Origin of the sequence: Pseudomonas putida, from assembly GCF_028682475.1 — a bacterium.
GTDB lineage: Bacteria > Pseudomonadota > Gammaproteobacteria > Pseudomonadales > Pseudomonadaceae > Aquipseudomonas > Aquipseudomonas putida_AG.
Genome location: NZ_JANHLE010000008.1, coordinates 1 through 57,671 on the forward strand (window position 1 = coordinate 1; position 57,671 = coordinate 57,671).

A 57,671-nucleotide genomic window follows, 5' to 3' on the forward strand; every position below is an offset into this window, starting at 1 on the left:
AGAGAGGAAACCGGCCTTGACGTAGGCGGCTTCGTCCACGCCTGGTGGAACGCGGTGGGTGATCAGGTCGACGAGGACTGCTTCTTCGCCAGCAGGAGGATTCTTCAGCAGCTCGACCAGGCCTGCGGTTTGTTCGGCGTTAAGCGCGAGGGGCGGCAGGCCTTCTTCGGCGCGCACTTTCAGGTGGTGGTTATAAGCGTCGAGCACTGGCGATCTCCTGTGTGTGGCGAACCGGGAAGTAAAAAGCAGGGGCAGATTTTTGCTAAGTGAGAGTGACCACTGACACGACCAGCAAAAAACAGCCTGCGCCTGCTGAAATCTATTTTGTTGACACATTGGTTGGCTGTGCGCGAAATCTAAAGGACAAAAGGCGAGAACACAATAGGATTGTCGACACATTGATCGGGTCTACCCATTTGCGGGGGCGGGGGAGGCTCTACGTCGGCATGCGTCGAGTAGTGCTGCGGCTGCCGCGCTTACAGGGTGCGAGTCTCGACTTCGTGCTCGTCTTCAAAGGCCATGAACCGCTGCAGATCGAGCACATCCAGTTTTACCCGGGCGATAAAGGCAGAGAACGCCAGGTTGGCGGCGAGCCGCCGCAGGTCGCTGGCCCAGGCCGGAATATAGGTTGGCCCCACCAGCCAACCCGACTCGAACAGCGGCGCCAGGTGCAGGGTATCGCCGAGGGTCAGGCGCCCGGCAAACAAATGCCCGACCAGTTCCGGGCGATTGTCGCGGATCGCCACGCGCAGCAGGGTGTGCACGCCGAGCAGCCCGGTCAGGTACGCGGCATCCTTGGTAAACGCCAACCCCCCTCGCACATCGGCGCCGCGGAAAATCCGCTGCGTAGAGCGAAAGGATTCTTCCTGCGACTGGCCAGCATTGAGAAAACCTTCAAACACCTGGATAAAGTCGGCGCCATCGAGCGCCTGCTGCACCGCAAGCACGCGCAAGGCGAGGCGTCGCAAGCGGTTGATGTCCATGCTGCCGGTGAACAGCTCGGCCAGCGTGGCAATGCCTTCCTGGGTCTGGGTGGTGCGTGGCGCGCCCAGGGCCAGGCACTTGAGGTTGGGCTGGCGCGCACCGTTCTGCGCGGTGGCCACATGCACAAAGGCTTCGTGCTGCAGCAACTGCTGCTTGTCCAGTTCACTGAACAAGGCGCTGGCCCGCAGGCGAATACGGCTGGTCCCGGCAATGGCCTTGGCAGCCAGTTCAGGCTCAAGTTTGATGGTGATCTGGCCTGCACCAAAAAAACGGTCCAGCTCTGGTTGCAGCCAGGCGGCAAACACTTCGGCCGGAATGTCCGCGGGGCTTGGGGGAATGCAGTTGCCACCCAACAGGGCGTCGGTGGTTTTCAGAAAGAAATGGGCGGCGTCGAGCATGCTCAGCTTTTGCCTGGGGTAGTAAAAGTCCGGGCGCCGGTACAGCGCCGACGAATACCGGGTAAACGCCGGGGTACCCATGGCGCCGAGCATGCGCCCGGCGGTGGCATAACTGTGCGCGGTCCTGGCGAGAAACTGTCCGGCCGGATGGCCCTGATCGCAACACGCGACAAAGCTGTCCAGCGCGGCGATGTCGGCGCTGTGCTCGCGTGGGCTGAACTCGACCTTGGGTAATTGCGCCTTGCCGCTGCGCCACTGGGCGAGGAAAGCCTCCTCGACACCCTCGGGCCAGGCCAGCGCATCGAGTACGCGGATCTTGCGGGTCAAACCGGGCAACGCGGCATCGAGTTCAGACAGCGACAGGGCACTCATGGTATTCACCTTGAGAGACGAAGCTCCATCGCATCAGCTTAGCCCTTGCCGGGGCGCTGCGGTGAAGCAGGCCCGGCGCGTGCTGTTGCTAGTCGCTGGGGGCTATCGCCAGCGCACCCGGATCAATGGTTGTGCTTGTTTTTGTGTTTGTGCTTATGTTTGTGGCTGGACTTGTGGTTATCGTGATGGTCATCGTCATCGGCCAGGTTATTGCCGATGGCGCTACCGGCCGCACCGCCCAGGCCCGCACCGATGGCGCCCCCGGTCGTGCCGCCGACGTTACGCCCCACCACCTGACCGCCTACCGCGCCAAGCCCACCACCAATGGCAGCCTCGGTTTTTTTGCCATCTTTCGCGCTCACTGCGCCGCCTGCTGCGCCACCGACGCCGGCGCCGATCGCAGCACCGGTGCTACCGCCAACTGCCTGGCCGACCACACTGCCCAAGGCGCCACCGAGGCCTCCGCCCACTGCGGTATTGGTCGTTTCCCCGGCAAAAACCCCGGGTACTACGGCCAGAGAGAGTGCAAATACAGCGACTATTTTGCGCATTTCGTTTTTCTCAAAAGGGTGTACAGCGTTTGAGTGTGTCAGATGCGTAAAGTGCGGGCAACGCGCTTTCCAGCACGCATAGATACGGGTCAATACTGCGCTGCGAAAGTCCGACCGCCTGTCGCTCTCGCTTTGCCGTTATTTGCAGTTGCCCGCTTTGCGATAACCGGCTGCCTGCGCTTCAGCTTCCGATGCGAAGGACACCTGGTTTTTTGCAGACACCTGCAGATAGCCAGGGCAGCCGCTGGGTAGATGATAGACGTGGCTTTTCTGGTTGCCGATGATCGCTCCGATAGCGGCAGACGCACTTGCCAGAGTGGGTTTGGTGGTGGCTTGTGCGGTGCGCAGCGGGACAGCGCTCACAACACCGTCACCCACAGGCTTGTATCCCGTGGTCCAGCGGCGTTGGCCGCTAACGAACGGGTTGGAGTGGCCCATGATTGCAGCAATACGACGATCGCGCTCTTTCTCCCAGGCCGTTACCGGATGCTGCTTGTCCCATGCCATGAGCAGCTGTTGCTGCTGACGGGACATGCTCAGTTTGTAGCGATCGAACATGTAGAAGGTGGTTCGGGCAACCAGGCCTTTCACCTCGTCACGGGGCTCGGCCGTTTTTTGCTTGAAGTCGACGGTTGTCGTGCACTGACCGTATTGGCGAGCAACCCCGGCGTTCATGCCGTAGCTGAAATTGCTGCGATCGCCGTTCACTTCACCTACAGACGGGTACAAGTTGAACAGATCCGCTTCCATGGCGCGGAACACCGGATCTTCGTCAACGCAGTGTTCGCGCCCACCGTTCTGCCAGCACTGGCGTTGGTGACCGAACGTCCAGGCTGGAACGATGTGTTCCCACTCGGTTCGTTCAGCGCGGGTTTGCTCTTTGCGCGTTTGATAGCCACAGGATGCGGGATCAACGCGGCCACCTGATTTGCCTACCCACTCCCACTTGCAGCCACAGTAGAGCTCACCCATGGGGCTGTTGGCCTGGTCGAGATAAACCTTCTGCTTGGCGATGACCTTGGCTTCAGAAAATGTCGCAGGCGGTGAGGAGTGGGCGGGAGACACTACGCAAAACATCAGGGTGACAACAGACAACAGCTTTTTCATGAATTAAATCATTGGCTTAAGGATCGCGCAGTATAACTGGACTCGCTCATGCGCCTAGGGCAGCTGATAAGAGCGTAAGCCTGAATCCGCGAGTGTGTTCCTTGGGTTGGGTTGGGTTGGGTTGGCTGTGAGCTTATCCATTGGGTGTGGCGCCTCTGCCGGCCCCTTCCGCCCTTACGGCGGCCTACTTTTTTCTTGGAAAAAGTAGGCAAAACCGCTCGCTCCTGCATCCGGCCCTACGCTACGCTCCGGGTCCCTTCACTACGGCACCTTCCGGGGCCACGCGGCCTACGACTTGCTTCGCCAAGTCTACGGCTCGCGCTCTTCGGCTACGCCGAAGGTGCTACGCACCGGCCCCTACAGGCACCTACGCTCAGCCTCCTGAAGTCGCAGTTCGCGGCGCCTGAACTTGCGCGCATGAAGATCAAGATCAAGATCAGGAGCGACAGCGAGCGCGATTAACGTCATTCATACTTGTTGAGTATAGTGGAATATTCAATTGATATTGGACGTAATCAAGGCGCTGTGCAAAGCTCTGCAAAGCTAATAAAAACAACAGTCCACCCCGTCAACCGACGACCGGACGCTTTGCCCTTGGAAGCTTGCAATGACACATGCCGTGATCGAACGCATTGAAACCCTCATTGTCGACCTGCCGACCATTCGCCCGCACAAACTCGCGATGCACACCATGCAGTCGCAAACCCTGGTGATTATCCGGGTGCGTTGCAGCGATGGCGTAGAGGGCATCGGCGAGTCCACCACCATCGGTGGTCTGGCCTATGGCTACGAAAGCCCGGAAAGCATCAAGCAGAACATCGACACCCATCTCGCCCCAGCGTTGATCGGCATGGACGCCGGCAATATCAATGCGGCGATGCTCAAGCTGGACAAGATCGCCAAGGGCAATACCTTCGCCAAATCCGGTCTTGAGACGGCTCTGCTCGATGCCCATGGCAAACGCCTCGGGCTGCCGGTCAGCGAGCTGCTCGGTGGCCGTGTACGCGACAGCCTTGAAGTGGCCTGGACCCTGGCCTCCGGCGATACCGCCCGGGATATCGCCGAAGCCGAGCAAATGCTCGAACTGCGCCGCCATCGCATTTTCAAATTGAAGATCGGTGCCAACCCGGTCGACACCGACCTTGCCCATGTGATCGCGATCAAGAAGGCCCTGGGCAATCGGGCCAGCGTGCGCGTCGACGTCAATCAGTACTGGAATGTTTCCCAAGCCCTGCGCGCTTGCCGCGTGCTGGGCGACAACGGTATCGATCTGATCGAGCAACCGATTTCGCGCAACAACCGGGCAGGGCAGGTGCACCTGAACCAGATCAGCACGGCGCCGCTGATGGCCGATGAATCCATTGAATGCGTCGAGGATGCCCTGAACCTGGTGATCGATGGCGCCGCCAGTGTCTTCGCTTTGAAGATCGCCAAGAATGGCGGGCCGCGCGCGGTATTGCGCACTGCGCAGATTGCCGAGGCCGCAGGCATCGCGCTTTACGGCGGCACGATGCTTGAAGGCAGCGTTGGCACCCTGGCCTCGGCCCACGCCTTTATCACGCTCAATGAGCTGACCTGGGGTACCGAACTGTTCGGGCCGTTGCTGTTGACTGAAGAAATTGTCACCGAGGCACCGGTGTATCGCGACTTCCACCTGCATGTACCCCGTACCCCAGGCCTGGGCCTGACTCTGGACGAAGCGCGGTTGGCGCATTTCGTTCGCCGTTGATAGAGGTAATTTCTATGCTTTTCCACGTGAAAATGACGGTAAAACTCCCCCCGGACATGGCGCCGGACACCGCCGCCAAGCTCAAGGCGGACGAAAAGGAACTGGCGCAGCGCTTACAGCAGCAAGGCACCTGGCGGCACCTGTGGCGCATCGCCGGTCACTATGCCAACTACAGCGTGTTCGATGTGGCCAGTGTCGAAGCACTGCATGACACGCTGATGCAGTTGCCGCTGTTCCCCTACATGGATATCGAGATAGACGGACTGTGTCGTCACCCGTCCTCGATTCATGCCGACGATCGTTGATCCCTTCAATAACAATAAAATCGGGTACTTACCATGACCGTGAAAATCTCCCACACTGCTGACGTCCAGAACTTCTTCAACGAAGTGGCCGGGATTGCCAATGATCAGGGCAATCGCCGTTTCAAACAGATCATCCTGCGCATCATCCAGGACACCGCGCGACTGATTGAGGACCTTGAAATCAGCGAGGACGAGTTCTGGAAAGCCGTGGATTACCTCAATCGCATGGGCACAAACCAGGAGGCCGGTTTGCTGGTGGCGGGCCTGGGCATCGAGCATTTTCTCGATCTGCTGCAAGACGCCAAGGATGCGCAGGCCGGGCTGACCGGCGGCACCCCGCGGACCATTGAAGGGCCGCTGTACGTTGCCGGCGCACCACTGTCCAAAGGCGAGGCGCGGATGGACGATGGCACCGACCCAGGTACCGTCATGTTTCTGCACGGCCGTGTCGTCGATGCGCAAGGCGCGCCGGTTGCCGGTGCCACGGTTGACGTCTGGCATGCCAGCACCCAGGGTACCTATTCTTACTTCGATACCACTCAGTCGCCCTACAACCTGCGCCGTCGCATCCTCACGGATGAGCAGGGCTGCTACCGCGCTCGCAGCATTGTGCCCTGCGGTTACGGCTGCCCACCGAGCGGCACTACGCAAGAAGTGCTCAATCAGCTTGGTCGTCACGGCCAGCGTCCGGCCCACATCCACTTCTTTATCTCTGCGCCGGGCTACCGTCACCTGACCACGCAAATCAACTTCGAGGGCGATCAGTACCTCTGGGACGACTTCGCCTACGCCACCCGTGACGGCCTGGTCGGACGCCTGGATTTCATCGACGATGCGCAAGCCTCGCAGGCGCGCGGCCTGGATGGAAAGCCATTTGCCGAGCTGCAATTCAGTTTTGAACTGCAGGACGCCAAGGACGCCAGCGCCACCGAGCGCAGCCAGCGCCCGCGTGCATTGCAAGAGCGCTGAGAGCCGTCGTAACGACTGGTTATAACGCGCGACAGTCCCGCTTCTGCAAACCCGGCAGGCGCGGGGCTGTTACTCATCGAAAAATTACGAAAAAACCATGATCGTTTTCATTAAAACGATCAGCCCTCGATTGTTCACAAAAAATAAAGTCCAGTAAATCAGCTAATTACGAGATTGTTCTCAATATTGGCTCAGGTTTATTTGCCCAAATGCAGGTCGTCGAAATACGTGAATATTCCATTGACTAGTCACGTAATTGGATGCACATTTGTCCTACGGCACCAAAACAAAAAAAGGTAATCGACCATGCCGAACCATCCAGCTTTTCCAAGCCAGCCTGGCTGCTTTTCGCAAGCACCAGCGCCAGCAGCATCGACCACCGTGCTGCCATCTCGAGGGATTTCTCTCTCGTTTGCCCTTTGCTCATCGCCCTTAAACTGACTGAAGACGGAGTTTCTCTATGAATCCGCTTAGTGTCCTGGATGTTTCGCCTGCGTCTGCGCTTTCCAGTGGTCCTGCCTTTGAAGCGCTGCTTGACGGTGTTCGGGCCCGTGCTCGTCTTGGTGAGTTTGATCGGCAGCGGCACATCTCCCGTGATGTCATCGACGCCTTCAAGGCCCATGGTGTGTACCGCGCACTGGTGCCTCGGCGTTTTGGCGGCAACGAATGCTCGCCGGCCGAGTTTTGCCAGATGATCGAGCGCATCTCCCATGCCGACGGCTCTGCCGGCTGGGTGGCCAGTTTCGGTATGAGCCCGGTGTACCTGGCGGCATTGCCGCTGGAAACCATCGCGCAGGTGTATGCCAACGGCCCGGATGTGGTGTTTGCTGGCGGGATTTTCCCTCCACAGCCTGCGCAGGTGGTGCCGGGCGGGTTCAAGGTCAAGGGACGCTGGAAGTACTCCAGCGGCTCCATGGGCGCAGACATTGTCGGCGTCGGCATCGCCCCGCAGAACGGCGACTCGTTCGACCTGCCGCGAATCGCGGTGATGCCGCAGTCGCAGGCACGCATTGATCCGACCTGGGATACCGTAGGGTTGCTGGGTACCGGCAGCCATGACCTGGTCATCGATGACGTGGTGGTGCCCGAGCAGTGGACGTTTGTCCGCGGCGGGGCGGCCAACCTCGATGAGCCGTTCTTCCGCTACCCGTCGCTGTCCTTTGCCACCCAGGTGCTTTCGGTGGTTGGCCTGGGCGTAGCACGCGCCGCGCTCGACGAACTGGCCGGCATGGCCAGCGGCAGAATCTCGGTAACCGGCGCACCGCCCTTGGCGGACCGTCCGCTGGCCCAGGTCGATATCGCCAAGGCCGAAGCGGCGCTGCGCTCGGCACGGGCGTTCTTTTACGAGTCGATTGAGAAGGCCTGGAGTCACGTGCTGGCCGGTGACCCGGTACCGGCTGAAGCGACCAACCTGCTGCGGCTGTCTTCGACTCACGCCACCCGCGTCGCGGCCGACGTGGCGCGTAGCGCACAAATGCTCTCCGGCATGACCGGTGTTTACAACGAGAGCCCGCTGGCGCGCTGCGTCAATGATGCGCAAGTGGTGACCCAGCACGCTTTCATGGGCGACGTCACTTATCAAAATGCCGGGGCGATCTTTTTCGGCAAACAACCGCTTCCCGGCTACATCTAATTAGCGAGCACTAATCATGAGCGATAAAAAAGCACTGCGCGTGTTGTTCTGCATGGGCATCAATCAGAACTTCTTCGATGCGCCGCGTGAAGAGCAACTTCAAGTCTGGGCCGCCTTCAGCGAGATGTGGAACGGCATCCATGATCTGCCGGGTGTCGAAGTGATCGGCAATATGGATGACGACAAAAGCATGGTCGGTCCTTCCGATGGCTTTCCCTGGACCACGTACCTGCTGGCCGATGTCGCAGATATCGAAACCGTGCATGCGGCGTGCAACCTGTTCCGCACCACGGCAGTGGGCGAGACGCCCTACAAGTTGTGGCGCTACGCCAAAGTCGAAGCGCGTGTCGGTCGCGAACTGATTATTCAGCGTGCTTGATTGACGGCCCCGTAGCCGCGAATAACGCAATACATCATTTACAACAACAAGGTCCCGCTGTTGCGTCTTGCGATTGCAGCAGAAGGTGAAGTGTTGCCGGCTTACAGGCCGGCAAGGAGATACCGTGAGCAATTTGATTCCCGCCGTAAACCTGGCAGTCGACCCTGCCGAGTTGGTGCAGGCCGACCGTGTCCATACCTCGCTGTATACCGATCCTGCGCTGTTCGATGCCGAACTGCAGAAGATCTTCTACAGCACCTGGGTATGGGTCGCCCACGAAAGCGAAGTGCCTGAAGCAGGCAACTACAAGACGACTTTTGTCGGCAAGCAGCCGGTGATCGTGGTACGCGATCGTAAAAAGAACATCAACGTCCTGCTCAACCGTTGCCGTCACCGTGGCGCCACCGTCTGCGAGCACAAGAAGGGCAAAACCAACAGCTTCGTCTGCCCATACCACGGCTGGGGCTACGCCCTGGACGGTTCGTTGCGCGGTATTCCGCACCCGGAAAGTTACGCCGACTGCATCGACAAGGCCGAGCTGCCGCTGGTGAGCCTGCGCGTGGAAAGCTACGCCGGGATGATTTTTGCCACGTTCAAAGACGATATCGAACCGCTTGAGGATTTCCTCGGCGCGGCGAAAAAGTGGATCGACCTGTTCATGAAACAGGGTGCTGGCTACGGCATCAAGGTCCCGGGTGAGCACCGTTTCCGCTTCCCGGGCAACTGGAAGATCCAGCTGGAAAACACCACCGATGCCTACCACTTCCCGCTGGTGCACAAGAGCTTCCTGTCCTCGGTCGACGAGCAGACTCTGGAGCTGTTCGACTTCGTCCAGGGTCCTGGCTATGTCGAAGACCTGGGCAATGGCCACAGCGTCATGGTGATGATTCCCGACCTGGTCGACCTCGAAGCCGATCTCGACAAGCCGATCCCCGAGCGCTTCGAGGCGCTGGCGGCCGAGCTGCGCGACGAAGGCATCGAGGAGCAGCAGGTGCGCCGCATCGTACGCGCTGTGGGTGGCTCGGGCTTCAACCTCAACCTGTTCCCCAACATCGCCTGTTCGATGGCGTTCTTCCGTGTGCTGCAGCCGATCTCGGTCAACGAAACCGAGATCCACCACTCGGTGATCACCATGGATGGCGGCCCGGCCGTGGCCAACCGCTACCGCCTGCGTCTGCACGAACACTTTCAGGGCCCGATGGGCTTCGGTACGCCGGACGACTCCGAAGCCTGGGAACGGGTACAGAAGGGCGCCAACGCCGGTGAAGACCTGTGGATCATGCTCAACCGCGGACTGGCGGGCGAGAAGCCCAGCGAAGACGGTCTGGTATCCGACGTCAGTGCCGAAACCGGCATGCGTGCGGCCTACCAGCAGTGGAAAAAGATGATGTCGGCTTGAGTGTGGAGAACCTTATGAACCTGCAATTGCTGCAAGAAGTCACCGCTTTCATCTGGCAGGAAGGCGACATGCTCGACCATGGCGAATACGACGCCTGGCTCAACCTGTGGACTGAAAAGGGGACCTATATCATCCCGATCAATCCCAAGGAAACCGACTTCGAAAACACCCTGAACTATGCCTATGACGATCACCACATGCGCAAGCTGCGGGTACAACGGCTGATCGGCGGTGAGTCGATCTCCACCAGCCCGCAACCGCGCACGGTGCGTTCGCTCTCGCGTTTTCGCGTGCTGGTCGATGACGGCATGAACCTGACCGTGCGCTGCGCGCAGAACGTGCGCGAGTTTCGCAAGGAAAGCCTCAAGCATTACAGCGCGGACCTGACTTACCAGCTGGTGCGCGCCGAAGGCGGCTTCAAGATCCAGCGCAAGGTGATCAGCCTGATCAACAGCGACGATACCCTCGCCGGTATCGGTTACATCCTCTAAAGGAGCCTATCGATGAGCCAAGTCGCATTGGTTACCGGCGCAGGGCAAGGCCTGGGTCAAACGTTCTGCGCCCGACTGCTGGACGCCGGGTACCGGGTGGTTGTCACCGACCGTAGCCTGGACGCTGCACAAGCATCCGCGCAGTTGCTCGATCCGGCCGGTGAACGCACGCTGGCAGTACAGCTGGATGTGGGGAACAAGGCGGACTTTGAGCAGGCGTTGAACCAGGTGCTGACGCAGTTTGGCGCGCTGCATGTGGTGGTCAACAACGCCGCCGTGACCAAAACGACGCCGCTGATGCAGATCAGCCCTGAAGAGTTCGATGCCGTGGTGGGCCTGAACCTGCGCAGCATTTTCCTCGGCTGCCAGGTGCTCGGTGCCTACCTGGCCGAGGCCGGCTACGGGCGGATCATCAACATGGCCTCGCTGGCCGGGCAGAACGGCGGGACTGCGACGGGCGCTCACTACGCGGCGAGCAAGGGCGCGATCCTGACCCTGACGAAAATCTTCGCCAAAGAGTTCGCCAGCCGTGGGGTGACCGTCAACGCCATCGCGCCAGGGCCGATCGACTCGCCTGCGGTGCATGCCGCGGTACCTGCCGAGAAGCTTGCCGGCTTGCGCGCCAACATACCGGTGCAACGCCTTGGCGATGCGGATTTTCTCGGTGACCTGATCGTCCAGCTGGCGCGCCCCGAAGCCTACTTCACCACCGGGGCGACCTGGGACGTGAACGGCGGCCTGTTCATGCGCTGAGCCGACACCGGGCCACTGCGGTGGCCCTCCTGACTACATGGAGCAATCGCCATGACTGAACAACTTTTGAATGTAGTGGTGCGCAAGCGCCAGCTGCAAGGGGACGGCGTGGTCGTCCTCGATCTGACCCGCACCGACGGCGCGCTGTTGCCAGACTTTGAGGCCGGTGCCCACATCGATATCCATGTCGCCCCAGGCCTGGTGCGCCAGTACTCGTTGTGCAGCAACCCTGCCGACCTCAGCAGCTATCGCCTGGGTGTACTCAAAGACCCGGCCTCGCGGGGCGGCTCTGTGAGCGTGCACGACACCCTGATCGAAGGGTACGAAGTACAGATCAGCGCGCCACGCAACCTGTTTCCATTGGCCGACGATGCGCAGCGCAGCATTCTGCTCGGTGGCGGTATCGGCATCACGCCAATGATCGCCATGGCCTATGCCCTGCATCAGCGTGGCCAGCGTTTCGAGCTGCACTACTGCGGGCGTGCCCGTGACCGCTGTGCATTTCTCGAGGAGTTGCAATGCGCGCCCTTCGCCGAGCATGTTGTCACCCACTTTGATGACGAAGCGCCGGAGCAGAGGCTTGACCTGGTCAAGGTGCTGGGGCGAGGGGAGTCCGGGGTGCACATGTACACCTGCGGCCCTACCGGCTTCATGGATTGGGTGATCAACGGCGCTCGCGAGCTGGGGTATGCCGAAGATCACATCCACAAGGAGTACTTCCAGGTCGAGGTGGATGCCAGCGGTGCCAGCTTCGAAGTGGTCGCGGCGCGCAGTGGCAAGACGGTCGAGGTAGCAGAAGGGCAGTCGATTCTGGATGCCCTGGCCAGTGTCGGCATCAAGATCGAAATCTCCTGCGAGCAGGGCGTGTGCGGTACCTGCCTGTGCGACGTGCTTGAAGGCGAGCCCGATCACCGTGATGTGTACCTGACCGACGAAGAAAAAGCTGGCAATGACCAGATCCTGGTGTGCTGCTCGCGCGCCAAGTCAAAAACGCTCGTGCTGGACATCTGAGGAGAACGAACATGGTTGACCTGACCAGCTTTCGCAATGCCATGGCGCTGCTCGGCGGCGCCGTATCGGTGATCACCACCGATGGCCACGCCGGGCGCTTTGGCTTCACCGCATCGGCGGTGTGCAGCGTTACCGACTCGCCGCCCACACTGCTGGTGTGCATGAACCGCGCCTCACATTCCAACGCCCAGTTTCAAGCCAACGCGGTGGTGTGTGTCAACGTGCTGGCCGGCACCCACCAGGAACAGTCCGGCGCCTTTGCCAACAAGGCGCTGAGCATGGATGAGCGCTTTGCCACCACCAACTGGACCACCCTGGAAAGCGGTGCGCCGGTGATGCTCGACGCGCTGGTGAACTTCGACTGCCGGATTGCCCAGGTGCATGAAGTGGGCTCGCACAGCATTTTCTATTGTGAAGTCCAGGCCATTCGCCATGGCGGCTCGGATGAGGGCCTGGTGTATTTCAACCGTGCCTACCACCGTCTTGGCCAGTCATCCAAGGCCTGCTGATTATTCCTTTGCCCAGGGGGCGGGCGCTAAAAGCTTTCAAGGTTATGGAAAACCGTCTCGAGCGTGCGGTTAAGGCGCTCGACCTGGCTTTCCGTGAGGCCGGCAAAACTGCGTTTGAACAACTCGCTGGTGACGCCCTGCATACGCTCGATCGTGGCCAGCCCCAGCGGCGTGATGAACACCTGGGTGACGCGGCCGTCTTCAGTGCTTTGCGCGGTATCGATCAGGCCGTCTTCCTTCATGCGGTAAACGATTTTGGTGATGGTCGACAGTTTGGCAATGGCGTGGGTCGAGATCTCGGAAATGCTCGACTGGCCGTTCTGGTTGAGGATCCACAGAACGCGCCAGCGGGCAACATCGAGGTCAACCTTTTTAAGCAGTCGCTCCATGTTCTGGGTGTACTGACCGTGCACGCGCGCCAGCCAGTAAAAAGGAAAATCTTCTTTGCGGAAATCTTCGCTGGAGGGGTCGTAACGGCTGTGGCGCTTCTTCGTTGGGCTCATGACGGACTGGCTGAAGTAAGTGATGCCCAATCATAGACTTTTCCCGTAATAAGGACACCCCGAAGTTGGCTGCGACCAAAGCGCGCAGATCGCTACGGCTTGAGGTTGCGGGCATTACGGGTTCTAAATAGACAAAATAAAACGTGAATATTCAGTTGACTATTCACGTATAAAAATCAATTTCAAGCGGCGTTGGCGCGCGTTGCGCCCGCTACCAAGCGAGGTTATGGCGATGGCAATCGTGGTTGAGGCGTTGAACATGGGTGGCACTGGCCCGAGCGTGATGGTTAAGGACACCATCGACATTGCCGGCTCGCCTACGCGCGCATCGAGCCGCGCACTTGAACAGGCCGAACCTGCCCGCCAGCATGCCGAGGTGGTGCAGCGGCTGCTCGACAGCGGTTGCCGCATCACCGGCAAAACCAGCCTGCATGAGCTGGCGTTTGGTACCACCGGGATCAATCACTACACCGGAACGGCGGTCAATCCGCGCTTCCCGGCACTGATTCCGGGTGGTTCCTCCAGCGGCTCTGCCGCTGCGGTGGCGGCGGGGCTGGCAGATTTCAGCCTGGGCACCGACACCGGTGGTTCGGTGCGAGTGCCGGCCTGCTGCTGCGGGATTTTCGGCTTCAAGCCAAGCTTCGGGCGGGTCAGCCGTCAGGGCGTGATGCCGGCCTTCACAACCCTGGATTGCGTCGGTCCGTTTGCGGCCTCGTTGCCCATGCTGATCAAGGCCATGGCGATCATCGATCCGGCATTCAGCCCGGCCAACCCCCCCGCCAGTGTGAAAATCGGCGTACTCGGGGTGCCGGCCAGTGCGGCAGTGAACGCTGTGGTGCAGGCTGCGTTGAATGCCAGCGGTCAGGTGCTTGAGCCTGTCGAGTGTGAAGACTTCGAAGCCGCCTATAGCGCCGGTATGGTCATCATCAACCGTGAAACCCATGCCGCCTGCGCGCATTTGCTCGCCACCGGCAAGGTCGGCGCTGACATCGCCGGGCGTCTGCAGGCAGCCGGCACAATGACTGATGCCGCCGTGGCCGAAGCCGAGCGCGTGCGCGAACGCTTCAGCGCGCAAGTCGATGCGGCGCTGGAGCGCTACGACATTCTGGCGCTGCCGACCATGCCCGATTTCCCCCTGCGGGTTGAAGACGCCGCCGATACCCGTGCGGTATTGGGGATGACCTCGCTGGTGCGGCCATTCAACCTTTCCGGGCATCCGGCCGTCACCTTGCCATTGTCGAGTGCCGAAGGGTTGCCGGTCGGCTTGCAGCTGGTCGGTGCCAAAGGTGCCGATGCAGCGCTGCTGGCGGCGGCCACGCTGTTGTTGCAGCGAATCCACGAACAACCGCACAGCACTGAGGCGCAGTCATGAGCGATGTTCTGGAGCTGGAAAAGCGTCTGCGCTATTTCGAAGCACAACAGGCCGTGCGGGCCTGCATGAACCACTACATGGTGCTCTGTGATGCCCTGAATGCCGACACGCCGCTGGACGAGCTGGCGGGCCTGTTCACCCGTGAGGCGGTATGGGAGGGCAAGGGCGCCAAATACGCGAAAAGCTTTGGCGGCTACCGCGGACGTGAAGCGATCCGCGCCATGTTCGCCACCTACATGAAGCCACCGGCGCACTTCGCACTAAACGTGCACTTTCTCACCAGCGAGTTGATCGAGGTGGCCGGTGACGAGGCATCCGGCAGTTGGGTCATGCTGCAAACCAGCACATTCAGCAGCCAGACCTCGCACCTCAATGCCGCGCGGCTGACGGTTCGCTTTGCCCTGGAAGAGGGCCACTGGCGGATGTCGCACTTCCAGACCGAAAACCTGTTTGGTCGCCCGGTCAGCGCCTGGAACAGCGAAGCACATTTGCCCGTGCCAGACGCCACTGAACAATAACAAGGTAAATTCCGATGAGCGAAGTAGCACTTCTCGATAGCGTGATCGCGTTCCTGGCCAAGCCTTTGGGCAGCTTTATCGACGGCGCACCTGCGCTCGACGATCAGGCCAGTGTGAGCGAGATGATCAACCCGGCAAACGAGCAGACCATTGCCCGCGTTCAGGATGCCAGCGCAGCGCAGGTCGATGCCGCCGTTGCGGCAGCTTCCCGGGCATTCAAGGGCAATTGGGCGCAGGCTTCGCCTTACTTGCGCGGTGTGCTGTTGAACAGGCTGGCGGATGCCATCGAACAGCATGGCGAGGAACTGGCGCAACTCGAAGCCTTGAACTCGGGTAAGGCGATCAATGTTGCCCGCGGACTGGAAGTGGCGCAGTCGGTGGTGTTTCTGCGTTATTTCGCCGGCTGGACCACCAAGATCAATGGCGAAAGCATCACCCCGTCATTGCCGTCGATGGCCGGCGAGCAGTACACCGCCTTCACCCGCCGCGAACCTGTGGGGGTGGTTGCCGGTATCGTGCCGTGGAACTTCCCGCTGTTGATTGCCGTGTGGAAGCTGGGCTCGGCCCTGGCCACCGGTTGCACCATCGTGCTCAAGCCCAGCGAGTTTTCCCCGCTCAGCCTGTTGCGCCTGGTGGAGTTGGCGACCGAGGTGGGAATACCGCAGGGCGCGATCAACGTCGTGACCGGCGCCGGCAAGGTTGGCCAGTGGCTGACCGAGCATGCCGAGGTGCGCAAAGTCTCGTTTACCGGTTCGGTCCCCACCGGCATTGCCGTGGGGGCTGCGGCGATGAAGTCCAAGCTGACCCGTGTCACCCTCGAACTCGGTGGCAAGAACCCCGCCGCGTTGCTGGCCGATGTGAATATCGATGAAGTGGTACCGGGGCTGGTGATGACCGCGTTCACTCACCAGGGGCAGATCTGTGCCTCGCCCGAGCGTATCTATGTGCACCGATCGCGCATTGACGAGCTGGAGCAGAAGCTGGGCGCGGCATTGGCGGGGCTGAAGATCGGCTCGCCGCTGGACGAGAGTGTGCAGCTCGGGCCATTGGCGAACAAGGCGCATTACCAGAAGATTGCCGGTTACTTCGCGCGCATGGGCGATGGCCAGGTGGTGGTGACCGGCGGGCGGACTGTGGGCGGCAAGGGCTATTTTGTCGAGCCGACCTTGCTGCGTGCCGCCAGCCCCGACGACCTGTTCCTCACCGAGGAAACCTTCGGCCCGATCGTCTGCCTGCTGGCCTTCGATAGCGACGAGGAACTGATCGAGCTGCTCAACGACACACCGTACGGCCTCGGTGCCAGCCTCTGGACCAATGACCTGTCCAGGGCCTTGCGGATGATTCCACGCATCGAGTCCGGCACGGTCTGGGTCAACATGCACACCTTCCTCGACCCGGCAGTGCCCTTTGGCGGCAGCAAATCATCGGGAATCGGCCGCGAGTTTGGCAGTGCCTTTATCGAGGCGTTTACCGAGTTGAAGTCGGTGATGATCCGTTACTGACTCAAAGCGGGCAGGGGCGTGCAGGCCTTCTGTCGCATGCCCTTGAAAACACCCGCCGACGGGCCAAATGCGGCCAATTTGGGATAGCCGCCTCCCCCTGTGAAGCCTAGCATCCTGCTTAGCCTGAAGGTCAAAACAATAATTCGCCGCGTCGCATTGCGTGCAAGGATGCCGCGGCTTTCAACCCCGCAAAGACTGCCTCATACAACAAGGTATAAAAAAATGAGCGAATCCCTGCGCGACGGCTCCTCGACGGAGCTGCGGCGTGGCAGCCTCGGTGTTGCCATGATCATCTTCTTTGTATTGTCAGCGGCAAGTCCGCTCAGTGTGCTGGCCGGTGGTTTTCCCATTGGCATCATGCTTGGCAATGGCGCGGGAACGCCTGCATTACTGATTACCACCCTGGTCGTGCTGCTGTGCTTTGCAGCGGGCTATACCCGGATGGCCCGGCACATCAGCCATGCCGGCGGTTTCTATGCCCTGATTACCCGTGGCCTGGGTGGTTTGGCCGGCGGTGCTGCCGGGATGCTGGCGATGGTCGCTTATAACGTGCTGCAAGCGGGTATGTACGGCTTGTTTGGCGCCATTGTCGCCGGCAGCCTGGCCGAGGTGTTCGGCATCCAGGTGCCATGGTGGCTGTGCTCTGCCGTGGCGCTGGGGCTGATTGCCTGCCTTGGCTACCGCAATATCGATCTCTCGGCACGCGTGCTGTCGATCACCGTGATCGCCGAGTATGTCGCCGTCATGGTGCTTGATGTGGCGATTCTGAGCAGTGGCGGGGCGCACGGCGTCAACGCTGATGCGTTCACCGCCGCTCATGTCAGCAGCGGCAACCCGTCCATTGGCCTGCTGTTCTGCTTTGCCGCTTTTATCGGTTTCGAGGCCACAACGCTCTACAGTGAAGAAGCCAAGGATGCCAAGCGCACCATTCCGCGGGCCACGTACCTGTCGGTACTGCTGATCGGCGGCTTCTACACCCTGTCGCTGTGGGCCATGGTGGTCGGCGCCGGGGCTGATGACATCGTGTCTACCCTGCAAGCGCTGCAAGACCCGACCACCTTCCTGTACGCGCTGTCCGACCAGTACGTCGGTTCTGGGCTGACCAACACCATCCGCTTCCTGTTCGTGGCCAGTATGTTCGCCGGGCTGTTGGCGTTCCATAACGCCGCCGCGCGTTACTTCTTCGCCATTGGCCGTGACGGGCTGCTGCCTGGCAAGCTGGGCATCACCCACCGCAAGCATCAAAGCCCGCATCTGGGCTCGGGGCTGCAGTCGCTGATTGCGGCCGGCATTCTCGCGGTGTTTGTGCTGGCCGGGGCCGACCCGGTGCTGCAGTTGTTCTCGTGGTTCTCCAACGTCGCCACCCTGTGCCTGATTCTGCTGATGGTGCTGACCTCGCTGGCGGTCATCGGCTTCTTCAAAGCCAACCCGCAGCACGCCGACAGCCGCCTCAAGTGCTTCATTCTGCCGGCACTCTCCGGGGTCGCGCTGCTGGCGGTGTTGATCACCGCTATCGTCCACTTCGATGTGCTGACCGGCGCCAGTACCACCTTGTCTCTGGCCTTGTGCATGGTGGTCCCTGTGGCGGCGCTGGCCGGGGTGCTGCTCGCCGCACGCTTGCGCAGTGTTGCCCCGCTCAGGTTCAGCGGCCTGGGTAATCACGCTGCCTGATGGCCTTCTAGCATCAACCTGGATTAGCGGATGAGTGGTCGCTAAAGGACAAGGCCTTTGGCCTGTAGCTTGCTTACAATTTGTTACAGGTCAATAACAGGTGTTAACGATGGCGATGTCTGCCCAGATGCAAAGCTTTGACGATGTACAGCTGCACGCGGGTGCGATCGTGGGGTGGCAGCAAACCTACGATCAATTGAGCACCGGCCCTGTGCAGACCGTGCTCAAACACGTCACGGGCGAGCGTTTCCAGATTTTTCAGGAATCATTGAACAAGCGCGTGGTTCAGCACGGGGTGGCGCCGCCGGGTCGGCTGTGCCTGGCAATGCCGATGCGCGGAGGGGAGTCGGCGGTGTTTCAGGGTAAAAGCCTGGGCACCGAATGTGTCACGCTTCTTCACAGTGGCCAGGAGTTTTTCGTGCAGGCCGCCGAAGGCATGGACCTGCTGGCCATTACCGTAGAAGCCACTCGTCTGGAAAACCTCGCCGCCAGGGAGTTCTCGGACAGTGAAATGCGCCGCCTGGCGCGCGTCTCGCGTCTGGAGTTACGCCAGCAAGTGCTGCAAACCGTGCGCAAGCGTCTGGAAGAGGTGGTAACCGCTGCACTGCAAAACAGCTTTCTGCCGGAACACCTGCTGGAAGATCTGACCCTGGAGTGCATGCTCGATTTACTCGACCATCGGGTAGAAGGCGATTCGGGGCGTTCGGGCAATCACATGGTCAGTGCCTACCTGGTCAAACAGAGCCAGGAGCTGGCGATGGCCCACAATGACGAACCGATTTCAGTGCTCGAATTGTGCGAACGCCTGAATGTCAGTCGGCGCACCCTGCAACGCAGCTTTCAGAGCGTGACGGGCCTGCGCCCGGTTGAGTACTTGCGTTCGGTAAGGCTCAATGCTGCCCGTCGGCGTCTGCGCCAGACCTGTGCCAATGAAGTGACCGTGGCACGCATTGCCAGTGATTTCGGCTTTACCCATCTCGGCCATTTTTCCGGGTATTACAAAACCCTGTTTGGCGAGCACCCGTCGGAGACGCCTCGCCACTAAGCATGAAGAATCGCTTCGCGCGATTGCTTGATCCGTTGCGTGTACGCGCCCTGAATGATGCGCTGTTGATAGTCATGAGGTGTGGTACTGACCAGTTTTTTGAAATCCCGCAGGAAGTGGGACTGGTCGGTAAAACCAAGCTCCATGGCCAGTTCTGAAAATGACAGATCCTGCTCACTGTTGATCGAATGCAAAGCAGCCTGGCAGCGGATGATGCGGCAGAACGCCTTGGGGGTCATGCCGGTATCCTGGGTAAACTGCCGATGAATGGTACGGGTGGTGTAGCCACTCAGCTGTTCAAGTTGTTGTACGCGAATATCGCCCTTGTGTTGCAGCACGGTGTGGATCACCGCAGCGGTGAGGTCAGCGGTTTTGTGCAAGGTGTCAGCTGCAAGGTAGCGGTTGAACACCTTCATTTGTTCGCTAAGCAGCGGGGTTTTAATAACCTCATCGATAAACCGCTGAGCAAGCGATGTCACCTCCAGCAAGTTCAATTCCTGCTCGGTCAACTCTTCGGCTAACGCATTTATAAAACCCGGGATCACACCGGGGGTAAAGCGCACGCCGAAATAATGGTGATTCTCAAGCAGCTCCACTTGCCTGGCTTGCAACGGCGTACCGCAGACCCGCGCACTGGGTTGAGTGCTATCACAATCCACGACGATATCCACGCAACCGTCGGGAATAGCCAGCATCACATTAGCGGACTGGGCTATATCCAGCGCATAGAAATGAGAAATAGCTGGATGCGCAGAGGCAATCACCGAATAGTTCGATGAATTCAATACGAACCAAGGTTGTTCAAACGTACTGGACGCAAATGTAGATATATGCGTTTTTTTCATAAGCGGGACCTGCCACTGTGGTTCTTATTGTTATGCAATGGCCGCACAATGAAATGTGCTTGAACGGGCCACTCATGTCCGAAATATACAATACCCACTCAGTGGGCTCCGTATACTGAACCCCTATGTTGATGGAACAACCAGGCGTCAAGGCCTGAGGGGAGGGCGTGTCCGTGCGCTTTCTCGGGATTGTATCATTTCAGTCTGAGAAAAATTATGTCCAATAATACAAAAATTGATTTTATCTATCTTTCTGAGCAAGACATGATCCGTGCCGGCGTGACCGACATGGCGGGCTGTGTCGATACAATGGAAGAGATGTTTGGCCTGTTGTACGAAGGTGACTATCGTATGGCCGGACCTAATAATGATTCGCACGGCGCAATGGTAACCTTTCCGGAAAACTCGCCCTTCCCGAAGATGCCAAAACCAACCGCCGATCGTCGGCTGATGGCCATGCCCGCTTATCTGGGTGGCAACTTCTGTACCGCCGGCGTGAAATGGTACGGCTCGAATATCGCCAATCGCGAAAAAGGCCTGCCACGCTCGATTCTGATGTTTACCCTTAATGATCCCGACACCGGCGCACCTTTGGCGCACATGTCGGCGAACCTGCTTTCGGCCTACCGTACCGGCGCCATTCCGGGGGTTGGCGCACGCCATCTGGCACGCAAGGATTCCAGGGTTGTCGGCCTGCTGGGCCCGGGTGTGATGGGCAAAACCACCCTTGCAGCCTTTGTTGCCGTGTGCCCGCTGATTGATACCATCAAGATTAAAGGACGCGGCCAGAAGAGCCTTGACGACTTTATTTCCTGGTTGGAAGAAACCTATCCACAAATCGTCAATATTCATGTTGTTGATACCCTTGAAGAAGTAGTGCGCGACTCGGACTTGGTCACTTACTGCAGTTCGGGTGCAACCGGTGACCCACAAACCTATCCTGTTGTGAAGCGCGAGTGGGTCAAGCCCGGTGCATTTATGGCGATGCCCGCTAGTTGCCGGCTGGATGATGGCATGGAACAAGCGGATGTTCGAAAAGTGCTGGACAACACCGGTCTTTATCACGCCTGGTTCGAAGAATTACCCAAGCCTGCGCATAACTGTGTGCCAGTGATCGGTGTGCGTTTCATGGATATGCTCGCCGAAGGAAAGTTGACCGCCGAAGAGCTGGAAGATATTGGCAAGATCATTGTCGGTGATGCGCCGGGTCGTAAAAATGATGAAGAAATCATCATTATGTCGGTGGGCGGAATGCCGGTTGAAGACGTGGCCTGGGGCACGGTCGTATACCGTAATGCGATTGAAAAAGGCATCGGCACCAAGTTGAATCTCTGGGAAACCCCGGTGCTCAGCTAATACGTTTTAGTTAACTTTAAGAGGCACCAGGCATGACCGAAATCATCAAGCTTAAAACCGCGTCAAAGTACGAAGAAATGGGCAGCTACTCGCGTCTGGTCGCGGTCGATAACTGGATTTACGTATCCAATACGGCAGGGCGCAATCCTGAAACCCAGTTGATCTCCGAGGATGTGGTCGAGCAGACCCAGCAGGTGTTCCGCAACATCGAGGCGGCGCTCCATGCCGTTGACTCAAGCCTGGCCGATGTTATTTGTTCGCGCGTATTTATTCAGGACCCGCAGGATGTCGCAAAGGTCATGACCTTGATTGGCGAGAAATTTCGCGGGATCAACCCGGCCAGTACCGTTACCTGTCCACCGTTGGGCTCCACGGTTTACAAAGTCGAGATCGAAGTTACCGCTTACCGCAATGCATCGCGCGCCAACGTGGTGGAAATCAAACTGCCGCGGTAACGACCGAGATCGAAATGGCGCTCCCGTTTACCTGTCTTAACCCCTAGTAAGTCGAGTCTTTGTCATGGCACCCACTATTGCGACTGTGCACACATCAAGCGCGTTTCCGTCGTCCACCTCGGTTGTGATCATTGGCGGTGGCATTATCGGTTTGACCGCTGCACTCTCGCTGGCCGAGCGCAATATTCCGGTAGTGGTGCTGGAAAAAGGCCGACTGGCGGGAGAGCAATCTTCACGCAATCTGGGGTGGGTGCGCAAAACCAGTCGCCACGCCGAAGATATCCCTTTGGCGCAAGCTTCCGATCGTTTGTGGGCACAAATGCCGGAACGGGTAGGCGCCGATGTCGGCTACCGCCAGGCAGGCATCATGTTTGTCGGTCGCAACGAAGCACAGATGGCCATGCACGAAGGTTGGCTCAAGTCGGTGAGTGCGCTATCGCTGGATTCACACCTGCTCAGCAAGCGTGAAATCGAAACCCTGGTGCCGGGTGGTAAAGGCGACTGGGCGGGCGGCATTTATACCCCGTCCGATGGTCGGGCCGAGCCGACATTGGCCGCCAGCGCCATCGCCAAAGCGGCGATGGCCAAGGGCGCGGTGATTATCGAGCACTGTGCGGTACGCACCTTGGTGACCTCGGCCGGCAAGATCAGTGGTGTGGTCACCGAAAAAGGCGAGATCCGCTGTCACCAGGTGCTGCTGGCCGGTGGCGCCTGGTCGAGGCGCTTTCTGGGTAACCACGGGATCGCCCTGCCAACCCTGCCGCTGGTGTGTTCAGTGTTGCGCACCAAACCGATGCAGGGCCCGACCGATATTGCCGTCGGGGCGCCGGATTTCTCCTTTCGCAAGCACAAGGATGGTGGCTACATCATCACCCAGCGCGGCAAGCTGGATGCATTCCTGACCCTCGACCACTTGCTGCTGGGCTCACGCTACTTGCCAGCGTTTCGCGCACAACGGGATTTTTTGCGCGTCTCCTTCGGCAAGCATTTTTTCACGGATCTTGCCCTCGCGCGGCGCTGGAAGGCCGCGAACGTTACCCCGTTCGAGCGGGTCAGGGTGCAGGATCCGCAAGCCAATACATCGCTCAACAACGAAGCGATGAACAACCTCAAAGCCGCCTGGCCGGTGTTTGAACAGGCGCAGATCGAACAGGCCTGGGCCGGCACTATCGATGTGACGCCCGACTCGATCCCGGTGATCGGGCCGGTGCCAAAGCTGCCTGGGCTGACCCTGGCCACCGGCTTTTCCGGGCATGGTTTTGGTACTTCGCCAGCCGCCGGACAACTGGCGGCCGACCTGGTTTCTGGGCACACGCCAATTATCGATCCGGCACCTTATCGCTTTGAACGTTTTGTTTGAGGTGGTTTTGCCAGCAATGCGTTGAAGCGCGGAGATATTGGGGTAAAGTCAGCGTGATGGAGCAATCGCATCACGCTGGAGTCAGAGATGGCGCGACATATACCAATAACAATAGCTACCGATCCGTTGCAGACCTCGCGTATGGCCCGGCTGAAACTGGCCAGTGAAGGCGCCTTGCCGCAGGGCATGCTGCGCGAGGAAATCGATGCCTCGTGGCGGCGCAGTCTGGGTCATGGCCTGAGCTGCCTGGCGTCCGATGAGGTCGAGTTCGGCGTACGTCAGCGCTTGCAGGAGCTGCTCGACGGCAACCGCCTGTTGATCGACGCCGCGACGCCGGAAATGGAATACCTGGTTGCCCGTCAAGGCAACAGCGGGATCATCATCCTTGGCGACGCGCAGGCCAATATCCTCGCCGTCGGCGGTCAGACGGCCGAACTCAATCAGGTCGGCCTGCGCGACCTGCATCCGGGCAGTTGCTGGAGCGAGTCGAGCCGTGGCACCAATGCCATCGGCACGGCGGTGGTCGAGGGCCGTCCGACCCTGATCAACTGCGGCGAGCACTTCCTTGACCGGCTCAGCCCGTTCTCCTGCACCTCGGTGCCGCTGCGCGATCCTCAGGGGCATGTGATCGGCGTTCTCGACCTGACCCGCGAAGGGGTCATGGCCCAGCCTCAGGACAACCTCTCGACACTGATCATGGCGGCCAGCAACATCGAGAGCCGGATGTTTGGCTTGTGCTATCCCGATCAGTTGGTGCTGGCCTTTCACAACCGTGCGCAATACCTCGGCAGTGCCTGGCACGGCCTGCTGGCCCTGAGCCTCGATGGCGAGGTGCTGGCGGCCAACGAACGCGCTTGTGAACTGCTCCAGTTGGCGCGTCCGGCGCTGCTTGGACGGCGTTGCAGCGAGCTGATGGGCGAGCGTACATCAGCCTTCCTCACCCGCCTGTGGAGCGACCGGGTGAACAGCGTGCAGACCGCCAAGGGCGAGTTTTTCTTCCGCGCGGTACACCTGCCGCAGCGTGCCGCCGTGAGTGCGCCGCGAGCCCTTGGCAAAGCGCTGCCCACGCAGAAGCCTGCGCAACTGGAGACCCTGGCCGGCAGCGATGCACGCCTGGCCAGAGCCCTGCGCATGGCGTGCCGGGGCTTGAACAATGATTTGCCGGTGTTGTTGCTTGGCGAAACCGGCACCGGCAAGGAGGTGGTAGCGCGGGCCTTGCACCAGTCCAGCCCGCGTGCCGACAAACCCTTCGTGGCGGTCAACTGCGCCGCCATCCCGGAAGGTCTGATCGAGTCCGAGCTGTTCGGCTATCGCGAAGGCGCCTTCACCGGTTCGCGCCGTGGCGGTATGGTCGGCCGGCTGATGCAGGCCCACGGCGGCACCTTGTTTCTCGACGAAATCGGCGATATGCCGCTGGCCCTGCAGGCCCGCCTGCTCAGGGTGCTGCAGGAGCGCCGGGTGGCGCCGCTTGGCGGTGGCGACGAGCAGGACATCGACGTGGCAGTGATCTGCGCCACCCACCGCGACCTGAAGAGGCTGGTGCTCGACCAGCACTTTCGCGAAGACCTCTACTACCGCATCAATGGCGTCAGCGTGCAGCTGCCGGCCTTGCGCGACCGTGACGACCTGAGCGAGGTCATCGACAGCCTGCTGGCCAAGTTCGGCGCCGAGGGGGTCGACCTGGACAAGGGCCTGCGCGAGCTGCTCGGCAACTTCGACTGGCCGGGTAACATCCGTCAGCTGGAAATGGTCCTGCGTTCGGCGCTGGCCATGCGCGAGCCGGGTGAGCAGGTGCTGAGCCTGGAACACCTGACCGATTGCCTGCTCGAGGAACTCAGTGCCAGTGCGCAGCAATCCGGCAGCATCCGTGACAACGAGGTGGAGTTGATCCGCGGCGCGTTGGCGCGCCACCAGGGCAATGTCTCGGCAGCTGCCGAGGCCTTGGGTATCAGCCGTGCCACGCTGTACCGAAAACTCAAGCAATTGCGCGGATGAGGGGCAATAGATGGGCGGTATTTTTCTCCGGCTGATCAACAGCTCCGACCCGCAATTGATGCGTCACGCGTTGGCCTGGCTGTACGGCTTCGTGCGGCCACACCGGCGCGCGATTGCCGTGTTGCTCGGGCTGTCCCTGACGGCGTCGCTGCTGGTGCTGGTGCAGCCCTGGCTGGTCAAAACCCTGATCGACCAAGGCCTGCTGGCCAAGGACTTCCAGGTACTCTGGCAGGTGGCCCTGATCATGATTGCCGTCGGGGTTGTCGGCATGCTGCTGGCGGGCATCAACCGCTATCTGCATACACGCCTGTCCGGGCGTATTCTGTTCGCCCTGCGCGATGACCTGTACCGCCACCTGCAGCAGTTGTCACCGGCGTTCTATGGGCGCAAGCGCATCGGCGACATTCTTTCCCGGCTCGATGGCGATGTTGCCGAGATCCAGCGCTTTGCCGTGGACTCGCTGTTCGCCGCGGTTTCCAGTGTGATTGGCCTGATCGGTGCGGTCACCCTGATGCTCATGTTGTCCTGGCAGCTGTCGTTGTTGCTGGCGCTGCTGATCCCCATCGAAGTGCTGTGGCTGCGCTGGATGCGCCGCAAGGTTGAACGCGAAGTGCGCAACCTGCGCGAGCGCTCTGCCGATGTCTCGTCGTTTCTGGTCGAGACCCTGCCAGCGATGAAATTCATTCAGGCGGCCGGGCAGCAGCGCCGCGAGTCCGAGCGCCTGGAGCGCCTGGGGCAGGGCTACATGAGCCAGTTGCTGCGGGTGCAGGTCACTGAGTTCTTCACCCAGGCGGTGCCGGGTACGTTGACCTCACTGTGTCGAGCCTGTGCGTTCCTGGTCGGCGGCTATTGGGTGATTCAGGGTACCTGGCAATTGGGCGCACTGATCGCGTTCTCCACCTACCTGGGCATGGCAGTCGGGCCGGTACAGAGCCTGCTCGGTCTGTACGTGGCGGTGCAGCGGATGGCCGTCAGCCTCGGGCGAGTGATGGAATTGCAGCAGGAGCCGGTTGGCGTGCGTCAGGCGACAGCGCCGCTGCCCATGCCACAGGGGCCTGGGGAGCTGCGCCTGGAAACTGTGCATTTCGCCCACGAACAGCGTCTGGGCCGGGTGCTTGGCGGCGTCGATATCTGCATACCGGCAGGCGTGAAAGTGGCAATCAGCGGCGCCTCCGGGGTCGGCAAGTCGACCCTGATCGATCTGCTGCAGCGCTTTTACGACCCTGAGCAGGGGCGCATCCTGCTCGATGGCGCCGACCTGCGCGACCTGGATCTGTTGGCCCTGCGCAGGTCGATTGCCGTGGTCAGCCAGGACATCGTGCTGTTTCGCGGCACCCTGGCGCAGAACCTGGCCTACAGCGTGCCCGAGGCCAGCCGGGCAGACCTTGAGCGAGTGGTGCGCCTGACGCGCCTGGAGTCACTGGTCGAGGCCTTGCCACTTGGCCTCGACGGCCAACTCGGAGAACGTGGCCAGCAACTGTCCGGCGGGCAGAAACAGCGCATCGCCATTGCCCGCGCCTTGCTCCAGGACCCACGGGTGCTGGTGCTCGACGAAGCAACCTCGGCGGTGGACGAGGCGACCGAGCGCGAAGTGATCGCCGCTATCGACCAGCTGTTCGCCGGGCGCACGCGGATTCTCATCAGCCATCGCACCAGTACCCTGGCCGACGCCGACTTGCACCTGCACCTTGAAGACGGCCGTTTGCAAGCGGTCTGGCAGGAGTCTTTACGCAATGACGAATGAACTGTGCGTGGGTGTGATCGACAGCGGCTGTTCGGCGCAGCAGGCCCAGTACCTAACAGGTGGGCGGCGCTTCTGGCTGGAGCAGGACTCGTTGCGTCAAGGTGAATTGCAGGCCGATGCCCTCGGCCATGGCAGCGCGGTGCTTGAGCGACTGCTAGCGCAGTCCGATGGCCTGTCGGTGAAGGTCGCCCAGGTCTTCGACAGCCGCGGCGCGACCTCGGTTTTGCAAGTCAGTGCGGCGTTGCTGTGGCTGGTGGAGCAAGGCGTGAGCCTGGTCAATCTTAGTCTCGGCCTGGCCCAGGATCGAGCGGTCCTGCGCCAGGCCTGCGCCGTGGCGGTGGAGGCCGGCGTGCTGCTTTGTGCGTCCAGCCCCGCGCGTGGCGCGCCGGTCTATCCGGCCAGCTACCCGGGCGTGCTGCGCATCACCGGCGATGCGCGCTGTGAAGCGGGGCAATGGTCGTGGCTGGATACTGCGCAGGCAGACTTTGGCGCAGCGGTCGGCGAGGGCGCAGGTACTGCCGGTGCGAGCCTGGCCTGTGCGGCCCTGAGCGGGCAGATTGCGACCTATCTACGCGACTATCGACAGGCGACACGCGAGCAGGTGTTGGCGTATTTGCGCGACAATGCAGCCTTCATTGGCCCTGAGCGCCGTGGAGGCGGGCATGGCTGATCCGCGCATCCTTATTCTGGGTGCCGGCCCTGCCGGTGCGGCCACCGCCATCGGCCTGCGGCGCCTGGGTTATGCAGTTACCGTGGTGTCCGAGTGGCGTCGCTTCGCGGCCGTGGAAGGCGTTTCGCAGCGGGTGCTGGAGGGCCTGCGCCACGCTGGCTTGGGCAGCGCTCTCGATGAAGCCGCAACGCCCGCGACCCGCCAGGTACAGTGGAATGGTCAGCACCTGCAACTGAATCAGGAATATCTGCTCGACCGGCAAGCGTTTGATCGGGCCCTGCGACATGATCTGCAGCGGGCCGGGGTTTCCTTGGTCGAAGGCCGGGTGCGTGAAGTGCTGCACCAAGGTGGCCATCAGGTGCACCTGGACGATGGACAGACCCTTCAAGCCGAGTTTCTGGTGGAGGCCCGTGGCCGCCAGGCGCCGCTGGCGGGCGATCGCTTGCGTGGCCCGGAGACGGTCAGCCTGCTCAATCTCTGGCAGGGCGAGCCTGGCGTGCCGGCCTCGGCGGTGGAAAGCCTCGACGATGGCTGGGCGTGGATGGCCCGTTTGGCGGATGGCCGCTGCTATTGGCAGATCACCTTGAATGCCGAAGGGTTGCCAGGTAAAGCCGATCTGGCCGAGTACTGCGCTGAACGCCGACGCCGTTCGCAGCTGGTGGCCGAGCTGTTCGATGCGCATGCCCTGGCGCCGGCAACCGTCCATGCCCGCAGCAGCACGGCGATTCTGGCGGGCGAGTGTGCGGGCGACGATTGGCTGCGGGTAGGCGATGCGGCCATGGCGGTTGATCCGCTGTCGGGGAACGGGATTTTTCAGTCGCTGTCCTCGGCGTTGCAGGCGCCGGTGGTGATCAACACGCTGTTGCGCTGCCCGCAGCGGGCGGCTTTGGCGCGGGGTTTTCATCAGCAACGGATCGAGCAGCTATTCCTGCGCTTTGCCCGCATCGGACGGGACTTTTATGCCCAGGAACATGCGCGGGCAGATGGGGCGTTCTGGGCGCGCAGGCGGCAATGGCCGGATGCGCAGCCGCTGCATGAGGCCGCCCACTGGGATGCCGTGCGCGTCGAGCGGCGCCCGGTGTTGCGCGAAGGGCTGGTGGAGGAGGCCGAGGTGGTGGTGACCGCCGATCAGCCGTTGGGCGTGTGGCATTTGCAGGGAATTGAGTTGGCACCTGTGGTGCGCGGGGTGCAAGACGGGCTTGAACTGGCGCAGGTGTTAAGCGATCGGTCGACGGAGCAGCAAATGATGATGCGGCGTTGGCTGGCCGAGCAAGGGTATGGCTTGTAGGAGCGGATTTATCCGCGATGCCCGGCATCGCCGGGCCAGGGGCGCTACGCGCCCCATCGCGGATAAATCCGCTCCTACAGTTTGATCAGCACCGATTTCAGCTCGGTGTAGTGCTCGATCGCCGCAGCGCCCATTTCCCGACCCACGCCAGACAGCTTGTAACCACCGAACGGCAGTGCCGGATCCAGCGCGCTGTGACAGTTGACCCACACCGAACCGGACTTGATCCGCGGGATCATCCGGTGCACCGCCGCCAGGTCGTTGGACCAGATGCTCGCGCCCAGGCCGTAAGGGTTGTCGTTCGCCAGGCGCACCACTTCATCGATGTCGTCGAAGGGCATGGCGACCAGCACCGGGCCGAAAATCTCTTCCTGAACCAGGCGATGACGCTGATCGACGTCAACGATCACCGTCGGCTTGACGAAATACCCCGGACCAAAACCTTCGCCACCGCAGGCGATGGTGGCGCCCAGTTCGCGGCCAAGGTTGATGTAGCCGGTCACCCGGTCCTGCTGTTTGGCGGAGATCAGCGGGCCCATCTGCACTTGCGGATCAAGGCCGTTGCCGAGTTTCATGCCGTTGGCAATCGAGGCGATGTCGGCCACCACATTGTCGAAATGCTTGCGGTGCACATAGAGGCGTGAACCGGCGCAGCACACCTGGCCCTGGTTGAAGAAGATCGCCGTGGCAGCACCCGCGGCAGCCTCCTGCAAGTTGGCGTCGGGCATGACGATGGTCGGCGACTTGCCGCCCAGCTCCAGGGTCACGCGGGTCATGTTTTCCATGGCCGCCTTGCCGATCTGTTTGCCGACTTCGGTGGAGCCGGTGAAGGTCAGTTTGTCCACACCAGGGTGGCGGGTCAGGGCGGCACCGGCACTCAGGCCGGTGCCGGTGACGACGTTGAATACGCCATCCGGATAAGCGGCTTCCTGCACCAGTTCGGCCAGCTTCAACGCTGTCAGCGGGGTTTCGTCGGCAGGTTTGAGCACCATGGTGCAGCCGGTGGCGAGCGCCGGCCCGAGCTTCCAGCAGGCCAGCAGCAGCGGGAAGTTCCAGGCAACGATGGCGCCGACTACACCGATGGCTTCGCGGCGGATGAAACCGTGGAACTGATCGTCGGGCATCAACGGCAGCGAAGGCTCCACCGTCGTGCCTTCAATCTTGGTGGCCCAGCCAGCCATGTAGCGCAGAAAGTCGATGGCCAGTTGCACGTCCATGACTTTGGCCACTGCAGCGCTCTTGCCGTTGTTCAAGCACTCAAGTTCGGCCAGTTCCTGCGCGTCACGCTCCATCAGTTCGGCCAGGCGCCACAGCAGGTTCTGCCGCTCACGGGGACGCATGCGGCTCCAGGCCGAGTCATCGAACGCTGCGCGCGCCGCCTTGACGGCGCGGTCGACATCGTCGCCGTCAGCGCAGGGGACTTCGCCCAGCACTTCGCCAGTGGCCGGGTTGCGAAAGCTCATGGTCTTGCCACTCTGCGCGTCCTGCCAGTCGGCGCCGATGCGCATCTTCAGTTTGCGGTCGAGAAAAGCCTGGGTGCGGGGGAGGATGGGCAGGGTCGAAAGCATGGGGGCAACGCCTCTTTTCATTGGATGTGCAGGGGCTTTCGCAACCGCCATGCCAAGGTCGAAAACTGCTACCAAGTCATTGATATTAAGCGCTTTATGTTCATTTTTCGGCGACGCAAAGCCGCCCACGTTGTAGCACTTTGAGACGGCATGAGACGTCAGTGGAACAGTTCAGCGTTGGCCTAAGCTCATAAGGCGCGATGCGCCTGTCTCACGCTGCAACGGGCTGTCGCAAATTTAGACGCCCGGCGTGGATCCCGGGCCGTTGCAAGGCCGCCGTGGTTTCGCTTAACGCATTGAAAATAAACACTTTGGCCAGGTTGGCACAGTTCCTGTATTGAACATTCGCAGAAGTACCTACGGCACCCAGCGTGCAATAACGATAAGAACAACACCGTGGAGGTCTGACCTTGAGAACGACTCGACTCCGGCGACACACCAGCCGCCTGGCGCTGATCGCCGCCGCCTTGCTATGTACCCAGGTCCAGGCCAAAGAGCCCGGCGCCGACCTGCTACAGAGCAAGTGCATGGGCTGTCACACTGCCGAGGGCAACGACAGCTACAGCCGTATCAGCCACCAGCGCAAAACCCCCGAAGGCTGGCTGATAAGCATCGGCCGCATGCAGGTCATGCATGGTCTGCAGATCAGCGATGATGACCGCCGCACGCTGGTCAAGTACCTGGCCGACAAGCAAGGCCTGGCACCCAGTGAGACCGAGGGGGTGCGTTATGCCATGGAGCGCCGCCTGAACACGGTTGAACAGTTTGACGAAAAGCTCAGCCAGACCTGCGGCCGTTGCCACTCCGGTGCACGGGTCGCGCTGCAGCGGCGCCCGGCCAAGGAATGGGAACATCTGGTCCACTTCCACTTGGGTCAATGGCCTTCACTCGAGTACCAGGCGCTGTCGCGGGACCGCGACTGGCTTGAGATCGCCTTGAAAGAAATGGTGCCAGACTTGGCCAAGCGCTACCCGCTGGACAATCCCGCCTGGACCGACTGGCAGAAAACCCGGCCCAAGGCCGAGGTGCTGCTGGGACAGTGGGCGTTTAGCGGCCATATGCTGACCAAGGGCGATGTGCGCGGTGAAATGACCGTTAGCGCAGGCCAGGGTGATGCCTTCAAGGTGCAGGTCGAAGGCACTTATGCCGACGGTACGCCGTTCCAGGGCAGCGGCTCGGCCATTCTCTACAACGGTTTCGAATGGCGCGCCAGTGTGCAGATCGGTGACACCGCCATGCGTCAGGTCTTCGCCGCCGTCGATGGCGAGATGAAAGGCCGCATGTTCGAGGCCGAGCACGACGAACGCGGCCTGGATTTCACTGCCGTGAAGGAGGGCAAGGCCCGGTTGCTGGCGGTACAGCCTGCGTTCATCAAGGCCGGCAGCGAGGCTGAGCTGACGCTGGTGGGCAGCGGCTTGTCCGGCAAGCCGGACCTTGGCCCGGGTATCGAGGTGACCCAAGTGCTCGAATCAAGTGCCAACCAGGTTCGGGTCAAGGCCCGCGCCGCGGCCGATGCGGCGCCAGGCCTGCGCGAAGTCAGCCAGGGCGGGTTGAAAGGGCCGAGCCTGGCAGTCTACGACAAAGTCGAGGAAGTGAAAGTGGTGCCGGCGTTCTCCATCGCCCGCATCGGTGAGAACGGCGGCAGTACGCCGAAGGTGCAAGGGCGCTTCGAGGCCGAGGCCTGGGGCAAAGATGCCAAGGGCCAGCCGCTGCGTATTGGCTATCTGCCGGCGCAGTGGTCGGTCGAGCCTTACACCGAAAAAGCCAGGGAAGACGAAGACGTCAAGTTCGCCGGGCAGATGCTCGAGAACGGCATCTTCATGCCCGCTGGTGCCGGCCCCAACCCTGAGCGGCGGATGATGACCAACAACGCGGGCAACCTGAAAGTGATCGCCCAGCTCGAGGACGGCGGACAGAAGGGCGAAGGCCACCTGATCGTCACCGTGCAACGCTGGAACAACCCACCGCTGCCGTGATCGGCCGTGGACCCAACGGGCACTGCGGTGCCTGGATGCCAACGTTGATCACAATGCACATCGGGAGGTCGCCATGGGCGCACTATTGAATCTGGTCGAACGCAACCTGCACGAAGTGCAGGTGGATGCCGACCGCATGCTGTTCCATATCCCCAGCAGTTCGCTGTTTGCTACCGACGCCGTCACAGGCGGCATCATCGACACCTTGCGCGAGCAGGGCTGTTCGCCTGAGGAGTTGCAGCAACGTTTGCAATCACGCTTCAGCGGTGACGACATCATCGACACCCTGCGCGAGCTGATTGCCCTGGAAGTGGTCAGTGACGGCTCGCCGCTGACCCCGGAAATCGGCGTAAAACGCGTCGAGCGTACGGCGATCAATACCGTGGTGTTGAACGTCAACACCGGCTGCAACCTGAGCTGCACCTACTGCTACAAGGAAGACCTGGACAAGCCCTCGGCGGGCAAAAAAATGGACGTGGAAACAGCCATCGCTTCGGTGGAGATGCTGCTCAAGGAATCCCCGGATGAAGAGCGTTTCACGGTGGTGTTTTTCGGCGGCGAACCCCTGAGCAATCGCAAGCTGATTGAGTACATGGTCGACTATTGTGAGAAGCGCTTTGCCGAGGCCGGCAAGCTTGTCGAGTTCGTGATGACCACCAACGCCACGCTGCTCACCGAGGAGACCGTGGATTACCTCAACGCCCACCGCTTTGGCCTGTCGGTGAGCATCGACGGCCCCAAGACCGTCCATGACCGCAACCGCATCACCGTCGGCGGGCAGGGTACCTATGACGTGGTGCGGCGCAAAGCCGAGATGCTGCTGTCGCGCTACAACAGCCGCCCGGTAGGTGCACGGGTGACCTTGACCACCGGTGTGACCGATGTCGAAACCATTTGGGATCACCTGTTCAACGAACTGGGGTTTGCCGAAGTCGGTTTCGCCCCGGTGACCTCCGGTGACATCAGCAGCTTCAACCTCACCAGCGATGAACTGGTGCAGGTGTTCGCCAACATGAAGGCCCTTGGCCGGCGTTACCTGGAAGCCGCATTGGAACACCGCAATATCGGCTTCTCCAACCTCCATCAGCTGATTACCGACATCCATGAAGGGCACAAGAAAGCCCTGCCGTGCGGCGCCGGCTTGAAGATGCTGGCGGTCGATCACAAGGGCGAGCTGAACCTGTGCCATCGCTTCACCGGCTCCAGCCTGCCGACCTTTGGCAACGTCCACAGCGGGGTGAAACAGGTGGAGCTGAACGACTTCCTGTCCCAGCGCCTGGACCGCAGCGGTACTGGCTGCGACAGCTGCCGCATCCGCAATCTGTGCTCGGGCGGCTGCTACCACGAAAGTTATGCCCGCTACGGCGATCCTACTCATCCGACCTATCACTACTGCGAGTTGATGCGCGACTGGGTCGACTTCGGCATCGAAGTCTACAGCCGCATCATGGCCGCCAATCCGGCCTTCATCAGCCGCTACATCACTCCGCGGAAGGCGCATTGATATGAAACATCTCAAGCCGCTGAACAACAAAGCGCAAATTCTTGAGCAAGCGGTCGCCCAGGACCGGGTCGAGGAAGTCGTGGCCATGAGCGCGGTCGCCGGGTGCACCGCCACCACCGACCCGGGCTGGGAAGTGGATGCCTTCGGTGGCGTCAGCTCGCTGTGCCAGCCGATGGAGGCTGATCTCTATGGCTGCTCGGACCCGTGCTGGTGGCCCGCCCAGGTGCCCGACATGATGAGCACCTACCAGGACTGGAACGCCCAGGCCAGCAACTCCCAAGACGATTGGCGCAACCTCGGCACTGTGTTCCCGAAAGACAAGTGACCGGCCAACAAGAACAACAAGGGGAAACCGCATGAAACCTGGAGTTTTCGCCAAGCTGGCGTTCACCGTCGCCGCCTGTACCAGCACCTTTGCCGCCTGGGCCGCGGACAGCAGCGGGCCTGCGCTGAAGGCCGGTCACGAGTACATGATCGCGACCAACTACCCGAACAACCTGCACGTGCTCGACCTGGCCAGTGATGAGCTGTACAAGAGCTGCAAGCTGCCGGACGCCTTCGGCCCCGGCACGGCGATGATGGCGCCGGACAACCGCACCGCCTACTTGCTCAACAACCACTTCGGCGACTTGTATGGCATTGACCTGGACACCTGCAAGACGGTGTTCCACGCCAACCTGTCGAACACCCCCGGCGAGCTGGCGCGCTCGATGTTCTCGTTCGCCATCAGCCCGGATGGCAAGGAAGTCTACGCCACGGTCAATCCGACCCAGCGCTTGAATGACCACTATGTGGTCAAACCACCGCGCCTGGAGGTGTTCCGCACGGCTGACGGCCTGGCCGCCAAACCGGTGCGCAGCTTTCCCATGCCGCGCCAGGTCTACCTGATGCGCGCAGCGGATGACGGCAGCCTGTTTGTCGCCGGCCCCGATATCTACAAGATGGATGTGAACACCGGCAAATACGAGGTGGCGGTGCCACTGCGTAACTGGCAGCGTCCGGGTTTCAGCGCCCCGGACGTGCTGTACTTCTGGCCACACCAGACCGCACAGCATGACTTCACCATGCTCTATACCGTTGCCCGCTTCACCGACGACAAGCAGGACCCGGCCACGGCCGAGCCGATGTATGGCTACCTGAGCATCGACCTCAAGAGCGGTAAAAGCAGCTATCAGGAGTTTGCCTCGCTGACCGAGCTGTATTTCACCGGCCTGCGCTCGCCGAAGGACCCTAACCAGATGTACGGGGTGCTCAACCGTCTGGCGCGCTACGACATCAAGGAACGCAAGCTGATCAAGGCCGCCAACCTCGACCACACTTACTACTGTGTGGCCTTCAACAAGCAAGGCAGCAAGCTTTACCTTGCCGGCACGTTCAACGATATCGCCGTGTTCGATCCGCAGAGCCTGGAGAAGGTTAAGAACATCAAGCTACCCGGCGGTGACATGTCGATCACTACCACCCAGGTGTTCGTCAGGTAAGCCAGACCGCCGCGCTGCCGGGCGGCGCGGCGTTAAACCCCGGTACAACAAGAACAAGAGAACACCATGAAGACGCTGAGCCAAACCCAAGGGCGGCGGGATACCCAGCTGCTGGAAATGTGCATCGGGGACGCCTTCGACCTTACCGTGTCGCGTTTTGCCCAACGCGAGGCACTGGTGGTCCGTCACCAGGGGCTACGTTATAGCTGGCAGACGCTGGCCGAGGCGGTCGAGCGCCAGGCGCGTGCGCTGATGGCCCTGGGGCTTGAGCGGGGTGACCGCCTGGGCATCTGGGCGCCCAACTGCGCGCAGTGGTGCATCACCCAGTTTGCCAGCGCAAAAATCGGCGCCATCCTCGTCAACATCAACCCGGCCTACCGCAGTAACGAGCTGGCTTACGCCTTGAGCCAATCGGGTTGTCGCTGGATCGTCTGTGCCGATGCCTTCAAGACCTCCGACTACCACGCCATGCTGCTGGAGCTGGTGCCTGAGCTGGCCGCGAGCGCGCCAGGGGAACTGGCCAGCGCGCGCTTTCCCGAGCTACGTGGGGTGGTCAGCCTGGCTGAAAGCCCGCCTGCGGGCTTTCTTTCCTGGCAGGCGCTGCAGGCGCGGGCTGAGGAGGTCAGCGTCGCGGCGTTGGCGGCCCGTCAGGCCAGCCTGCATTACGCCGAGCCGATCAATATCCAGTACACCTCGGGCACCACCGGCTTTCCCAAAGGCGCGACCCTCAGCCATTACAACATCCTCAACAACGGCTACATGGTCGGTGAGAGCCTCGGCCTGACCGAGCATGACCGCCTGGTGGTACCGGTGCCGCTGTACCACTGCTTTGGCATGGTCATGGCCAACCTGGGCTGCCTGACCCATGGCTCGACCTTGATTTACCCCGGGGATGCCTTCGATCCCCTGACCACCCTGCGCGCAGTGGCCGAGGAGCGGGCAACTGCGCTGTACGGGGTGCCGACCATGTTCATTGCCGAGCTGGATCATCCGCAACGCGACCGCTTCGATCTCTCCAGCCTGCGCACCGGCATCATGGCCGGCGCCAACTGTCCCATCGAAGTAATGCGCCGGGTAATCGATGAAATGCACATGAGCGAAGTGCAGATCGCCTACGGCATGACCGAGACCAGCCCGGTTTCATTGCAGACAGGCCCTGACGATGAGCTCGAACTGCGCGTGACCACCGTCGGCCGCACCCAGCCGCACCTGGAGAGCAAAATCATCGACAGCGCCGGGCAGTGTGTACCCCGCGGCGAAATCGGTGAGCTGTGCACCCGTGGCTACAGCGTCATGCTCGGCTACTGGAACAATCCGGCGGCCAGCGCTGAAAGCATTGACGCCGAGGGCTGGATGCACACCGGGGACCTGGCGGCGATGGATGCGCAGGGCTATGTGCGCATAGTCGGGCGCAGCAAAGACATGATCATTCGCGGTGGCGAGAATATCTATCCGCGCGAGCTGGAAGAGTTCTTCGCCACCCATCCGGCGGTCGCCGAGGTCCAGGTGATCGGCATCCCGTGCGCGCGATACGGTGAGGAGATCGTCGCCTGGATCCGCCTGCACCCGGGGCATGACCCCAGTGAAGAGCAACTGCGCGACTGGGCCAAGGCACGCATCGCGCATTTCAAGGTGCCGCGGTATTTTCACTTTGTGCAGGAGTTCCCGATGACAGTCACCGGCAAAGTGCAGAAGTTCCGTATGCGCGAGATCAGCATGCAGGCGCTGCAACCGAGTTCGGGTGGGCGCGCAACCTGATCAGAACTGCAGTGGTGCCAATGGTCTTGAAAACCGGCCAGCCGCAAAAAACTCGCTCCAGGTCTTGACCTTCCCCTGTTGGGAGGGTTCAGGCTCGTGTTTAACAGACACTAAAAGGGGTAGTTCAATGGCTTCCATTGCCGTCCAGCCAGGTACCAATCCACCCATGCCGTCTAACAGTCGCTTGAGCCTGCCGGTCGAGGGCATGACCTGCGCATCTTGCGTAGGGCGGGTCGAGCGCGCGCTGAAAGCGGTACCCGGCGTGCATACGGCCGCGGTCAACCTCGCAACCGAACGTGCCGATATCACCTTCAGCGCAGCAGCCGACCCACAGGCGGCAGTACGTGCTATCGAGGGGGCGGGTTACAACGTTCGCGAAGAGGCTGCTGAACTCGCGATTGAGGGCATGACCTGCGCGTCGTGTGTCGGCCGGGTCGAGAAGGCACTGGCAAAAATTCCGGGTGTGGTGGAAGCCAACGTCAACCTGGCTACCGAGCGCGCCCGGGTGCGCTACCTTGCCGGAGTTGTGTCCACCGGCGACCTTGAAGCAGCGATCAAAAGGGCGGGCTACAGCGCCCGCCGCTTGTCTGCGGAAAACGCCAATGCCGACGATCAGGACAGCGAACGCCGGGAGAGCGAGTCGCGTTCGTTACGGCGTTCGTTGCTCATTGCGGCGATCCTGTCCTTGCCGGTGTTTATCCTCGAGATGGGCTCGCACCTGATTCCCGGCATGCATCATTGGGTGTTGGAAAACGTGGGGCAGCAAACCAACTGGTACATCCAGTTCGTCCTCGCCACCCTGGTCCTGTTCGGTCCGGGCCTGCGATTCTTCCAGAAGGGTGTGCCGGCGTTACTCCGCGGTGCCCCTGACATGAACTCGCTGGTCGCGGTCGGTACCGCTGCAGCCTATGGCTATTCGTTAGTCGCCACCTTCGCAGCGCAGGTGCTGCCACAAGGGACGGCGAACGTCTATTTCGAAGCGGCCGTGGTGATCGTCACCTTGATCCTGCTCGGCCGCACCCTCGAGGCGCGGGCAAAGGGCAAAACCTCGCAAGCGATCAAGCGCCTGGTCGGGCTTCAGGCCAAGACTGCGCGCGTCGAGCGCAACGGTAACAGCATCGAGATTCCGCTCGATCAGGTCACCACCGGAGACATCGTGTTCGTGCGTCCGGGCGAGAAGATTCCGGTCGACGGCGAAGTCGTGGAAGGCGCCTCCTATGTTGACGAAAGCATGATCAGCGGCGAACCGGTGCCGGTGTCGAAAGGGCTGGGTGACGAGGTCGTCGGCGGTACGTTGAACAAGACCGGTGCGTTCAGTTTCCGCGTCACCAAGATCGGCGCCAACACCGTGCTGGCGCAGATCATTCGTCTGGTCGAAGAGGCGCAGGGCTCGAAACTGCCGATCCAGGCACTGGTAGACAAAGTGACCATGTGGTTCGTGCCGGCGGTCATGGTCGCCGCCACTCTGACCTTCCTGATCTGGCTGATTTTCGGTCCGGATCCGGCGCTCACCTTCGCCCTGGTCAACGCCGTTGCGGTGCTTATTATCGCCTGCCCATGCGCCATGGGCCTGGCCACGCCGACCTCGATCATGGTCGGGACGGGCAGGGCTGCAGAACTCGGCGTGCTGTTTCGCAAGGGCGAAGCCTTGCAAGCGCTGCGTGATGTGACTGTTATCGCACTCGACAAGACCGGTACGCTGACCAAAGGCCGCCCCGAGCTGACTGACCTGATTACTGCCGAGGATTTTGCATACGATGAAGTCCTGGCGCTTGTCGCCGCCGTTGAGACGCGCTCCGAACACCCGATCGCCGAAGCGATCGTTGTCGCCGCACAGCAGCGTAACCTCGCCGTCGCTGCCGTAGAGGACTTCAACGCAACACCAGGCTTCGGCGTCTCGGCCAGGGTCGCCGGCCGCACCATCGCCGTCGGTGCGGATCGCTTCATGACACACCTGGGGCTTGATGTGTCCAGCTTTCTGTCTACCGCCAAGCGTCTTGGCGAGCAAGGCAAGAGTCCGCTCTATGCCGCGATTGACGGTCGCCTGGCAGCAGTGATTGCGGTCGCCGATCCCATCAAGGAATCGACACCTGAAGCGATCAAGGCGCTTCACGCACTGGGCCTCAAGGTCGCGATGATCACCGGTGACAATGCGGCGACGGCTGCGGCGATTGCCAAACAGCTGGGCATCGATGAAGTCGCGGCCGAAGTCTTGCCCGATGGCAAGGTCGCGGCGCTGAAGAAATTCCGCAGTGATGGTGCACGGGTAGCCTTCGTGGGTGACGGCATCAACGACGCGCCGGCGCTCGCCGAAGCGGACGTCGGGCTGGCCATCGGCACAGGTACCGACGTGGCTATCGAAGCCGCTGATGTGGTGTTGATGTCGGGCGACCTGCGTGGCGTGCCGAATGCCATCGCCCTGAGCCAGGCCACCATTCGCAATATCAAGCAGAACCTGTTCTGGGCCTTCGCCTACAACGCCGTGCTGATTCCGGTCGCGGCGGGCGTGCTTTATCCGCTGAACGGCAGCTTGCTTTCGCCGATTTTCGCCGCAGCCGCAATGGCGCTCTCCAGTGTGTTTGTATTGGGCAACGCACTCAGGCTCAAGCGTTTGCAGGCGCCCATGGCGATTGAATATCGCGCTGAGGCAGCGCGGTAGTCAGATGCTAGATGTTTTCAACCGAGTCAATAACCAGGAGAACATGATGCATAGCTTCTATATTCCCAACATGAAATGCGGCGGCTGCGCCAAATCGGTTACCAATGCGCTATTGAGTGTCGACCCGCAGGCCCGTATTGAAACCGATCCCCCAAACCGCAAAGTCACGGTCGAAAGCACGCTGGACGAGAGCGTGTTCCTTTCGGTGCTTAGCGAGGCCGGGTACCCGGACAAGCAGTGATCCACTCGCGCCGGGACTCAAGGCTGTAACAGGCTTTTGAGTGACAAACCGGTTTTTGCAGCAGGCCGGCCCTCAGCGATCACGCCGTGCGTATCGCGGGGCTGGCGCGCGATGCCGCTGCTAGCGGGGTTCTAGTAGTTGAAGGTGTAACGCAGAATCAGGCGGTTCTCGTTGGCACTGTCGGCATAAGTGGAGCGGTTGGTGGAGTTGCGCCATTGCACGGCAAGTCCCTTCACCGGACCGCCCTGGACCACATAGGTGATGTCGGTCATGCGTTCCCACTCCTTGCCCGACTCGCCACTGGCCCGAAGCCCGGCCGCTTGGGACGTTTTGACCAACGTCGGGTCAACGTCCTCACCCTTGGCGTATTTGACCCCCAGGGTCAGCCCGGGCACGCCCGCCGCGGCGAAGTCGTAGTCGTAGCGGGCGAACCAGACGCGCTCATTGGCTGCGGTGAAGGTACTCACCAGCGATTCAGCGAAAATGTAAGTGTCGGTACCGTTGACGAATGCAAACGGGGTGTCGCCCCAGGCCTTCTGGTAGCCGCCGCCCACGGTATGACCCTTGAGGCTGTAGGCCAGGTAGCTGGTGAGGGTGCGGTTGTCGACTTCACCCACGCCCTTGTCACCGGTCTCGTTGGCATCGAACAGGCGCACATCGGCGATCACCGCGCCGGTCGACAACGGCTGGTTCAGTTTCATCCCGAAAAAGTTGTTGCGGTACAGGTCCTCAAGCTCAGCCACGTGATAGCTCAGGGTCAGCGACGGCAGTGCTTTGTAGTCGAACGCCAGGTAGGTGTAGTGATCGGCCTCAACCGGCGCATAGCCCGTTGCGGTCAGTGACTCGAAGTCAGTGGAGTTGCGTTGCTTGACCGCGTTTACCCGCAGCGCCGAGACGGTCAGCGGCGCCAGGTCGTTGGAGACCAGCAGGCCGCCGCGAAACACCTGCGGCAGCAGGCGGCTGTTGTTGCTTGCAAGCAGCGGCATGACCGGGTTGATACCGCCGATGCGCAGTTCGCTTTTCGCCAGGCGCGCCTTGGCGGTCAGTGTCATCTTGCTGTAGGCGTCCTCGACATTGCGCTCCGAATCATAAGCCAGCAGGCCTGAACCGGTGCGATCAGGGCTGGAGTCGAGTTTCACCCCGAGCAGGCCGAGGGCATCGACACCAAAGCCGAGCGTCCCTTCGGTAAAGCCCGACTGCAGGTTGAGGATGAAGCCCTGACCCCATTCGTCGCGCTTGTTCTGGCGCGCGTCGTCGTTGCGAAAGTCGCGGTTGTAGTAGAAGTTGCGCAGTTCAAGGCTTGCCTTTGCATCCTTGACAAAGTCCGCCATGACCACCGGGGTTTGAACGGCAACAGCGGTGGCGAGCAGCAGCTTCACAGGGTGTTTCGACATTACAGGCACCTTTTATTTTTGTTGTTGTGATCAGGGGTGAAAGGTTGCGAACGCGCTGACCGGTTCGCGGTCGGTCACCAAGGCGTTTTCGATGCTGGCCGGGTTCGCGTAACCGAGGCTCATGCCGCACACCAGCATCTGCTCTGGCGCAATCCCCAATTGCGCCGAGATAAGGCTGTGGTATTTGAGAAATGAGGCTTGCGGACAGGTATGCAGGCCGCGGCCGCGCGCAGCGACCATCAGGCTTTGCAGGAACATGCCGTAGTCGAGCAGGCTGCCCTCGCCAAGGCTACGGTCGATGGTGAACAGCAAACCCACCGGCGCGTCGAAGAACCGGTAGTTGCGAGCGTGCTGGGCATGCATGCGCGGCTTGTCAGCCTTGTCGATCCCCAGCAACCCGTAGAGCGCCCAGCCCACTGCCCGTCGGCGGTCGAGGTAGGGCGCTTTCCATTCGTGCGGGTAGTAGGCGTACGGGTCTTCAAGCTGTGCAGCGGCCGCCGGATCGTTGTCGACCCGGGCGATGGCGCGCGACAGGCGCGCCTTGACCTCGCCAGTCAGCACATGAACATGCCAGGGCTGCATGTTCACCCCGGTGGCGCTGAAGCGCGCGACATCGAGGATGGCCTCGATGTCCTCCTGCGCCACCGGGGTGGGAAGAAATGCCCGGATACTGCGTCGCGTGGTGATTGCCCAGTCAACTGCGTGACTCACAAGCTGTGCAGAGGCTGGCGGTGGCGATAATCGGTTCATGTTCATTCCTGCAGATAGCGTGTGGTGCCATGGCATGTGTTCAGCGCGACAGCGCGAGGGCCTTCTTCTCTTGGGTCGATTGCGCCCGGGACTGATTGATCAGGGTGACCGCCAGGGCACCGATCAGGCCTGCCAGGCTGATGGCCATGAAGTTTTGCTGCAGCGGCAGGCTCAACGACACCAGCCAGCCAATCAGTACCGGGGCGACAATGGCGCCGATGCGACCCACGCCGGAGGCAAAGCCGACACCGGTGGAACGGATCTCGGATGGATAGAAATCACCGGCATAGGCATAGGCCAGCAACTGCGTGCCCAGGGTCGAAGCGCCCACAAGGAACACCACCGCGAACAGTGCTGTGGTATCGCGGGTGTAACCCAGGAGGGTAAGGGCGATGGCACCGGTGATGTAGAAGCACACCAGCACATGCTTGATGCTCAGTTTGTCGCTCAGCCAGCCACCGACCATGGCCCCGGCAATCGAGCCGAGGTTGAACACGATGACGAAGTTAAGCGCCGATCCGAGGCTGAAACCGGCCATTGCCATGAGCTTGGTGAGCCAGGAGTTGAGGGCATAGACCATGAACAGGCCGGTCATGAACGCGGTCCAGATCATCACCGTGCTGAACCCGCGCCCTTGCTTGAACAGATCGCGAACCGGCGTTTCGCGGGTCTGCACGGCGACATTGCCGGTGACCACAACCGTGTCGGCAACGGCACGACCCGGCTCGATCTTGCCGACGATCTCGCGCAATTCGTCCTGGCGACCGGTCCTGAGCAAATAGCCAATGGATTGCGGCATGCTCTTGAGAATGAAGGGAATCAGCAGCACCGGCAGCCCGGCGACATAGAACACCCACTGCCAGCCGTAGCTCTGGATCAATTGCTTGGCAGTCAATGCCACGAGGATGCCGCCCACCGAGTAGCCGGCAAACACCAGGGTAATCAGGCGGGTGCGCAACTTCAGTGGCGAGTACTCGCCCATTTGCGCGGTACACACCGGCAGTACACCGCCAATGCCGAGACCGGCAATGAAACGGGCCATGCTGAAGCTGACCGGGTCATCGGTAAAACCCGCCACCGCGGTGAAAATGCTGAACAGTGCCACGCAGATGGCGATCATCCGCGGGCGACCGATACGGTCCGCCAGGGTGCCGAGGAAGATCGCGCCGAGCATTGTGCCCAGCAGTGCCGAGCCGGCCATGATGCCGGCGCTGGTAGGGTCGACGTTCATGTCCTGCATGATCGCCGGCAGTGCCGCGCCCACCACGGCCAGGTCATAGCCGTCGATGATCAGGATAAGCATGCACCAGAAGAGGATGCGGCCATGGAAACGATTGAATTTCGAATCCCCCACTAGCGCATAGATGTTCACCGATTGCATAGCGTGTCTCCTTCGCTGTTGTTTTTGTTTGTGAAGTGCACAGTCGTATGTCAGAAGCTGGCCAGGGCAGGTGAGGGCCGCGGCGCAACCTGTTGCGAATCCTAGGGCCGATCGAAGCTGCGGCACATGCCCGCGGGCGTCGATGTGCTTGACCGATCTGGGCACATTGGCGCGGGCAAGGGGTAAGCAAGGGAAGAGGGGCAGGGGAGCAGCCTGCCGATGAAGTCAGAGCCGGGACTGGCGATGCGCGCCCTGTTCATCGCTATTGGAACGGCGATAAGCGCCGGGGCTTACCCCGGTCCACTTCTTGAAAGCGCGATGAAACGCGCTGGTTTCCTGAAAGCCTGCCTGGGCGGCAACCTCACAGACGGTCAGATCCGACTGGCCGAGAAAGTTGATGGCCATATCGCGCCTGAGGTTGTCCTTGAGGCCCTGGAAACTGATGCCCTCAGCCTGCAAGCGCCGCTGCAGGGTAGAGCTGGACATGCTCAACTGATTGGCCACTTGATCCAGCGCCGGCCAGTTTTCCGGCGTATGGTTGCGTAGCCGCTGCCTGATCTGCGCACTTAAACTGGCATCGTTGCGGTATTTGACCAACAGACTTGCCGGCGAGTGTCTAAGGAAGGTGGCCAGGCTCTCGGGCGTCTGGGCGACTTTCAGGTTGAGAAAGCATGCGTCAAAACAGACCTTGGTCACCGGCGCGGCAAACTCGATGTGCTCACAGAAACGCATGCGGTAGTCGCTGTCGTCATCCGGACGCGGCGAGCGAAAGCTCAAGGCCTGCAACGGAATTCTGCGGTTGCCGAGCCAGCACAGCAGCCCGTGCACCAGAATCAGCCAGGTGCCGTAGCAGAACAGCCTGCGCTCCACGCCATGGTCGTGGATGACGATCGACGCCGAGTCGCCGTCCAGGTGCAGTTCACCGTACAGGTCATCGAGCCCCAGGCGCAGGAACGCCAGAATCCGCCGCAAAGCCTGTTCCAACGAATCACAGCCGATGGTGGCGTGGCACATGAGCCGGAAACTGCCGCGGCGTAGCGGGTGGCTGTCGATGGCGAAGAACTCATCGTCGAGCATGTCCGACAGGGCCACCCACAGCCGAGAGAACGCCGAAGCGCACACACGCGCATTCGCAGAACAGAGCAGTTGCGGCTCGATACGCGCCTGCTGCAGCGCCAGGGATATGTCCAGACCTCGCTGGGTGGCGCCGTAAAGGGCTTCACGCACCAGGCTGATGGAGGTGGTTCCTTTATAGGCAGCGAGCATCTGGTCATCTCCATCCGGTGGTAGAACCTGCAAGGAAAGTTACCAGATGGTTACAACGGGTGGAGCGCGCATTTTTGCATATGCCAACGGCGTTTTAGGGGTAGGTTTGCAGTGCGATCGACGGCGCTTGCCTTTATCGTTTTGCATGCTCGCCAGACGTGTGTTGTTTGATGATGTCCATTACGGTAGCGGTCATGATTGCAGTGGATACGCCGAACATGAGAATGCCGTTGGCCGCCTCCAGGGGGCTGAGCAGACGCCATTGCTGGCTCAGGACCACATCGCCATAGCCCAGGGTGGCGAAGGTCACGCCGGAAAAGTACAGCGCGGTGATGAAGTCCTCGAATTCACCCAGCAGCAGAAACAGCAGGGCCCACAGCGCCATTTGCACATAGTTGCCAATGAGCATCACCACCATGACCATCGACAGCAAGCGCACGTCATCGCTCCAGGACGGGCTCAGGTTCATCTTGCGTCGCAGCGACACATAGCGACGCGCACACAGGGCTAGAAAAAACGCCTGCAACACAACACAGAGCACGATCACCGGTAGGCCTACCAGAAAGTTGATCAGCATGGGCGAGCCTCTTCAGCGGTTGGGTTGGCAGCATTTCGACGTTGCCGGCGCTTATCGAGCAGATGAACCATCGCACAGGCATACAGGGTGACCAGAATGAACAGCCCCATGCGGATGGCGAAGGCGGTGTAGACATCCTTGCCGGCGGCGCTGTCCTGCACCGACTGGCCGAGCAGAATGATCATGGTCGTCAGGCTGTTGAGCCAGAAGCCCGGCTTGTAGTTGCCAGGGCTCAGCCCGTAGAGCTTGCGGGCCAGCACCAGCCCGAACAGCAGCATCCACAAAAAGAACATCCACAGGTTGACGAACAGGCCCAGGGCGAACCAGAAGAGAATCGCCATCAGGCCGCCGAGCAGGGTCGAGCCGAGCAGTTCCCGCCCGGCAGTGCGCGCACTGGTGGCGGTGCTCTGCTGGCCAAGGTTGACCGACTTCATGATGATCGGCATGTAGCTGGCTGGATCGATCAGCGCCAACAGAAAGGCGGGCATCACCACCAGCGCCGCGCGCAGCGCCAGCCAGCTGATTTCATCGGCCGACAGGGCTGGTGTGGGGGCGGGCGGCTGGGTGCCGAGCGGGTCAGGGAACAGCCAGTGGCTGATCGACAGCACCGTGACGGCCAGGAGCAAGCCCTTGACCAGCGAGACGATCACCTGCAGTGCCAGGTCGAATTCGCTAGCGCCGGCGGCGCTGATCATCGTCAAGCCCACCACCATGAAAGTGGCGACCAGCGAGTTACCACCACTCATGCCGTAGCGGAACACCAGAAACAGGCACAGGCCGACCAGCATCACGCCGGCTGCCGCGTAGTGGTGCAACAGTGGTATCAGCAGCAAGCCGCTGCCGGTGGTCACCATCAGCACCACGGCCAGGCCCAGGCTGGCCTTGAACGGTAGGGGGCGATTCATCGCCGCCAGCATCGTCAGCGCCAGCATCGGGGCGATGAAGGGGATCGGCAAGGCCAGGCCGAAGCTTGCAGCCAGGCACAGCGCAGTACCAGTAGCCAGGCGCAGGGCTCGCCTGGCGCGGACTTGCTGCTCAGTAGGCATACGACATCCAGCTCATCACGCGCAGGAACAGGCGGCCGAGCAGGTTCAGCGGGTTGCCTTCGCTGGGGAACGCCATGACCTCGGCCTGGCCACCGACACGGATACCGTTGATGTCGGCCAACTGACCGGGCGCAAGCTCGATGATCACCGGGAAACGCTGGGCCGGGCGCAGCCAGTCACGGCTGTTCTGCACCGTGGGCAAGGTCCCGGCTGGCGTGCTCTGGCCAGTACTGACGCCATAGCCGATGCTGCGCACGTGGCCTTCGAAGATCGTGCCGGGAAGCGTGTCCAGCACGATGCCCACCGGGGTTCCGGGCTTGACCTTGCCCAGGTTGTTCTCGGTCATGTCGGCCGTGACCCACACATCGTGGATGGCGATCAAGGTCATCAACGGCGCACCGGCTGCGGCAAACTGGCCGACATCCGTGCGCAGGTCAGTGACCAGGCCGGCCGAGCGGGCACGCACCCTGCTGTTGGCCAGGTCCAGTTCGGCCTTGTCGACATTGGCGATGGCGCTGAGCAACTGGGCATTTTTCTCGTCACTGCCGCCTTGGGTTTCGCGCGCGCGCTCCACTTCTGCCCGTGCTGCGGCGACGTGGGCGATGGCCGCATCAAGGCTGGAGCGGGAGACTTCCAGGCGGCGCAGGGAGATGGTCCCAGGGTCTTCCTTGTACAGGCGCTCAAGGCGTTGCAGGTCCTGGCGGGACATGACTTCGTTGGCCTGGGCCGCTTTCAGCGACGCCACTTTGGAGTCGATGCCGGCGGTGTTGGCGCCGATCTGCTTGCGGGTGGTCTGCAAGTCGGCACGCGCACGGTCGACAGCGATCTGGTACTGCTGCGGGTTCACTTCAAACAGCACTTCGCCGGCCTTGACCTCCTGGTTGTTACGCACATGGACTTTGGTCACCGTGCCGGCGACCTCTGCCGCCACCGGTACGACAAAGGTCTGCACTCGTGCCTGTTGCGTGTAGGGGGTATAGCGGTCGGCCAGCAGGTACCAGACCAGGCTCAGGAGGATCAGCACGGCAACCCCGTTCACCGCTTTTTTTGCCGGGTCGGCCGCAGGCGTCGGCGCGGTTACTTCCGGCTCTTGTTGGTGCTCACTCAATTGACACCTTCCTTCGCTTCATCGAGCAGGTCGCCCCAGTCGGTGCGTTGCTGCATCTGTTGACGGGTGGCCGGATCGAGTAGCGCACGGTCACTGTACCAACCGCCGCCGAGGGCCTTGTACAAGGCGATCAGGCTGTTGACGGCCGTGTTGCGATTGACCAGGTAGTTATCCTGCTGGGCGAACAGCGCCGCCTGGGCATCGAGTACCCGCTGGAAATCCGAATAGCCTTCGCGGTATTGGGTATTGGCCAGGGAGACCGAGCGCTCGGCTGCAATCGACGCTTCGCTGAGGATACGGTCGCGCTCCAGGGCCTTGAGCAGACCGGTCGCTGCATCGTCGGCCTCACGCGCCGCCTGGCGAACGCTGTCCTGGTAGACGACGATCAATTGCTGCAGGCGGGCATCCTGGATACGCACGTTGTTGGTGATTCGGCCATGGTCGAACACGTCCCAGCGCAGGCTCGGCCCGCCGATCAGGTCCAGGGTGTTGGAGGTACCGTTCAGCGAGCTCGCGGACCAGACAATGCTGCCCAACAGGCTGATCGAGGGGTAAAGGTCGGCCTCGGCGACGCCGATCAGTGCCGACTGGGCCGCGACTTGCGCTTCTGCGCTGCGCACATCCGGGCGGCGTAGCAGCAGGTCGACCGGTACACCCTGGAGCACGGCACGGTCGACCAAGGGCACCATACCGGTGTTGGTTTCGAGTTCCGGCATCGCGCCGGGCGGGCGACCGATCAAGGTGGACAACGCATTGCGTGTGCTGGCGACCTGCGCCTCGAAATCGGGGATGGTGCTCAAGGTTCCCAGGTACTGGGTTTTGGCCTGTTGCAGATCGAGCTCGGCGTTGTCGCCGCTGGTGAACAGGCGCTCGGTGATCTCATAGCTGCGCTTTTGCAGTTTGGCGTTGTTCCTGGCAATGAGCAGACGCGCCTCGGCGGTACGCAGCGCGTAGTAGGTTTGCGCCACCTGAGCGTGAAGCAGCACCAGAACGTTTTCGTAGTTGCTCTGGGCGGCGAACCAGGCCGCATCGGCCGACTCGATGGCGCGGCTGAACCGGCCCCAGAAATCCAGTTCCCAGCCGATGTCGAAACCCGCGCTGTGTTGCCACAAATGGCTGTCCTGCGGATTGTCGCCGCCCCATTGGCGACGTTTCAGGTAGAAGCTGTCGGCGCTGATCTGCTGGAATTGCGGGTAGCGGTTACTCAAGGCGATGCCCAATTGTGCGCGGGCTTCCATCACCCGCAGGCCGGCGATTTCCAGGTCGGCGTTGTGGGCATCGGCCTCGGCGATCAGATGGTCGAGCACCGGGTCGGTGAAAACGTGCCACCACTGCCGGCTATCGGGTTGCGCACGTTGCTGGCTGGCAAGCTCCAGGGCCTGGGTATTCCAGTGCTCGACCCAGGGCTGGGTCGGTGACTGGAAGTCCGGGCCCAGGCGCACACAGCCGCTCAGGCCCAGGGCACCACACAAAAGCAGCCGGCTCACGCGAGCAGGACACGACATCAAGCGCATTCTCCTCAGGCCGGTGGATGCTCGTTCGCTTTCTCAAGTGGCGGTTGCTCATCGCCTGGTTGTTCATCCAGTACGTCGAGTTGCGGTTGGTCCTCGACCCATTGCCAAAACAGTTTATAGGCGACCGCCAGTACCACCGGGCCGATGAACAAGCCGATGAAACCCCCGCTGACCATACCGCCCAAGGCGCCAATCAGGATCACCGGCATAGGCACATCGACGCCGCGGCCCAGCATCAAGGGCTTGAGGATGTTGTCGGCCATGCCGGCAATCAGGCTGTAGATGGCGAACACGACGGTGGCAAGCGTGGTGCCATCGGTGGCAAAGACATAGGCGATTACCGGCAAACTCACGAGAATCACCGGCAACTGCATGATCCCCATCAACAATGCAACCAAGGCCAGCAGCCCGGCACCGGGCACGCCCATGAGCACGAAGCCGACCCCTACCAGCAGCATCTGGATAAAGGCGATACCCACCACGCCCTGGGCGACTGCGCGGATGGTCGCGGTGCACAGTTCGGTAATGCGCGGGCCGCGTTCGGGGCCGGAAAGGCGGGTGGCGATGGCCTTGGCGCTGCGTTCGCCGTTTTCGCCGTAGGCCATGAGCACACCGGCAATGATCAGGGCACCGATGAACAGCAGAAAGCCCACGCCAACACCGGCCATCTTGCCCAGCAAGGTCAAACCGACCGTCTTGATGTAAGGCATCAACTTCATCAGCACGCTGCTCATGTCGGTCGCCGACTGCAGCCAGAAGGTGTAGAGCGGTTTGCCAATGAGGGGCAGGGTGGCGATTTTTTCGTTCGGCAGCGGAATTTCCAGGCTGTCGGACTTGAGCATGGCCAGGGCGCCTTCGATCGAATCGCTGATCGAAGTACCCAGCAGGTAAATCGGTACCATCAGCAACGCCAGGGCGACGACTATGATCAAGGTAGCGGTGCGGCCGTCCTTGTTACCCAGCTTGCCCTTGAGCATGTTGTGCAGCGGGTACAGGGTAATGGCCAGGATCACTGCCCAGAGCATCAGATTGAGGAAGGGATGAAAGATCTGGAAGCAGAACAGCACCAGCACCGTGATCAGGCCGGCGCGAATCAAAACATCGAGCAACCCACCGGACAACGCCCTTGCAGAAATGTTCGTGCGCAACATCGTCTAGCACCTCGCGATTCGTCACCAGGATCGGGATACGCTTAGGCAGCATAGACGTTGAATTGCCGGGAGTTCCAAGCTGATGCAACGAAGTTATAGGCAATCGAGTAGATGAGACCCGCCTGCCCGGGTTGCCTGCGGAGGTTGCCCAGGCTTTTGTGGCGGTATGACAGCAGGCGACCACGCTGGCCCAGGACGTGGCCGAGCAAAGACTGGCCGCTCAGCGCCAGGTGTTAGCTGAGGAGCGCGAAGTGTTAGCGGCCCTGGAGGCTCGCGCCCGGTTGGACGCCGCACAGGCCCGTTAACATTCGCCGCTCATAGAGATCGATTGGGAGCGGGGCGCCTTCACATCGCATCGCGGGGCAAGGCCCCGCCTACCGGGCCGCTTGCATTCTGCGCGCGCGATACGCTCAACCCCAGCAGCCCACCGATCACCAGCGCAGCGGCCATGAAGTACATCGCCGCATGGGTGTTGCCGGTGAGTTGCGTCAACCAGCCCACCACAATGGTGCTGAAGAACCCGGCCACATTGCCCAGCGAGTTGATCAAGGCAATCCCTGCTGCTGCCGCTGCACCGCCAACCACTGCCGTGGGCATGCCCCAGAACACCGGCAAGCTGCTGATCATCGCCGCCGTACCAATGGTAAGGCCGATCATCGACAGCACCAGGCTGTCGCCGAACAAAGTACCGAACACCACCCCGGCACCACCGATGAAGGCGCAGATCGCCAGGTGCCAGCGGTACTCGCGAAGCCGGTCCGAGCTGCGCCCAACCAGCACCATGCTCACCGTGGCTACCGAGTAGGGGATCGCCGTCAGCACGCCAATGGCCCAGGGCTCGGCGACGCCGCTATTGCGGATGATGGTCGGCATCCAGAAGCTGATGACGTACTGCCCCAGCACCAGGCAAAAATATACCCCGCCCAGCAGCCAGATTTTCGCATTCAACAAGCCGTCGCGCAGCGAGTGACGAGACTTGGCCAGGGCTTCGCGATCCAGCGCCGCCTGCATTCCGCGCTTTTCTTCGGAACTCAGCCAGTGGGCATCGGCAATGCGGTCACGGAGCAGGAAAAACACCGCAGCGCCCAACGCCACCGCGGGCAAGCCTTCGATCACGAACAGCCACTGCCAGCCGGCATAACCGCCCACGCCATCGAAATGCTGCATGATCAAACCGGAAATCAGCGAACCGAGCATGCTCGAAATCGGCAGGGCGGCGATGAACAGGGAAATCATCACGCCCCGGCGATGGCTCGGAAACCAGGTGGTGAGGTAGAAGATGATCCCGGGAAAGAACCCGGCTTCGGCGATACCGATCAAAAACCGCAGCACGTAGAAGGTCATCGGCGTTTCGATGAACATCATCGCCGCCGACAGCAAACCCCAGGTCATCATGATCCGGGCGATCCAGCGGCGGGCACCAAACGTGTGCAGGGCGATATTGCTGGGAATCTCGAACATCAGGTAGCCGACAAAAAACACACCGGCGCCCAGGCCATACACCGCATCGCTGAACTTCAGGTCATCGAGCATCTGCAGTTTGGCAAAGCCCACGTTGACCCGGTCAAGGTAGGCCACCAGGTAGCAGACAATCAGCAGCGGAATGATCCGCCACGCGGTTTTGCGGTAGGCGTCTTGCAGGGCAGCGTCCGGCATGCTGCCGGGGAGTGGCGGTAGGGTGGTCATCTCGAGCCTCTTTTTTGTTGTTGTAGGGGCGATCCTGAAATGGCAGTACAACCGGTCAGAGCGCGCGGCCTCCTGGCCACTCACCGCACGCGCACATGTCCCGGACAACGTCGCGGATCAACTCGCTGATCAGCGTTTTAAGGTGGCTGGCAGGCATTGCGGCGCAGCTGCAGATGCCCAGGGTGCGCGACATGCCGTCAGCGGCAATCCGGTGCGCAACCAGACGCCCGTCATCAATTTCGCGCATGGCCAGGTTCAACGGCATGATGGTGTGTCCGATGCCGGCCTCCACCGCGCTTTTGAGGATGTGTACCGAGTTGACCTCCATGGCGATCTCACCCAAGCTCAGCCCGTGCTGTGCCACCGCCTGTTCAACCAGGGTGCGGGTGCTGTGGCCATGGGCCTGGCTCGGGAATACCAGCGGCCGGGCCAGCGCCTGCTCCAGCGACACTTCACCGGCAGCTGGCGCATCCGGTGCATTGGCCCGGTGGATCAGGTAGAAGTCTTCTTCGATCAAGGCACTGAACAGCACCTGCGCGGGCAGGTCGGCGCTGGTAAACAGGGCAAGGTCCACGCGGCCACGGATCAGTTGGTCCATCACGTTGCCGGTCAGCTCTTCATTGAGGTGAAACGCTACCTGCGGGTAGCGCGCCGCCACTGCCCGCATCAACGGCATGGCCAGGATGGTCGCGACGCTTTGCGGCAATGCCACGATGATCGAGCCGCTGACCGCGTCCGGGCTGCTGGTGACGGCGGAGCGGGCATCGGCCAGGTGTTTGAGCATGCCCTGCGCATATTCGTAGAACACCTTGCCGGCATCACTGGCGACCACCCCATTGTGGCTGCGATGAAACAGCTGCACCCCCAGCTCGTCCTCCAGCGCCGACATCTGTTTGCTCAAGGCCGATTGCGCCACATGCACCTGGCGCGCGGCTTGGGACAGGCTGCCGCAATCAATCACGGCGACAAAGTATCTGATCTGGCGGATTTCCATTCAGGCTTCCTGCAGGATGGGAACGTACGGGGCCGGTGATGGTACAGCGCCTTAGCCTGCGGCGTGCCCGCGAGGAAAGATCTTGCCGGGATTCATCAGTTGCTTGGGGTCCAGTGCGGCCTTGATCGCCTTCATAGTGTCCACCGCGTTTTCCCCGTGTTCAACTGTCATGAAGTGCTGCTTGGTCAAACCGATGCCGTGCTCGCCGGTGCAGCTGCCGTTCATCGCGATCGCCCGTTCGGCCAGGCGGTGTGCGGCCGCCTCGGCGCGCTCGACCTCGGCGTGATCATCAGGGTCGACCAGAATCAGCGCGTGGAAATTGCCATCACCGACATGGCCGAAGATCGGTGCCAGCAAGCCGTTTTGCGCAAGGTCTGCAGCGGTGGCTTCAATGCAGTCGGCCAGGCGCGAAATCGGCACTACGGCATCGGTGGTCAGGGCACGGCAACCGGGACGCAGGGCCAGGGCTGCGAAGTAGCCGTCGTGGCGGGCTTGCCACAAACGGCTGCGGTCTTCTGGATGCAGCGCCCATTCAAAATCCAGGCCCTGGTGTTCGTCGGCGACCATGCGTACGGTCTCAAGCTGTTCCTTCACACCGGTTTCGGAACCATGCAGTTCGAACAGCAACGAGGGCACCTCGCGCAGCTGCGTTTTGCTGTAGGCGTTGAGGGCGCGCATGGTCAAGGCATCGAGCAGCTCGATACGGGCGATGGGCACGCCCAGCTGGATGATCTGGATCACCGCGCGTACAGCGTGATCGACACTGGGGAAGCGGCACACGGCGGCCGAGATGGCCTCAGGGATCGGGTGCAGTTTGACGGTCAGCTCGGCGATGGTCGCCAGTGTACCGCCCGAGCCCACCAGTAAATGGGTCAAGTCGTAGCCTGCTGAAGACTTGCGCGCCCGGCCACCGGTGTTGATCACACGCCCGTCGGCCAGCACCGCGGTCATGCCCAGCACGTTTTCACGCATGGTGCCGTAGCGCACGGCGTTGGTACCGGAGGCGCGGGTCGCGGCCATACCGCCCAGGGAGGCATCGGCGCCAGGGTCGATGGGAAAGAACAGCCCGGTGCCATGCAAGGCGGCGTTGAGCTGCTTGCGGGTCACGCCCGGTTGTACGGTGGCGTCCATGTCATCGATGCGGATATCGACAATCCGGTTCATGCCGGAGACGTCAATGCTCACGCCGCCGTGAGTGGCCTGCAACCAGCCTTCAAGGGACGTGCCGCTGCCATAGGCGATCATCGGCACATCGTGCTGGTAGCACGCGGCGTTGATGCTGACGATGTCGTCGAGGCTGTTGGCGTAGGCAACGGCATCCGGTGGCATCGGGTCGAGAGCGGAAATATCGCTGCCATGGTGCTCGCGCACACTGGCGGAAGTGGAGAAACGGTCACCGAGCAACAGGCGCAGGTCGTCGCACAGGGAGTGGGGAAGGGGCATCGAGCAGTCTCCGGTTCTTGTTCACCGCGTAAAACGTGCGGCATTTGTAGGGAGTTATTGCTCATCTTAGGCAGGCTTTGGCCAACACCTGTAGTGCTGATTTCAGATGGGGTCATCTGTTCAAGAGATGGTCTTGCGGGCATGCCTGGGTTGGTGGAGCGAAGCGAGTGGAGGGCAGTTGCTGATGCCCCACCTGATTGGGTTGTATTTATAGCTCAACTAAATAGTTATTTAGTTTAGTTATAATTTATGGTTATCAATGGGGAAGGGTAGCTCATCCTTGTTCGCTATCTTCCAAATTTGCACGGTATCTTTCAAGGGCACGCATAATCGGCACGTGTAATCGGTAACAAGCCCCGTAAATCAAGGGTTCCAGCCATCTGCGACGGCCATTCAAAGTAGTATGCAATGGGTCATTTTCCAAGCTGGATGCTTTAAAGTGCTCACAATTACCTGAAAGCTGCTGAGGGTTTGGACGCGCAGAATCTGCCGCACGTTGCCCAGGTCAATGCGGCGATTGGCATGGAAGTCCTGCTCAAGAGCTTCATTTCTGTGCCTGACCAGCATCAAGGTACATCCGGCGAGACCTACAAACTCGACGCTGTAGCGTTGGCCGCAGCTCATCAGCATCTGCAAAGCGCTGACAAAACCAGTCGTAAAACCCCTGAGAGGCACGATTTGTTGACGTTATTCCATGCGATGCCCGAAGCAATTCGTCGTAGCTTGGCCCTGGACAGCCAGGAAGATTCCTTCGAGAGATACCGCGACGTGTTCATCAACAGCCGGTATCCGTATGAGTCGAGCAGCTGGAAGTTTTCCGATCCGGTGCTGATGAGATTGCTGCGGTGGACGCTGGCCAACGTGGTTGGCTATTGCAAGGAGCAAAGTTCGCAGGATCCGTTTGTCCTGGATTACATCGCTGAGCTGCAGGCATGAGCTGCAGGTCAGTGATCGAGGCCTGGAACTGGCTTCAAATCTAACCACCACCGGCCCACAAGCTTCTATAGAGCGCTACGCATAATGTATATTATGTTAAATCGTTTACTATGTTATACGCACCTACCTTGTGTCCAATTCCACATATCTCCGGTCAAATCCCCACAAACCCCCGTTTCCCAAAAAATCAAAAGCTTGGGTTCCATTCATACTCCTATCTCTGCGCATGGCCCTTCACTAACCTCCGGTTGACCCCATCCGACCCTCAACCCCATTCGACCATGACATCCACCATGGCAATGCTGCAGCTTTCTGCTACAGGTTAAAGGAGCCATCACTCGTTCTAGCCCCCTGGTTCTGTCATGACTCCGCCGTTCATCCCATTCCCGATTTTCCCTCCCTACGTTTACTGGAGGCCAAATCAGCTTCGATCCTTTCCTACGAATCTAGCTGTGGCTGATCGGCTAGCTCAGATAGACCCGGCAGCCAATCCCTTCATCAACATCTGGTACGTCGACAGGTTTGTGAATTGGATTGCTCACAATTGGGGCGTAGAAAATCCTCACCGTCAGTACCACAGCTGCATTATGGGTCTGGAGAAAATGCTCAATTGGAGCTTTGCTCATGGCCTGTCGCTCGTTGACTGGCGCCGCAAAGACTTTGAGAACTACGCAGAGTTTGTGCTCAACCCGCCAAAAGCTTGGACTGTGTCCGGCAAACAGGCTCGCTTCGTGCAGGAACCCGGCGTCGCATTTGAGGGTTGGTCTATAAACCCAATCTGGCGCCCGTTCCTTGATTCCAGATCAATTGGTGATGACGGCGAAATCGAGAAAAATGTCTGGAAGCGAGAGATTCGCTGCGCGACGCAGTTTCTGGATTTTTACCTCAAGGATACTTCAGCCTCACGTGAAAACGTTGCCGCGCAGCCCCTTGCTGATCTTGCTTTCAAGCAACCCAAGGCGATCGGTTTTTTGACCGATGCTGAGCTGGAATGGGTCTTAAAGTCGCTCCCAAATTTCATGGGCGTGCATGAATTCCGAATAATTGAGATGTACCTGATCATGGCTAGGTACTCGGGCCGCCGGCTCTGGAGCGTCATGGGAAACGCCAGGTCGCCCGGCCATCTCGATCAGTTCAATCGTAGGTCGGACGGACGTTGGGTTGAGCTTCGCTCAGCCAATTATGTTGGTTAGTCGTAAGCCTGTTCCTGAGTGAGAACTGCTCTTGGCATTCTAATGGATGCGCTGAGCGTGCCTCTGCGGGGACGGCTGTTGTTAACCGTGTTTCTGCCATCAGGCCTCGTCTTGGCTCTTCGGGCGTCCATACTCACGCCTGTGCGCTCCTCTTGCAGTCGCCGTCAAGGGATGCCTTTGCTTGTATGCTGTGACCCCTGCCCGCTTTATGGCCACCGCACCAACTCCAGTTCCTTGAGCCGGATGGCCATTGCCGAATCCGAGACGCCGAATTGCTGGGCAAGTGGCACCAGGTTCTGGTTGTTGAAGCGGGTGCATCGCGCCAGCGCCAGTTCACGTTCTCCCGACTCTTTTGGGGCGTAGAGGAGCCGATCCGGATTGTTGGGGTCGAGGTGATAGGCAATCACGTCGCTGAAGCGCAATTGCCCCTTGCAGCAGAACATAAATTCGAACCGTTCCCTCACCAGCCTTTGAGGCATGAGGAAGCAGGCCGCGAAGCGATCGGCTTGTCGCTCTGCGGGTGCACGTGGCGTTTGCAACGGGCTGCCATCAAACGCGCGGTCACGATGCATGACGGTGTCCTCATGCAGCACAAGATGGCCGACTTCATGGGCCCCCGTGAAGAGCTGAACTTTGTCACCAAACTCGGTCGCGACAGCGATCTTATTGGATTGACGGTCAATCAGGCCCGCAATGCGAGTACCGGTTTTATGCCGGTTGAACTGGGTGTCCCCCAGGGTGGGATATTCATGATAGTCGTAGCCGCAGACCATGGCGGCGATCCGGGGGCTACGCATCATCATCGGTGGAATTTCTTGATCTGGCCAGAGGTACCGGCGATCACGGTAAATCTGCATGAGCAGGTCAGTCGCTGCTTTCTCGATTGAGGCTTCATTCATGGCAGAACACCACATATAGGCTGTCAAATACAATCTAGCCCAATATGTAGTGGTTTCAATATATGACTAACCCACCATATGAGTTTTTCAGATGAACGGTGGAGGAGTTTGGCACAAGAAAAAAAGTGATTTCATTTCGCTATCTTTAGCTTCGCCCTGCTCCAGATTGTGTGCGAGGATTCGGCTACGGCGGTGGACGATGAGGGCGTGCCAGACCGCTATCAACACATCG

The 57,671-nt window shown here is 60.8% G+C and carries 51 protein-coding genes; 31 read left to right on the top strand and 20 right to left on the bottom strand.

Features of this window, described 5'->3' with window-relative positions:
- The 4 genes from NPS47_RS08990 to NPS47_RS09005 all read right to left on the bottom strand — a co-directional run.
- Window positions 1-207: hypothetical protein (locus NPS47_RS08990; RefSeq protein ID WP_274294638.1), on the bottom strand; the 207-nt coding region annotated here is incomplete at its 3' end.
- A 269-nt stretch (window positions 208-476) separates the two neighbouring features.
- Entirely contained in the window at window positions 477-1,754 is a 1,278-nt protein-coding gene (locus NPS47_RS08995) for a flavohemoglobin expression-modulating QEGLA motif protein (RefSeq protein WP_274294639.1), read from the bottom strand.
- A 122-nt stretch (window positions 1,755-1,876) separates the two neighbouring features.
- Window positions 1,877-2,305: a glycine zipper domain-containing protein gene (locus NPS47_RS09000; protein WP_274294640.1), complete on the bottom strand. Its 429-nt coding sequence runs from the start codon at window positions 2,303-2,305 to the stop codon at window positions 1,877-1,879.
- A 138-nt stretch (window positions 2,306-2,443) separates the two neighbouring features.
- Window positions 2,444-3,412: an endonuclease gene (locus NPS47_RS09005; protein WP_274294641.1), complete on the bottom strand. Its 969-nt coding sequence runs from the start codon at window positions 3,410-3,412 to the stop codon at window positions 2,444-2,446.
- Between the two features lie 607 nt (window positions 3,413-4,019).
- Here NPS47_RS09005 and NPS47_RS09010 point away from each other — a divergent pair.
- The 10 genes from NPS47_RS09010 (at window position 4,020) to NPS47_RS09055 (ending at window position 12,590) form a co-directional block, all read left to right on the top strand.
- Window positions 4,020-5,141, top strand: a complete 1,122-nt coding sequence (locus tag NPS47_RS09010; RefSeq protein WP_274294642.1) for a muconate cycloisomerase family protein — start codon at window positions 4,020-4,022, stop codon at window positions 5,139-5,141.
- A 14-nt stretch (window positions 5,142-5,155) separates the two neighbouring features.
- Window positions 5,156-5,446, top strand: coding sequence for a muconolactone Delta-isomerase (gene catC / locus NPS47_RS09015; protein ID WP_274294643.1), 291 nt, complete (start codon window positions 5,156-5,158; stop codon window positions 5,444-5,446).
- A 33-nt stretch (window positions 5,447-5,479) separates the two neighbouring features.
- The gene (catA, locus tag NPS47_RS09020) at window positions 5,480-6,415 is read left to right on the top strand and encodes a catechol 1,2-dioxygenase (protein ID WP_274294644.1); all 936 of its coding nucleotides are present in this window, start codon (window positions 5,480-5,482) and stop codon (window positions 6,413-6,415) included.
- A gap of 460 nt (window positions 6,416-6,875) precedes the next feature.
- Complete coding sequence (gene iacA, locus NPS47_RS09025) at window positions 6,876-8,048, top strand: indole-3-acetate monooxygenase (RefSeq protein WP_274294645.1); 1,173 nt, start codon at window positions 6,876-6,878, stop codon at window positions 8,046-8,048.
- Window positions 8,049-8,064: 16 nt separating this feature from the next.
- Window positions 8,065-8,427, top strand: coding sequence for an IacB protein (locus NPS47_RS09030; protein ID WP_274294646.1), 363 nt, complete (start codon window positions 8,065-8,067; stop codon window positions 8,425-8,427).
- Between the two features lie 124 nt (window positions 8,428-8,551).
- Window positions 8,552-9,826, top strand: coding sequence for an aromatic ring-hydroxylating oxygenase subunit alpha (locus tag NPS47_RS09035; RefSeq protein ID WP_274294647.1), 1,275 nt, complete (start codon window positions 8,552-8,554; stop codon window positions 9,824-9,826).
- 14 nt (window positions 9,827-9,840) lie between these two features.
- Window positions 9,841-10,317: an aromatic-ring-hydroxylating dioxygenase subunit beta gene (locus NPS47_RS09040; RefSeq protein ID WP_274294648.1), complete on the top strand. Its 477-nt coding sequence runs from the start codon at window positions 9,841-9,843 to the stop codon at window positions 10,315-10,317.
- 12 nt (window positions 10,318-10,329) lie between these two features.
- Entirely contained in the window at window positions 10,330-11,070 is a 741-nt protein-coding gene (locus tag NPS47_RS09045; RefSeq protein ID WP_274294649.1) for an SDR family NAD(P)-dependent oxidoreductase, read from the top strand.
- 51 nt (window positions 11,071-11,121) lie between these two features.
- Complete coding sequence (locus NPS47_RS09050; RefSeq protein ID WP_274294650.1) at window positions 11,122-12,081, top strand: PDR/VanB family oxidoreductase; 960 nt, start codon at window positions 11,122-11,124, stop codon at window positions 12,079-12,081.
- A gap of 11 nt (window positions 12,082-12,092) precedes the next feature.
- A complete protein-coding gene (locus NPS47_RS09055; RefSeq protein ID WP_274294651.1) occupies window positions 12,093-12,590 on the top strand; it encodes a flavin reductase in 498 nt (165 codons plus the stop codon).
- A 26-nt stretch (window positions 12,591-12,616) separates the two neighbouring features.
- Here the strand turns inward: NPS47_RS09055 and NPS47_RS09060 are convergent, their stop codons facing one another.
- Window positions 12,617-13,093 carry a MarR family winged helix-turn-helix transcriptional regulator gene (locus tag NPS47_RS09060; protein WP_157192600.1) on the bottom strand — a complete coding sequence of 159 codons (477 nt, stop codon included), beginning with the start codon at window positions 13,091-13,093 and terminating at the stop codon, window positions 12,617-12,619.
- A gap of 232 nt (window positions 13,094-13,325) precedes the next feature.
- On the opposite strand from NPS47_RS09060, the gene NPS47_RS09065 reads away from it, so the two are divergent.
- The 5 genes from NPS47_RS09065 to NPS47_RS09085 all read left to right on the top strand — a co-directional run bounded on the left by NPS47_RS09065 (window position 13,326) and on the right by NPS47_RS09085 (window position 19,201).
- A complete protein-coding gene (locus tag NPS47_RS09065; protein ID WP_274294652.1) occupies window positions 13,326-14,465 on the top strand; it encodes an amidase in 1,140 nt (379 codons plus the stop codon).
- Window positions 14,462-14,983 (top strand): nuclear transport factor 2 family protein, encoded by a 522-nt coding sequence (locus NPS47_RS09070; protein ID WP_274294653.1) that lies wholly within the window; start codon window positions 14,462-14,464, stop codon window positions 14,981-14,983. The genes NPS47_RS09065 and NPS47_RS09070 overlap by 4 nt, the downstream gene beginning before the upstream one ends.
- 14 nt (window positions 14,984-14,997) lie before the next feature.
- Window positions 14,998-16,485: an aldehyde dehydrogenase family protein gene (locus NPS47_RS09075; protein ID WP_274294654.1), complete on the top strand. Its 1,488-nt coding sequence runs from the start codon at window positions 14,998-15,000 to the stop codon at window positions 16,483-16,485.
- Between the two features lie 222 nt (window positions 16,486-16,707).
- Window positions 16,708-18,156 carry an APC family permease gene (locus tag NPS47_RS09080; protein ID WP_274294655.1) on the top strand — a complete coding sequence of 483 codons (1,449 nt, stop codon included), beginning with the start codon at window positions 16,708-16,710 and terminating at the stop codon, window positions 18,154-18,156.
- A gap of 109 nt (window positions 18,157-18,265) precedes the next feature.
- Window positions 18,266-19,201, top strand: coding sequence for a helix-turn-helix domain-containing protein (locus tag NPS47_RS09085; RefSeq protein ID WP_274294656.1), 936 nt, complete (start codon window positions 18,266-18,268; stop codon window positions 19,199-19,201).
- Here the strand turns inward: NPS47_RS09085 and NPS47_RS09090 are convergent.
- Window positions 19,198-20,046, bottom strand: coding sequence for an AraC family transcriptional regulator (locus tag NPS47_RS09090; RefSeq protein ID WP_274294657.1), 849 nt, complete (start codon window positions 20,044-20,046; stop codon window positions 19,198-19,200). The genes NPS47_RS09085 and NPS47_RS09090 overlap by 4 nt on opposite strands.
- A 216-nt stretch (window positions 20,047-20,262) precedes the next feature.
- Here NPS47_RS09090 and NPS47_RS09095 point away from each other — a divergent pair, with 216 nt between their 5' ends.
- The 7 genes from NPS47_RS09095 to qhpG all read left to right on the top strand — a co-directional run bounded on the left by NPS47_RS09095 (window position 20,263) and on the right by qhpG (window position 28,914).
- Entirely contained in the window at window positions 20,263-21,402 is a 1,140-nt protein-coding gene (locus NPS47_RS09095) for a tyramine oxidase subunit B (protein ID WP_274294658.1), read from the top strand.
- 32 nt (window positions 21,403-21,434) lie between these two features.
- On the top strand, window positions 21,435-21,857 hold the full coding sequence (locus NPS47_RS09100) for a Rid family hydrolase (protein ID WP_274294659.1): 423 nt from the start codon (window positions 21,435-21,437) through the stop codon (window positions 21,855-21,857).
- Between the two features lie 64 nt (window positions 21,858-21,921).
- Window positions 21,922-23,217 carry an NAD(P)/FAD-dependent oxidoreductase gene (locus NPS47_RS09105; RefSeq protein ID WP_274294660.1) on the top strand — a complete coding sequence of 432 codons (1,296 nt, stop codon included), beginning with the start codon at window positions 21,922-21,924 and terminating at the stop codon, window positions 23,215-23,217.
- Between the two features lie 87 nt (window positions 23,218-23,304).
- The gene (locus NPS47_RS09110) at window positions 23,305-25,212 is read left to right on the top strand and encodes a sigma-54-dependent Fis family transcriptional regulator (protein WP_274294661.1); all 1,908 of its coding nucleotides are present in this window, start codon (window positions 23,305-23,307) and stop codon (window positions 25,210-25,212) included.
- Window positions 25,213-25,222: 10 nt separating this feature from the next.
- Window positions 25,223-26,956 (top strand): ABC transporter ATP-binding protein, encoded by a 1,734-nt coding sequence (locus NPS47_RS09115; protein ID WP_274294662.1) that lies wholly within the window; start codon window positions 25,223-25,225, stop codon window positions 26,954-26,956.
- Entirely contained in the window at window positions 26,946-27,626 is a 681-nt protein-coding gene (gene qhpE / locus NPS47_RS09120; protein ID WP_274294663.1) for a subtilisin-like serine protease QhpE, read from the top strand. Before NPS47_RS09115 ends, qhpE begins: the two co-directional genes overlap by 11 nt.
- On the top strand, window positions 27,619-28,914 hold the full coding sequence (gene qhpG / locus NPS47_RS09125) for a flavin-dependent monooxygenase QhpG (RefSeq protein WP_274294664.1): 1,296 nt from the start codon (window positions 27,619-27,621) through the stop codon (window positions 28,912-28,914). The genes qhpE and qhpG overlap by 8 nt, the downstream gene beginning before the upstream one ends.
- Before the next feature lie 74 nt (window positions 28,915-28,988).
- On the opposite strand, the gene NPS47_RS09130 is transcribed toward qhpG, so the two are convergent.
- Entirely contained in the window at window positions 28,989-30,482 is a 1,494-nt protein-coding gene (locus NPS47_RS09130; protein WP_274294665.1) for an aldehyde dehydrogenase family protein, read from the bottom strand.
- Between the two features lie 410 nt (window positions 30,483-30,892).
- Here NPS47_RS09130 and peaA point away from each other — a divergent pair, with 410 nt between their 5' ends.
- From peaA to NPS47_RS09165, 7 genes are all read left to right on the top strand, one after another.
- A complete protein-coding gene (gene peaA / locus NPS47_RS09135) occupies window positions 30,893-32,458 on the top strand; it encodes a quinohemoprotein amine dehydrogenase subunit alpha (protein ID WP_425313485.1) in 1,566 nt (521 codons plus the stop codon).
- Between the two features lie 73 nt (window positions 32,459-32,531).
- Window positions 32,532-33,962: a quinohemoprotein amine dehydrogenase maturation protein gene (gene peaB, locus NPS47_RS09140; RefSeq protein WP_274294666.1), complete on the top strand. Its 1,431-nt coding sequence runs from the start codon at window positions 32,532-32,534 to the stop codon at window positions 33,960-33,962.
- A gap of 1 nt (window position 33,963) precedes the next feature.
- Complete coding sequence (gene qhpC, locus NPS47_RS09145) at window positions 33,964-34,287, top strand: quinohemoprotein amine dehydrogenase subunit gamma (RefSeq protein ID WP_038610709.1); 324 nt, start codon at window positions 33,964-33,966, stop codon at window positions 34,285-34,287.
- Window positions 34,288-34,318: 31 nt separating this feature from the next.
- A complete protein-coding gene (peaD, locus tag NPS47_RS09150) occupies window positions 34,319-35,443 on the top strand; it encodes a quinohemoprotein amine dehydrogenase subunit beta (RefSeq protein ID WP_274294667.1) in 1,125 nt (374 codons plus the stop codon).
- A 66-nt stretch (window positions 35,444-35,509) separates the two neighbouring features.
- The gene (locus NPS47_RS09155; RefSeq protein WP_274294668.1) at window positions 35,510-37,201 is read left to right on the top strand and encodes an AMP-binding protein; all 1,692 of its coding nucleotides are present in this window, start codon (window positions 35,510-35,512) and stop codon (window positions 37,199-37,201) included.
- A 166-nt stretch (window positions 37,202-37,367) separates the two neighbouring features.
- On the top strand, window positions 37,368-39,860 hold the full coding sequence (locus NPS47_RS09160; RefSeq protein WP_425313486.1) for a heavy metal translocating P-type ATPase: 2,493 nt from the start codon (window positions 37,368-37,370) through the stop codon (window positions 39,858-39,860).
- Between the two features lie 46 nt (window positions 39,861-39,906).
- Window positions 39,907-40,101 (top strand): heavy-metal-associated domain-containing protein, encoded by a 195-nt coding sequence (locus tag NPS47_RS09165; RefSeq protein WP_274294670.1) that lies wholly within the window; start codon window positions 39,907-39,909, stop codon window positions 40,099-40,101.
- 131 nt (window positions 40,102-40,232) lie between these two features.
- On the opposite strand, the gene NPS47_RS09170 is transcribed toward NPS47_RS09165, so the two are convergent.
- The 12 genes from NPS47_RS09170 to NPS47_RS09230 form a co-directional block, all read right to left on the bottom strand.
- Window positions 40,233-41,495, bottom strand: coding sequence for an OprD family porin (locus NPS47_RS09170; RefSeq protein WP_274294671.1), 1,263 nt, complete (start codon window positions 41,493-41,495; stop codon window positions 40,233-40,235).
- Between the two features lie 30 nt (window positions 41,496-41,525).
- On the bottom strand, window positions 41,526-42,251 hold the full coding sequence (locus NPS47_RS09175) for a nitroreductase (RefSeq protein WP_425313487.1): 726 nt from the start codon (window positions 42,249-42,251) through the stop codon (window positions 41,526-41,528).
- A 34-nt stretch (window positions 42,252-42,285) separates the two neighbouring features.
- On the bottom strand, window positions 42,286-43,626 hold the full coding sequence (locus NPS47_RS09180) for an MFS transporter (protein ID WP_274294673.1): 1,341 nt from the start codon (window positions 43,624-43,626) through the stop codon (window positions 42,286-42,288).
- Between the two features lie 225 nt (window positions 43,627-43,851).
- A complete protein-coding gene (locus tag NPS47_RS09185; protein WP_274294674.1) occupies window positions 43,852-44,892 on the bottom strand; it encodes an AraC family transcriptional regulator in 1,041 nt (346 codons plus the stop codon).
- A 133-nt stretch (window positions 44,893-45,025) separates the two neighbouring features.
- The gene (locus NPS47_RS09190) at window positions 45,026-45,469 is read right to left on the bottom strand and encodes a potassium channel family protein (protein ID WP_274294675.1); all 444 of its coding nucleotides are present in this window, start codon (window positions 45,467-45,469) and stop codon (window positions 45,026-45,028) included.
- Complete coding sequence (locus NPS47_RS09195; protein ID WP_274294676.1) at window positions 45,463-46,515, bottom strand: DUF2955 domain-containing protein; 1,053 nt, start codon at window positions 46,513-46,515, stop codon at window positions 45,463-45,465. Before NPS47_RS09195 ends, NPS47_RS09190 begins: the two co-directional genes overlap by 7 nt.
- Window positions 46,505-47,623, bottom strand: coding sequence for an HlyD family secretion protein (locus NPS47_RS09200; protein ID WP_274294677.1), 1,119 nt, complete (start codon window positions 47,621-47,623; stop codon window positions 46,505-46,507). Before NPS47_RS09200 ends, NPS47_RS09195 begins: the two co-directional genes overlap by 11 nt.
- A complete protein-coding gene (locus tag NPS47_RS09205) occupies window positions 47,620-49,128 on the bottom strand; it encodes an efflux transporter outer membrane subunit (RefSeq protein WP_274294678.1) in 1,509 nt (502 codons plus the stop codon). The genes NPS47_RS09200 and NPS47_RS09205 overlap by 4 nt, the downstream gene beginning before the upstream one ends.
- A 14-nt stretch (window positions 49,129-49,142) precedes the next feature.
- Complete coding sequence (locus NPS47_RS09210) at window positions 49,143-50,288, bottom strand: AI-2E family transporter (RefSeq protein ID WP_274294679.1); 1,146 nt, start codon at window positions 50,286-50,288, stop codon at window positions 49,143-49,145.
- A gap of 345 nt (window positions 50,289-50,633) precedes the next feature.
- Window positions 50,634-51,974: an MFS transporter gene (locus tag NPS47_RS09220; RefSeq protein ID WP_274294680.1), complete on the bottom strand. Its 1,341-nt coding sequence runs from the start codon at window positions 51,972-51,974 to the stop codon at window positions 50,634-50,636.
- Window positions 51,975-52,029: 55 nt separating this feature from the next.
- Window positions 52,030-52,968, bottom strand: coding sequence for a LysR family transcriptional regulator (locus NPS47_RS09225; RefSeq protein ID WP_274294681.1), 939 nt, complete (start codon window positions 52,966-52,968; stop codon window positions 52,030-52,032).
- A gap of 51 nt (window positions 52,969-53,019) precedes the next feature.
- Window positions 53,020-54,411, bottom strand: a complete 1,392-nt coding sequence (locus tag NPS47_RS09230) for an FAD-binding oxidoreductase (protein ID WP_274294682.1) — start codon at window positions 54,409-54,411, stop codon at window positions 53,020-53,022.
- Window positions 54,412-54,882: 471 nt separating this feature from the next.
- On the opposite strand from NPS47_RS09230, the gene NPS47_RS09235 reads away from it, so the two are divergent.
- Window positions 54,883-55,347, top strand: coding sequence for a hypothetical protein (locus NPS47_RS09235; RefSeq protein WP_274294683.1), 465 nt, complete (start codon window positions 54,883-54,885; stop codon window positions 55,345-55,347).
- A 362-nt stretch (window positions 55,348-55,709) separates the two neighbouring features.
- Window positions 55,710-56,540 (top strand): integrase, encoded by an 831-nt coding sequence (locus NPS47_RS09240; RefSeq protein ID WP_274294684.1) that lies wholly within the window; start codon window positions 55,710-55,712, stop codon window positions 56,538-56,540.
- 206 nt (window positions 56,541-56,746) lie between these two features.
- Here the strand turns inward: NPS47_RS09240 and NPS47_RS09245 are convergent, their stop codons facing one another.
- Complete coding sequence (locus tag NPS47_RS09245; RefSeq protein WP_274294685.1) at window positions 56,747-57,439, bottom strand: ImmA/IrrE family metallo-endopeptidase; 693 nt, start codon at window positions 57,437-57,439, stop codon at window positions 56,747-56,749.
- Between the last annotated feature and the right edge of the window lie 232 nt (window positions 57,440-57,671).

Excerpts from the sequence above, each read along its gene's own strand:
- NPS47_RS09010 (WP_274294642.1), top strand. The coding sequence starts at position 4,020 with ATGACACATGCCGTGATCGAACGCATTGAAACCCTCATTGTCGACCTG.
- NPS47_RS09080 (WP_274294655.1), top strand. The coding sequence starts at position 16,708 with ATGAGCGAATCCCTGCGCGACGGCTCCTCGACGGAGCTGCGGCGTGGC.
- NPS47_RS09190 (WP_274294675.1), bottom strand. The coding sequence starts at position 45,469 with ATGCTGATCAACTTTCTGGTAGGCCTACCGGTGATCGTGCTCTGTGTT.
- NPS47_RS09230 (WP_274294682.1), bottom strand. The coding sequence starts at position 54,411 with ATGCCCCTTCCCCACTCCCTGTGCGACGACCTGCGCCTGTTGCTCGGT.
- NPS47_RS09160 (WP_425313486.1), top strand. The coding sequence starts at position 37,368 with ATGCCGTCTAACAGTCGCTTGAGCCTGCCGGTCGAGGGCATGACCTGC.
- qhpC (WP_038610709.1), top strand. The coding sequence starts at position 33,964 with ATGAAACATCTCAAGCCGCTGAACAACAAAGCGCAAATTCTTGAGCAA.
- peaD (WP_274294667.1), top strand. The coding sequence starts at position 34,319 with ATGAAACCTGGAGTTTTCGCCAAGCTGGCGTTCACCGTCGCCGCCTGT.
- qhpG (WP_274294664.1), top strand. The coding sequence starts at position 27,619 with ATGGCTGATCCGCGCATCCTTATTCTGGGTGCCGGCCCTGCCGGTGCG.
- NPS47_RS09115 (WP_274294662.1), top strand. The coding sequence starts at position 25,223 with ATGGGCGGTATTTTTCTCCGGCTGATCAACAGCTCCGACCCGCAATTG.
- NPS47_RS09100 (WP_274294659.1), top strand. The coding sequence starts at position 21,435 with ATGACCGAAATCATCAAGCTTAAAACCGCGTCAAAGTACGAAGAAATG.
- NPS47_RS09110 (WP_274294661.1), top strand. The coding sequence starts at position 23,305 with ATGGCGCGACATATACCAATAACAATAGCTACCGATCCGTTGCAGACC.
- NPS47_RS09090 (WP_274294657.1), bottom strand. The coding sequence starts at position 20,046 with ATGAAAAAAACGCATATATCTACATTTGCGTCCAGTACGTTTGAACAA.
- NPS47_RS09085 (WP_274294656.1), top strand. The coding sequence starts at position 18,266 with ATGGCGATGTCTGCCCAGATGCAAAGCTTTGACGATGTACAGCTGCAC.
- NPS47_RS09105 (WP_274294660.1), top strand. The coding sequence starts at position 21,922 with ATGGCACCCACTATTGCGACTGTGCACACATCAAGCGCGTTTCCGTCG.
- NPS47_RS09030 (WP_274294646.1), top strand. The coding sequence starts at position 8,065 with ATGAGCGATAAAAAAGCACTGCGCGTGTTGTTCTGCATGGGCATCAAT.
- NPS47_RS09170 (WP_274294671.1), bottom strand. The coding sequence starts at position 41,495 with ATGTCGAAACACCCTGTGAAGCTGCTGCTCGCCACCGCTGTTGCCGTT.
- NPS47_RS09065 (WP_274294652.1), top strand. The coding sequence starts at position 13,326 with ATGGCAATCGTGGTTGAGGCGTTGAACATGGGTGGCACTGGCCCGAGC.
- NPS47_RS09225 (WP_274294681.1), bottom strand. The coding sequence starts at position 52,968 with ATGGAAATCCGCCAGATCAGATACTTTGTCGCCGTGATTGATTGCGGC.
- NPS47_RS09165 (WP_274294670.1), top strand. The coding sequence starts at position 39,907 with ATGCATAGCTTCTATATTCCCAACATGAAATGCGGCGGCTGCGCCAAA.
- NPS47_RS09185 (WP_274294674.1), bottom strand. The coding sequence starts at position 44,892 with ATGCTCGCTGCCTATAAAGGAACCACCTCCATCAGCCTGGTGCGTGAA.
- NPS47_RS09240 (WP_274294684.1), top strand. The coding sequence starts at position 55,710 with ATGACTCCGCCGTTCATCCCATTCCCGATTTTCCCTCCCTACGTTTAC.
- NPS47_RS09195 (WP_274294676.1), bottom strand. The coding sequence starts at position 46,515 with ATGCCTACTGAGCAGCAAGTCCGCGCCAGGCGAGCCCTGCGCCTGGCT.
- NPS47_RS09055 (WP_274294651.1), top strand. The coding sequence starts at position 12,093 with ATGGTTGACCTGACCAGCTTTCGCAATGCCATGGCGCTGCTCGGCGGC.
- NPS47_RS09070 (WP_274294653.1), top strand. The coding sequence starts at position 14,462 with ATGAGCGATGTTCTGGAGCTGGAAAAGCGTCTGCGCTATTTCGAAGCA.
- peaB (WP_274294666.1), top strand. The coding sequence starts at position 32,532 with ATGGGCGCACTATTGAATCTGGTCGAACGCAACCTGCACGAAGTGCAG.
- NPS47_RS09155 (WP_274294668.1), top strand. The coding sequence starts at position 35,510 with ATGAAGACGCTGAGCCAAACCCAAGGGCGGCGGGATACCCAGCTGCTG.
- NPS47_RS09050 (WP_274294650.1), top strand. The coding sequence starts at position 11,122 with ATGACTGAACAACTTTTGAATGTAGTGGTGCGCAAGCGCCAGCTGCAA.
- NPS47_RS09060 (WP_157192600.1), bottom strand. The coding sequence starts at position 13,093 with ATGAGCCCAACGAAGAAGCGCCACAGCCGTTACGACCCCTCCAGCGAA.
- NPS47_RS08995 (WP_274294639.1), bottom strand. The coding sequence starts at position 1,754 with ATGAGTGCCCTGTCGCTGTCTGAACTCGATGCCGCGTTGCCCGGTTTG.
- NPS47_RS09210 (WP_274294679.1), bottom strand. The coding sequence starts at position 50,288 with ATGTTGCGCACGAACATTTCTGCAAGGGCGTTGTCCGGTGGGTTGCTC.
- NPS47_RS09180 (WP_274294673.1), bottom strand. The coding sequence starts at position 43,626 with ATGCAATCGGTGAACATCTATGCGCTAGTGGGGGATTCGAAATTCAAT.
- NPS47_RS09095 (WP_274294658.1), top strand. The coding sequence starts at position 20,263 with ATGTCCAATAATACAAAAATTGATTTTATCTATCTTTCTGAGCAAGAC.
- catC (WP_274294643.1), top strand. The coding sequence starts at position 5,156 with ATGCTTTTCCACGTGAAAATGACGGTAAAACTCCCCCCGGACATGGCG.
- NPS47_RS09205 (WP_274294678.1), bottom strand. The coding sequence starts at position 49,128 with ATGTCGTGTCCTGCTCGCGTGAGCCGGCTGCTTTTGTGTGGTGCCCTG.
- NPS47_RS09130 (WP_274294665.1), bottom strand. The coding sequence starts at position 30,482 with ATGCTTTCGACCCTGCCCATCCTCCCCCGCACCCAGGCTTTTCTCGAC.
- iacA (WP_274294645.1), top strand. The coding sequence starts at position 6,876 with ATGAATCCGCTTAGTGTCCTGGATGTTTCGCCTGCGTCTGCGCTTTCC.
- NPS47_RS09045 (WP_274294649.1), top strand. The coding sequence starts at position 10,330 with ATGAGCCAAGTCGCATTGGTTACCGGCGCAGGGCAAGGCCTGGGTCAA.
- NPS47_RS09220 (WP_274294680.1), bottom strand. The coding sequence starts at position 51,974 with ATGACCACCCTACCGCCACTCCCCGGCAGCATGCCGGACGCTGCCCTG.
- NPS47_RS09075 (WP_274294654.1), top strand. The coding sequence starts at position 14,998 with ATGAGCGAAGTAGCACTTCTCGATAGCGTGATCGCGTTCCTGGCCAAG.
- qhpE (WP_274294663.1), top strand. The coding sequence starts at position 26,946 with ATGACGAATGAACTGTGCGTGGGTGTGATCGACAGCGGCTGTTCGGCG.
- NPS47_RS09040 (WP_274294648.1), top strand. The coding sequence starts at position 9,841 with ATGAACCTGCAATTGCTGCAAGAAGTCACCGCTTTCATCTGGCAGGAA.
- NPS47_RS09000 (WP_274294640.1), bottom strand. The coding sequence starts at position 2,305 with ATGCGCAAAATAGTCGCTGTATTTGCACTCTCTCTGGCCGTAGTACCC.
- NPS47_RS09175 (WP_425313487.1), bottom strand. The coding sequence starts at position 42,251 with ATGAACATGAACCGATTATCGCCACCGCCAGCCTCTGCACAGCTTGTG.
- NPS47_RS09005 (WP_274294641.1), bottom strand. The coding sequence starts at position 3,412 with ATGAAAAAGCTGTTGTCTGTTGTCACCCTGATGTTTTGCGTAGTGTCT.
- catA (WP_274294644.1), top strand. The coding sequence starts at position 5,480 with ATGACCGTGAAAATCTCCCACACTGCTGACGTCCAGAACTTCTTCAAC.
- NPS47_RS09245 (WP_274294685.1), bottom strand. The coding sequence starts at position 57,439 with ATGAATGAAGCCTCAATCGAGAAAGCAGCGACTGACCTGCTCATGCAG.